Genomic DNA, 57671 nt, shown 5'->3' with positions numbered 1-57671 from the left:
ACCGCGTAACTGTTGTAAGTGCCCAGGTAGACGACCTCGTTCACGGTGCCCCGTACCACGCTGAGCTCGCCTTCCGGCTGCTCGGTAGAGATCGTGATCTTCTCCGGCCGGACGGTCAGATCGACCGTTTCCCCCGCGGCCGACGGCCCCGCGACCAGGATGCGGTCCTCGGCGCCGAGCCGTACCACGGCGGCGGAGCCGTTGATCGAGTCCACGGTGCCGCTGAGCAGGTTCGAGGTGCCGATGAATCCGGCCACGAACTTGGTCGCCGGGCGTTCGTAGATCTCCCGCGGACCGGCCAGCTGCTCCACTAACCCGTCGTTCATGACGGCGATGCGGTCGCTCATGGTGAGCGCCTCGTTCTGGTCGTGGGTCACGTAGACGAACGTGATGCCGACCTCGCGCTGGATGCGCTTGAGCTCGATCTGCATGAGCTGGCGGAGTTTCAGGTCCAGCGCGCCGAGCGGCTCGTCCAGCAGCAGCGCGCGCGGCCGGTTGACCAGCGCCCGGGCCAGCGCGACCCGCTGCTGCTGGCCGCCGGACATCTCCCGGGGGCGGCGCTTCTCCCGCCCGGTCAGGTCGACGATCTCCAGGATCTCGCCCACCCGCTGCTTGATCTCCGTCTCGGCGATCTTGCGCCGCCGCAGGCCGAACGCGACGTTCTCCCAGACGTTCATGTGCGGGAACAGCGCGTACGACTGGAACACCATGTTGATGTCCCGCTTGTTCGGGGGAACGTCGGTGACGTCCTGCCCGTGGAGTTTGACGACGCCCTTCGTGGGCTCCTCGAAGCCCGCGATCATGCGCATCGTGGTGGTCTTGCCACACCCGGACGGCCCGAGGAGGGAGAAGAACTCTCCCTCCCCGATGGCCAGGCTGACACCCTTCACGGCCTGTACGGTCTCGCCATGCGAGAGGTATTCCTTGACGACACCGTCAAGCTCGATGGCGGGTATTGCCTCGGTCATATCACCTCTCGCATTTCACCTATCGCGGTTCATTCGCCTATGTAGTGCATCACATGCTTAACCCGGGTGTAGTCGTGCAAACCGAAGACCGACAGGTCCTTGCCGTAGCCCGAGTGCTTGAAGCCGCCGTGCGGCATCTCGGAGACGAACGGGATGTGGGTGTTGACCCACACCACGCCGAAGTCCAGCCGCTTGGACATGCGCATCGCCCGGCCGTGGTCGGACGTCCAGACCGAACCGGACAGGCCGTAGCGCACGCCGTTGGCCTTGGCCAGGGCGTCGGCCTCGTCGGTGAAGGTCTGGATGGTGATGACCGGGCCGAAGACCTCGTTCTGCACCATCTCATCGTCCTGCTGGAGGCCGTCCACCACGGTGGGGGCGAAGAAGTAACCCTGGTCGCCGAGCTTGTGGCCGCCGGTCAGCACGCTGGCGTGCGCCGGGACCCGGCTCAGGAACCCGGTCACCCGCTCCAGCTGGGTGGGGTTGTTGAGCGGGCCGTAGAACGCGTCCTCGCCGGTCCCGGTGACGGTGGCTGCGGCCGCCTCGGTGAGCGCGGCGGCGAACTCGTCGTGGATGCTCTCGTGCACCAGCACCCGGCAGGCCGCGGTGCAGTCCTGCCCGGCGTTGTAGAGGCCCGCGCCCGCGATCGCCTCGGCGGCGGCCTTGATGTCCTTGATGTCCTCGAACACCACGACGGGCGCCTTGCCACCCAGCTCCAGATGTACGCGCTTGAGGTCGTCGGCCGCGGTCTTGGCCACCGACATGCCGGCCCCGACGGAACCGGTGATGGCCACCATCGACGCCAGCGGATGCCCGACCACCAGCGCGCCCGTCTCCCGGTCGCCGGTGACCACGTTGAAGACGCCCGCGGGCAGGATGTCACCGATGATCTCGGCCAGCTTGACGGTGGAGACCGGCGTCGTGTCGGACGGCTTGAGCACGACCGTGTTCCCTGCCGCCAGCGCCGGGGCGATCTTCCACACCGCCATCATCATCGGGTAGTTCCAGGGTGTGACCTGCCCGATCACGCCGATCGGCTCGTGCCGGATCACGCTGGTGTGCTCGGCCAGGAACTCGCCCGCCGACGGCCCCTCCAGCGTGCGCGCCGCGCCCGCGAAGAACCGGAAATGATCCGCCGCCACCGGCGTCTCGTCCTCGGCCATCCGGGCGGCCGGCTTGCCGGTGTTCCGGCACTCCGCCTCGTTGATCTCGTCAGCCCGGGCGTCGATCGCGTCCGCTATCTTCAGAAGCAGGTTCGCACGCTCTCCCGGCGTGGTCTGACCCCACGTGTCAAAGGCCGAGGCCGCGGCGGCGAAGGCGGCGTCCACATCCTCCTGGCCCGAGACGGGCGCCTGAGCGTAGACCTCACCGGTGCTGGGATCGATCACATCGGAGAACCGTCCGCTCCGGGCGTCGACGAACTTCCCGTCGATGAAGTTCTGCAGTCGGGTGGTCACCGTTGACCTCCTATGAGGTGGCTGGGTTGTCGCGACTCTGACAGACATATCAGACAGCGACAAGGGATTTCGTGGCGAAGATATCAAACTGCTACGGAATCGCTTGACATGAGCAGCGAAACTGACAGCATGTCGCTCCAAGACGGCAACATGTCAGAAACACGAGTCGGGTACGGCTTTCGCGAAGGGGACATCACGGGGATGACCACACCTCCAAAGGTACGTACGACCAGGAATGGACCGGTCATCCTGGACGATATCTCCAAACAGATCGTCGAACAGCTGCAGACCGACGGGCGCAAGCCGTACGCGGCGATCGGCAAGGCGGTCGGGCTGTCCGAGGCGGCCGTGCGGCAGCGGGTGCAGCGGCTGCTTGACTCGGGTGTCATGCAGATCGTCGCCGTGACCGACCCGCTGACGCTGGGCTTTCCGCGCCAGGCGATGATCGGCATCAAGTGCGAGGGCGACCTGGAAGCGGTCGCCGACGAGCTGTCCTCCATCGAGGAGGTCGACTACGTGGTGCTCACCGCGGGCTCGGTGGACATCATGGTCGAGGTGGTCTGCGAGGGTGATCGCCACCTTCTGGAGATTCTTGGCAAAATTCGCGCGATCCCGGCCGTTCGGGCCACAGAGACGTTCGTCTACCTCAAGCTCCACAAGCAGACCTACTCCTGGGGGACTCGCTGATCTTTGTTGGCGGGCGAAATGTCACCGTTGCAGTAGGTACGCGATGTGCGCTAGGTGAAGATCATGGGGTGACCACGAGACTGGGAGCACGTCATGTCCATGCCGGAGGAGAATCCGAAGAACAGGCGGCTGGGGTTTGGGGGGCCGACTTTCCCGCCCCCGCGTGAGAAGAGCCCCTCGCGTGCCGGGAGACCCAGGCCGCAGGCCACCGGCGTCATCGACCTGACCAGGGATTCCCCGCCACAACGCCCGCCCCTCTCGCTGACCAAGAAGAAGCGCACTCTTACAAAAATCACACCGGTGCCGCAGCTCGTTGAACCCTCCGACGACTCCGACCTCTTCGACCTCCCCCGGGAGCCGATACCGGCCGACCCCCGCTTGGTGGACTTCGAGCCCACCATCCAGCCTGACGTCGAAATGCCCATCGAGACTGACGTCGAGATCACCATCGAACCCACCATCGAGATCACCATCTCGCCTGACGACGGGCCCACCATCCCGCCCGACGTCGAATTCGTCATCGAACCCGGCGATATCGAACCCGGCGATTCGCTCGCGGACCTCGACGAAGCGCTCCGGAAGCGCATGCCATTCCAGAATCTCTTCGCCCTCGCGAACTTCACCGCCATGGAACCGGAAACGACCAGGCGGCTGCTGGCCGCGCTCCGGCGCCCCACCCACCGCTCTCCGCAGCTGGCACAAGACTGGCTCGACGCGGTACGCAAAGTAGTCCAGGATCAGCCCTTCGCGCTGGCGCCGTACGCCAACCGCCAGGGGGAACTGTGGCGCGTCATCGGCAGAGCGCTGAATCTAAACGAACCCGACGCCACCGGAATGCTGGCCGAACTCTACTGGACGAAGCCACCCGTCCCACCGGTGGATCTGACGCCGATACGCAAAGCGCTCGGGACGGCCGAGCGGCGAACAGCCTTCGACGCGAAACTCACAGCTCTCCAGAACGCGGCACTGTTGCCCAATGAGACCGGCATGAAAAGGGCCGAGATGAGTGGCGTCGGCTACGACCAGTCGGCGACGCGTCCCGAGGCCGGCGAATGGCTGACCACCCATCTGACGAACCGGCAGGAGGACGTGCGTGCCGCACACCCCGTGCACGATGCCTGGCTGAAGGAAATGGCCGGGGATCCGAATCTCAGCCACGCCCGCGCGCTCGATCGGCTGTCCGACGTGCTGCAGACGTTGGAGGGGAATCGTGTGTGCGTCGCGCTACTGCACAAGGATCGCGAGATCGGCATCTTCGCCAACTTCCCGGATGGCTACATGGGGCAGGACCTCGAAATGCTGCTCCGCGCCTCACGCGCGTTGAACGACCAAGACGCCGAGCAACAGGTGCAGAGCATTTTGGCCCTCAAGAAGAAACGCCGCCCTGGACGGGAGGAACTGGTCACCAAGCGTGCGAACGAACGCTTCGACGTCCGCCTGCGCAAGTCCATCGTGTTCCTGAGGGCGCTGGAAGAACAGCACGGCCGCATCCGCGCCGTCCCCTATGCCGCCAACGGGAAAGGGGAGATCCACGCGGAAATGCGAGCCTTGGCCGTCGCCCGGACCCGTCCCGGGGTCTACAACCTGGGCGTAGGAAAGCTCTGCTGCCTCAAGTGCTGGCTGGTCCTGACCGACGTCCTGCCGAACATCTTCATGCGCAAGGTGCCCACCCACCTGGTGGCCTACGCGTGGCCTCCACCGGAGTTCCTCAGCGAGCCCGAGCTGCTGCGGCTCGCGTACAACGGCCCATCAGCCCCGCTCGTGGTGCAGAAAGCGCTCCGCGACCCCCAGGCGACAGGAGTCCTGATCAACGTCTACTCCGGAGCGAAGGGCGGACGCGGCGCGAAGACGACCGAGTACGCGTCGAGCGAGGAGGACACGGGATACGAGCCGTGGCCGAGCACCGAAGCGAACACCGAGGCATTCGAGGCCTATCTCGACACCGACGTCATCCAAACCGGGGACGAACAGCGGCCCGCGGCGGGCGACCTGAGGAGCAGACGCAGGCCCACACAAGCTGAGCCCAAGCACCCGACAGAACCAAAGCAGACACAGCCGAAGCAGACAGAGCCGCTGAAGAAGGTCAAGCGCGTCACGCCGACCCCGATCCCCTCCTCCGACAACAGCGGAAACGCGGCGGGTTCGGATGGCACCCAGGCCGAACCCGGTAGCAGGTCCCCGGATCGCAAACGGACCAGGCGCTAGTGAAATCGAGGCCCTGATGACGGGCCGTTCGGGAAGCCACGGTGATCTCAGGATTCCGCTGACCTCAAATCCGCCGGTAGCGCCTCCGGGGCGATCTGCCGGCGGGAGCGGCGATCACGAGCCCGGCCTCGATCAACCTGTTCAACTGCCGGATGACCGTCGCCTGTGGCAGCCCGCTGGCGTCCTGGACCTCCTTCCTGCTGACAAACCGCGCCCGCGGGACCGCCGCGAGGACCGAGTCAACGGCACTCGTCCCGTGGCTGAACGGTTTCTGTGCGGGCAGGTCCAGCCCTTTGCGGAAGGTGACGGTGAAGCGGGAGATGCGATTGCGGAATTCGGGCGGCGCGGCGTGCACCTGCCGTAGTTCACGGAACATGGCCGGGATTCCGCTGCCTCGATTCTCGCAGACCGTACGATCACTGTCCGGCAGCCGGGCGTCCTGAAGAAGCTTGATCAGCGCCGGGTTCCTGGAGGAGGTGACACCTTCCCGCCCCAGGTCTTCCTCGGTGACAGCGCCGTAGAGCCCTCCGGGGTTGGCGATCGTCATGCGGTCGACGTACATGGTGATCTGAACGGGCGAGCCGTGCGAGTACGGCGAGTAGTCCCGGTGCACGAGCGCGTTGACCAGCGCCTCCCTGATCGCCTCCACTGGGTGATCGTAGACGTCACGTCGGCCGACGCCCTCGACGTATGCACGCACCGCCATGTTGCGAATCACACCTGCGACGGCTTCTTCGACAATGTGCGGAATCGGCCCGTCGAACGCGCGGCTGTCCAGAAACCGCGGTCCTCCGGGAGGGGTGTCTCCCGAGTCGATCCCCGGATACACCACCAGCGTCACGTTCAACTGGGGAAACCATTGCTGAGGGTATCGTCCGAAAGTAAGCATCCCGGCGAGCGTGGGCACGTCGGCGGCTCCTCCGTCAAGGACGTTCAAGCGTCGTAGCGCCGCCCGATCATCAAGTCCGGCGAAGGCGCGCGGCTGCCGCTGCCGAAGCCGCCGCAGCAGGTATGCCAACTCGTCCGCGTCCAGATCATCCAGGGTCGCGCCTTCGACCGTTGACAGATCATCTCTGGGCTGACCACGGTTCGTGTGCAGAAGGTGGATCTCGAAGTCGGTGAGACGTCGATCGCCGTCTCCCCCTCGGATGAAGGACCCTCCGTATTCGCCACGTGCCTTTACATAGCAGGGCTTGAACCGAGGGCCGAGTCCGGGGATCTCGGCGAGAACGAGCATGGCCCCCTCAAACACGACAATCCGGATGTCTGCTCGCACCGGGGGTTCCATCTCGTCCGCGCACGCGGCGGACAGACTCTCCTGGATGCGTTTCGCGTCGAAACCTGCCGCCGGGAGGAATCCTTCCCGCTCATCCAATCCCAGGATGAGCGTCCCGCCGTGACCGTTGGCGAATGCTGAGATCGTTTCTCTGACGCTCTTTGACAGCCCGCCCCCGGCTGCCTTGATCTCTACGTCGGCCAGGTCAGTGCCGCTGGCCCGCACCAGTTCTACCAGCTCCGCCAGCTCACGCGCGTCCATAACCACCTCCGATAGAGAGTGATTAAGACTTTATCGCAATGATTAGGTTATGACGGTCGGGTCAAGGTGAGGAGAGTGGTCAGGTCGTAGGTGATGTGGGAGGCGGCAATGGCGGTTATTTCGGCGTGGTCGTAGGCGGGGGCGACCTCGACGATATCGGCGGCGACCAGTTGGGTGGTGGCCAGGCCGCGGAGAATCTCGAGGAGTTCGCGGCTGGTGAGGCCGCCTGCTTCCGGAGTGCCGGTGCCGGGGGCGTGCGCCGGGTCCAGGACGTCGATGTCGATGCTGATGTAGAGAGGACGGCGGCCGACGCGCTGGTGGAGGGCGTCGATGATCTCGTCTACCCCGCGCCGCATCACGTCGGCGCTGGTGATGACGCCGAAGCCGAGGCGGCGATCCTCGGGGAGATCGTTTTTGGAGTAGAGAGACCCGCGAGTCCCGACGTGCGTGAGCGCCTCCGTGTCGAGCAGCCCCTCCTCGACAGCGCGACGAAACGGGGTGCCGTGAGTGTAGGCGGCACCGAAGTAGGTGTCCCAGGTGTCCAGGTGGGCGTCGAAGTGAAGCAGCGCGACCGGCCCGTGTTCACGGGCGACCGCCCGGAGCAGGGGAAGCGCGATCGTGTGATCACCACCGATCGTGATCAGGCGCGTGCCGCCGACCATGAGGCTGGCGGCGGCGTCCTGGATGGTCTCAACGGCTTCGTCGATATTGAAGGGGTTACAGGCGATGTCTCCCGCGTCGGCCACCTGGGCGACCGCGAACGGGGCGACGTCCAGCCCCGGATGGTAGGGACGCAGCAGCCGACTGGCCTCACGGACGGCGGTGGGACCGAACCGGGCACCGGGGCGATAAGAGACACCACTGTCGAACGGCACCCCGACGATGGCGATATCAGCGTGCGAAACCTGGTCCAGGCGGGGCAGCCGGGCGAACGTGGCAGGCCCCGCGTAACGCGGAACCCGCAGCGAGTCGACCGGGCCTTGCGGACTTCGCGAACCCTGCGGACTTCGCGAGCCCTGCGGATCTTGTGGGTCCTGCGGATTCGGTGGATCTTGCGGATTCGGTGGATCTTGAAGGCTTTGAGGATCTTGAGGGTCGGCCACTTGGTGACTTTTCCCGTCATTTCGGTTGCGACACGTCCGGCCAGTGCGCGGGGCGACGGAACGACGGCGAGAACTTGGTCGTCGCGTCACCATTGGCCGCGTCAAGTTGCGACTGGATGAGGAAGACAGCTCCGGTCAGATCAGCTCCGGCGATCTTCGCCGCACGAAGATCAGCCCCGATGACGTCAGCTCCACGCAGGTCCGCACCCCGAAGATCGGCACCGATCAGATACGCACCACGCAAACTCGCACCACGCAGATCCGCGCCCTTCAGATCGGCACCCATGAGGTCGGCACCCCGGAAATCAGATTTCCTTCGCCGATCCTTCTTCCGCTGGAACTCCGCGCGGGCGAGTTCACTGGCGCGCAGCAACAGCGCGTTGACCTCCTGCCGAACCGCCCCAAAGTCCAACCGCACCAAAACCTCAGGACTCTCCAACGTCAGCCGTTCCGTCGCACCAAAAGCCCGTTCGAGCTCCCCGTAGACCGGCCGCGCCGCATCCAGCGTCAACGCCTCGGCCAGATACCAGAGCAACTCATGAAGCTGCCGCATGACCGCGAACACATCGAACATCTCACTCGCGATCCCCGGCACCCGCCGCCAGTCCCGCCCCCCGTAAGTGACCTGCGCAACCTTCTGCCCAGCCCCAAAACAGTCAAATACCGTACACCCCGAAAACCCCCGCTCCCGGAGCTCCGAGTGAATACCACACCGGAAATCACCCTTCAGATTGACACACGGCCGCCCAGCAGGCTTGTCCACCGCGAAGTCAGCCGACTCGGCAAACGCCGGCGCAACACAACACAGCCCAAAACAACGCCCACAGTCCGCACGCAATCCCTGCTGCCGCTCCCCCGACACAGCACCCGACCCCCTCCACGCCTCAACCAACACCAGGCACCTTAACGGGATGCCTGGCCGCTTTTGGCGGCGGTGCGGCGAGAGCCACGAGTGGCGTTAACGGCGCCGGATAACGGTGAGTGACCCGGCGCCGTTTCGTGGCTAGAGCTTTGGTTTGGCTGCCTTGTAGAGCCAGGCGTTGAAGAGAGGGTCGAGGTCCTGGCCGGACAGTTCCTCGGCGAGGTCGATGAAGTTTCTGGTGGTCGCCGTGCTGTGGCGGTGCTTCTCGGCCCAGGCGGGCAGGAGCTCGAAGAACGTGTCGTCGCCGATCTTCTGGCGGAGCGCTTGCAGCGTCATCGCGCCGCGCTGGTAGACGGCTTCCCAGTCGAACATGCCGTTACGGCCGGGGTTGCCCGTCTTGAGGTTCCAGAACGCGCCCTTGTTCTTGTACAGCTTCGCGAACGTCTGCTGGGCGGTGGGGCCGTTGTGGGTCTCCTCGTACAGCCATTCCGCGTAGGTCGCGAAGCCCTCGTTGAGCCAGATGTCCTTCCAGGTCTGCGGGCCGACGCTGTTGCCGAACCACTGGTGGGCGATCTCGTGCACGATCAGCAGGTCGTCGGTGACGTCGCCGTCGTAGACCGGGCGGCCCTGGGTCTCCAGCGCGTACCCGACGTCCACCTTGTCGGCGATGCCGCCGGTCGAGGAGAACGGGTAGGGGCCGAAGTACTTGGCGCCCCATTCGGTGGCCTTGGCGGTGGTCTTGTGCAGGTGCTTGGACGTCTTGGCCAGCACCGGGTCGTACGCGGTGATGTTGGGAACCCCCGCCGCCACCCCCTGGCTGACCTTGAACTTGCCGATCGCGACCATGGCCAGGTAGGGGGCCATCGGCTCGCGCATCTCCCACTTCACCGACGACCAGCCATTACGCACGCGGACAATCCCGACATTGCGCGGCTCCCCGTTGGCCAGCACGGTCAGGCCCACCGGAACCGAGACCGTGTACGCGAAGGTGGCCTTGTCCTTCGGGTTGTCGTTGACGGGGAACCACGTCCGCGCGCCGTCGGGCTCGCCTAGCGCGGTCGCGCCGTCCTTGGTGTGGATCCAGCCGGTGACGCCGAGTTCCGGGTCGTTGACCGGTTTGGGCTTGCCGTCGTACTCGATCTTGACGGTGAACTTGCCGCCCTCGGCCAGGCCGTGGGCGGCGGTGATGGTGAGCTCCTGGCCCTTACGGCGGAATTTGGCCTTCTTCCCGTCCACCTCCACCTTCCGGACGTTCAGGCCGGAGAAGTCGAGGTTGAAGCGGGACAGGTTCTTCGTGGCGGTGGCCGCGATCGTCGCGGTCGCCTTGAGCACGTCCGTCTTCGGGTTGAAGCGCAGATTGAGGTCGTAGTGATCGACGTCGTACCCGCCGTTGCCCGCGTGTGGGAAGTAGGGATCCCCCAGCCCGGCCGAGCCCGGCGTGTACGCCTCCGCGTGCGCGGCAGCGGGGGTGAGTAAGGTCAAACCGGCGACGGCCAGCGCCGCGAGGGGGGTTCGTCTGCGAAGCATGCGCCCCATTATTGGGATCTACACGCGTGTGACTCCAGTCAGCGGGGCATTTCCGCATATCCTTCCGGCATCATGCGCATAACCGACCTCTACCTCCGCTACCGGCGTAAGGACCCCTGGGTACTCGCCGAGGTCGACCTGGAGCTGGCCCCCGGCAGCGTGATCGAGGTCGTCGGACCCAACGGCTCCGGCAAGTCCACCCTGCTCAGAGTGATCGCCGGCCTGCTGCGCCCGACCCGCGGCACGGTCACCGGCCGCCCGGCCATCGTCGGGTACGCCCCCGAACGTTTCCCCGCCGCCCAGCCTTTCACCGTCGCCGGCTACCTGCGCCACCTGGCGGCGATCCGGAAAGTGGACGAAACGGCCATCGACGAGTGGACGTCCCGCCTGCGCATTGAGCACCTGCTCGGCCAGCGGTTACCCGACCTGTCCAAGGGCAGCGCGCACAAGGTGGGTCTCGCCCAGGCCCTGCTCTGCCGCCCCGACCTGCTCATCCTGGACGAGCCCTTCGCCGGCCTGGACACCGCCGCCCGCGCCGAGATCGCGCTGACCGTGGACGCGATCGCCACCCGGGGCGGCATCGTGGTCGCCAGCGACCATCAGGGCGACCTGCGCACCCTCCCGAACGTCACCCGCTACGAGGTCCGCGACTCCCGCGTCCTGCCGATGGCCACGCAAGCGGCCGAACCCATCCTGAACGTCTCGGTCCGGTTGCCGCTGTCACGGGCGAGCCTGCTGGCCGCGCAACTCCGGGCGGAAGGCCACGAACCGCTCCTGAGCCAGGACGAGACCGTGGAGGCCGCCGAATGATCGCCCTGACCCGATTCCGGATCGCCGGTTATGCCCGCTCCCACCGGGCGTTCCAGCCGCTGCTCCTGCTGCTCGTCGTGATCAGCCTGCTGTACGCGACGGGGGTTCCGGCGGGGAACGAGCTCAGCTCGTACGCGGACTCGGCGGCGATCCTGATCCCCGCGTTCGCGTGGGCGGCCCGGGGACTGCTGGACACCGAACCGGACGAGCAGCGCATGATCGCGCTCACCGCGGTCGGGCGGGCGGAGGTCGCGAGCGGGCTGCTGGCGGCGCTCGCGTGCAACACGATCTTGGCCCTGATCGCCCTGGTCTGGCCGCTGGTCGGGGGCTTCGCGGGGATGCCGCCGGTGGGCACGCTGGCCACCGGGATCGGCCTGCACGCCCTGGCCATCCTGGCCGGAACCGTCATCGGCGCCCTCACCAGCCGCGCCATCCTCCCCTCCCCCGCGATCTCCATCGTCGCCCTCATCGGCGGATATTTCGCCATATTGATGGCAGGGTCGTCATCGGTCTGGGCGACATTTCCCGCCATGACCTGGATGCACGCGGCCAACCACGGCGACCTGGCCACCCGGCTCCCCGCCATCGTCGTCTCAGCGGCCATATGGATCGGCTTAGGCCTATTCGGATACGCCGGGCTTCGCCGCGCCCGTCCCTAGGCTTACAGATACTCGTCGTGATACCGCCACCACCCGTACGGCGGCGTCTGCGGCCATCCCTCAGGCGAGTCCTCCCAGGTCTCCTGCCGCCCGTACGGCGTGAGATCCAGCAGTTCGAAGTCGGGCCTGATGCGATCCACCCCACGCGACGTCGTGAAGTATGTCCGGAACACCCGATCGCCATCCCGCAGGAAGACGCTCAGCCCGAACCCCTGATCGATCCGCGCCCCGCAGTCCCCGTTGAAATCGGCCCCACCGGCCGTCGAGTACCACGGCACCGTCCACCCCATCCGCCGCCGGACGCTCTCGACCTCGGCCAGCGGAGCCCGCGACGTCAGCACGAACGTCGTGTCCCGCGCGTGCAGGTGCGCCAGATTCCCGATGTTGTCGGTGAAGCTCGAACACCCCAGGCACGCCTCTCCCCCAGGCTCCAGCATGAAGTGGTAGACGATCAGCTGCCGCCGCCCGTCGAACAGATCGAGCAGATCCGCCTTGCCCGCGGCCCCGTCGAACACGTAGTCGGTGCGGAACTCCACCATCGGCAGCCGCCGCCGCTTGGCGGCCAGCGCGTCCAGCGCCCTCGTGGCCGCCTTCTCCTCAATCAGCAGCTCATCACGTGCGGCCTGCCACTCCTCGGCAGACACAATCTTCGGAAGAGTCATACTCCCAACTTACGAGGATCCACCCCGCAAATACATGCGCACCCGTGCGAAGCCCGGTCAGGAGGTGGGGTTGGCGGCGGCGAGCTGGCCGCAGGCGCCGTCGATCTCGCGGCCCCGGGTGTCGCGCACGGTGACGGGGACGCCGTGGTGTTCGAGGCGGTGGACGAAGGCGCGTTCGTCCTCGGGGCGAGATGCGGTCCACTTGGAGCCGGGGGTGGGGTTGAGCGGGATCAGGTTAACGTGGACGAGTTTGTTCTTGAGGAGGCGGCCGAGGAGGTCGGCGCGCCATTCCTGGTCGTTGATGTCCTTGATCAGCGCGTACTCGATGGAGACGCGGCGTTTGGTCTTGGCGGCGTACGCCCAGGCGGCGTCGAGGACCTCGGCGACCTTCCAGCGGGTGTTGATCGGGACGAGGGTGTCGCGGAGCTCGTCGTCGGGGGCGTGCAGGGAGACGGCCAGGGTGACCGGAAGGCCCTCGTTCGAGAGTTTCTCGATCGCGGGGACCAGGCCGACGGTGGAGACCGTGACGCCGCGGGCGGAGATGCCCAGGCCCTCGGGTGACGGGTCGACCATGCGGTGGACCGCGCCGATGACGGCCTTGTAGTTGGCCATCGGCTCGCCCATGCCCATGAACACGATGTTGTTGATCCGGCCGGGGCCGCCGGGGACCTCGCCCTTCGCCAGCGTGCGGGCGGCGGCGACGACCTGGCCGACGATCTCGGCGGTCGACATGTTGCGGGTCAGGCCGGCCTGGCCGGTGGCGCAGAACGGGCAGTTCATGCCGCAGCCGGCCTGGGAGGAGACGCAGATCGTGGCCCGGTCGGGGTAGCGCATCAGCACCGATTCGACCAGGGAGCCGTCGAACAGCTTCCACAGCGTCTTGCGGGTGGTGCCGTTGTCGCAGGTGATCTCCCGTACCGGACTGAGCAGGTCGGGCATCAGCTGGGCGAGCACCGAGCGGGACGCGGCGGGCAGGTCGGTCATCTGGTCGGCGGACTCGGTGAGCTTGCCGAAATAGTGGCGGGAGAGCTGGTCGGCGCGGAACGCCTTCTCGCCGAGCTCCACCACCGCCGCCCGGCGTTCGGCCATGGTCAGGTCGGCCAGGTGCCGCTGCGGCTTGGCCCGGCGCGGCGCGATGAAGGTCAGCTGGCCCGCCTGAGGCGCCTCGGTCATTGCCCATCCTTCGGATCTCGATACTCATCGCCGCGACTGCACTTAACGACGGCGGGAAGCGGCCTTAGAGTCCTGATCGGAGGTGAGGTTTGGACAGCATGCTCACCAGCGCCAATCCCTACGGGAGCCGCACGCTGTCCGTCGAGTGCGATCAGGTGTCGTCCGTAGCTTACCTGCGCGACCCGGGCGGCATCGTCCATGGGGCGGTCTGGCTGGCCAATCATGTGCCCGCGCCGACCTCTGTCGATCTTGGCAGGCTGAACGCGGGGCTGCCGCCGATCATGCCGCGCTCGCACACCCGCTACCCGCAGGGCACCGAACCCTTCGACGGCACGCGGCTGCGGGTGCTGTGGTTCGAGGAGGGGGACGGGGTCGCGCTGTACGAGGGCGAGGAGCTGCTGGCCGTCATCCCGAGCTGGGCCGATCTCGATCGGGGCATGCCCGGGTACGCGCGCGACGCGCTGGGGGAATCGCCGTTCGCCTGGGCGCTGGCGGAGGCGCTGGACGGGTTGGCGCCGCGGGTGCGCAAGGCCAGGGCGTACTGGGAGTGGCGGCAGGCGGAGGGGAGCTGGACGTCGTTCCAGCAGTTCGTGATGGGGCATCTGGACAGCCGGTTGGGGCCGCCAGGGCGGTATTGGGACGCCAGCGCGGGCGGGTTGCCGCGGATCGGGGTGACGGAGCGGCCTGGGCGGGATTACACGATCCTGTCCACGGTGGGGATGAGTTGTCAGCGTATGCCGACGGCTGAGCTGTATGACACGCCTACCCGGGTGGAGCTCGCGGTGGCGACCCGGCAGGATCCGCGGGTGGCGGCGCGGTTGTTCCTGTGGCTGGGGCAGTATCCGTGGCGGTCGGTGACCTGGCTGGGGCACGGGCACACGGCACGCTGGTATCACCAGCCTGGCACGTTCCCGTTGGGCAACGGCCACGAGGGCGTGATCTTGCTGGCGGAGCCGGCGGGGTTGCCGGATATTTCGGGATTTGCGTTTGGGGGCGACGCCGTACAGTGGCTGTGGCTTGTGCCGATCACGGACACCGAGTTGCGGCTCGCGGCGGAGCGCGGGCACGAGGTGCTGTCCAGTCGGCTAGCCCCGCACACCCGCATTTAAGCCGATTTATCGGCGTTTAGTGGACGAAAAAGCTTAGCAGGAGCCAGCACGGGACCAGGGCGAACAGGAGCGAGTCCAGGCGGTCCATCGCGCCGCCGTGGCCGGGGAGCAGGGTGCCCAGGTCCTTGATGCCCAGATCGCGTTTGATGATCGATTCGATCAGGTCGCCGATGGTGGCGCAGACGACCATGACCGCGCCCAGGATCGCGCCCTGCCACAGCGCGCCGCCGAGCAGCCACGACACCAGCCAGGCCCCGACCACGACACAGGCCAGTGCGGACCCGGCGAAACCCTCCCAGGTCTTCTTCGGGCTGATGATCGGTGACATCTTGTGCCGCCCGAACAGGACTCCCGCGACATATCCCCCGATGTCACTGGCGACGGTGATCGCGACGAAGGTGACCACCCGGCCGGCTCCATCGTCCGGGCGCAGCAGCAACGCCACGAAACCGGCCAGCAGTGCCGGATAGACCGCGACGAAGACACTGGCCGTGGCATCCCGTACAAACCCGTCCGCGCCCTGAAATGTCCGCACGCCCAGCAGCACCAACACGGTGACCGCGAACGAGCCGACCAGCGACACCGGCCCGCCGTAGTACGCACCGGCCAGCATCGCCGCGAGCCCGGCCAGCAGCAGCACCAGCGGCACCCGGATCTGCCGCGACCCGAACGCCTTCACCAGCTCGTGCACGCCGACGCCGACCACGACCATGACCACGACCAGGAACAACGGCTTGACCGTGTAGACCGACCCGATGACAAGCGCCGCGAGCACGGCCCCCACCCCGATCGCCGCAGGCAGATTCCGCCCGGTACGGCTCCCGCCCGCCTCCGGGGAGGCCGGGGGTGCGTCGCCGATACCGTTGTCGCCCGTTCCGTCCAAGCCGTTTACTCCCTATATGCGCGTGATCCCTGCCCAAGACGGCGCCGCGACGTTCGCGGCTGCGCGCGGACAAGGATCACGATGACGCCACCGGCCCGCCGACCGGTTCGCCGCCTAGAATTCCAGCAGCTCGGCTTCCTTGTGCTTCAGCAGGTCGTCGATCTTCGCGACATGCTTCTGGGTCAGGTCGTCGAGCTCCTTGACCGCGCGATGCACCTCGTCCTCGCCCGTCTCGCCGTCCTTGACCAGCTTGTCGAGGGTCTCCTTGGCGTGCCGGCGAATGTTCCGGATGGACACCCGGCTGTTCTCCGCCTTGGTACGCGCGATCTTGATGTACTCCTTGCGCCGCTCGCCCGACAGCTCGGGGAAGACCACACGGATGATCACGCCGTCGTTGCCGGGGTTGACGCCGAGGTCACTGTCCCGGATGGCCTTCTCGATCGCGCTCATCGACCCCTTGTCATACGGCTGGATGAGGACCATCCGCGCCTCGGGGACGTGGAACGACGCCAGCTGCTGGATCGGCGTGAGCGACCCGTAATAGTCCACGTTGATCTTGCTGAACATCGCGGGCGTGACCCGGCCGGTCCGGATGGCCGCGAAGTCCTCCTTGGCGACCGTCACCGCCTTGTCCATCTTCTCTTCGGCCTCGAAGAGGGTTTCCTCGATCACTGCGGCTCCCTATTTCCCTGCCGGACTCACCAGCGTGCCGATCTTCTCACCGCGGACCGCCCGCAGGATGTTGCCCTCTCCCATCAGTTCGAACACGACGATGGGCAGGCCGTTGTCCTTGCACAGGCTGATCGCGGTGGCGTCCATGACCGCGAGGTCGCGCGCCAGGACCTCGCTGTACTCCAGCCGGTCGAAGCGCACCGCGTCGGGGTTCTTGCGGGGGTCGGCATCGTATACACCGTCCACTTTGGTGCCCTTCAGCAGGGCCTCCGCACCGATCTCCAGGGCGCGCTGCGCGGCACAGGTGTCGGTGGAGAAGAACGGCGAGCCGAGCCCCGCCCCGAAAATGACGACCCGGCCCTTCTCCAGATGCCGGATCGCACGCCTGGGCAGGAACGGCTCGGCCACCTGCTGCATCGTGATCGCGGTCTGGACCCGGGTCTCGATGCCCCGCTTCTCCAGGAAGTCCTGAAGGGCGAGACAGTTGATGACGGTGCCGAGCATGCCCATGTAGTCGGCGCGGGCGCGGTCGATCCCGCGCTCCGACAGCGCGGCGCCGCGGAACATGTTCCCGCCGCCGACGACCACGGAGACCTGCAGGCCCTCCCGGACGGCCTCGGCGATGGAGTCGGCGAGCTTGCCGACGGTGACCGGGTCGATGCCGAGCGAGTCACCGCCCGCGAAGGCCTCCCCGGACAGCTTCAGCATCACACGCTTCCAGCGCAGCGGCCCGTCGTACGACGGGGCCGCCGGCGTGGCGGGTTCGGTGTTTTCCTGCACGTCGGCGGCCTCCTCGGTGTGGCGGTTCAAGCTGAGCGGGTGTCCGTGGGTCAGCTCCTCAGGCGTTTCACGGGGACTGCCCCCAGACTATGCCTGGCCGACCTTGAAGCGGGTGAAGGCCAGCACCTTGACGCCCGCCTCGTCCGCGTACTTCCTGATGGTCTTCTTGTTGTCCTTCACGAACGCCTGCTCCAGCAGCGTGAAGTCCTTGTACCACCCGTTGATCCGGCCCTCGACGATCTTGCTGATCGCGGGCTCGGGCTTGCCCTCCTCGCGGGTCATCTCCTCGAAGAGCGCGCGCTCCTTCTCGATGACCTCGCCGGGGACGGCGGTCGGGTCCAGATACTTCGGCGCCATCGCCGCGGCGTGCTGCGCGATGTCCTTGGCGACCTCGGCGTTGGCCGAGTCCAGCTGGACGAGCACGCCGACGGCCGGCGGCAGCTGCGGGTCGGTCTTGTGCATGTACGCACCGATGTAGCCGCCCTCGAGCACCGAGAACCGGCGGATCTCGATCTTCTCACCGAGAGCCGCGTTGGCCTCGTCCAGGTGCTCCTTGACCGACTTTCCGGCCAGCTCGGACTCCAGCAGGCTGGGCACGTCGGCCGGGCGGGTGGCCAGGATGTGCGCGACGATCTCGGCCGCGAGCTGCTGGAAACGCTCGCCCTTGGCGACGAAGTCGGTCTCGCAGTTGAGCTCGAGCAGCGCGGCGGCGTCACCCTCCTGCTGGAGAGCGACCAGGCCGTTGGAGGCCGTGCGGGCCTCCCGCTTGCCGACATCCTTGGCGCCCTTGAGACGCAGGAGCTCGACCGCGCGGTCGAAGTCGCCCTCGGACTCCTCCAGCGCCTTCTTACAGTCCATCATGCCGGCGGCGGTCAGCTCACGAAGCCGCTTGACATCGGCCATGTTCACGGAAGCCATTGTCATTCCTCATGGGTTTTCGTCGTGGAGCGGGTGGGCGTTTCCGCTTTGGACGCGCCCACCCGGTGGAGCTTGCTGTGCCTGATCCGGTCAGGCCTTCTCGTCGCCGTCTTCTTCCGGAGCGGTGACTTCCGCGACCTCAGCGACCTCGGCGACCTCGGGGGCCGCTTCGGCTTCGGCGGCGGGCTCCTCGGCCGGAGCCTCGGCGGCGGGGGCGGCGGTGCCGCCCTCCAGGAGCTCGCGCTCCCATTCGGCCAGCGGCTCGGCGGCGGCCACGCCGGTCGGCTTGTCGTCACCGCGGGCGGCGCCGGCGCGGGTCATCAGACCGTCGGCCACCGCGTCCGCGATCACCCGGGTGAGCAGGCTGACGGCGCGGATCGCGTCGTCGTTGCCCGGAATCGGGTAGTCGACCTCGTCCGGGTCGCAGTTGGTGTCCAGGATCGCGACCACCGGGATGCCCAGCTTCTTGGCCTCGCTGATCCCGATGTGCTCCTTCTTGGTGTCCACCACCCAGACCGCGCTCGGCACCCGGGCCATGTCCCGGATCCCGCCGAGCGTGCGCTCCAGCTTCTCCTTCTCGCGGCGGCGCATGAGGAGCTCCTTCTTGGTGAGCCCCGACGCGGCCACGTTCTCGAAGTCGAGCTCCTCCAGCTCCTTCAGGCGCTGCAGCCGCTTGTGCACGGTGGAGAAGTTGGTGAGCATGCCACCCAGCCAGCGCTGGTTGACATACGGCATGCCGACGCGGGCCGCCTGCTCGGCGATCGACTCCTGCGCCTGCTTCTTGGTGCCGATGAACATGATCGTGCCGCCGTGCGCCACGGTCTCCTTGACGAAGTCATACGCCCGGTCGATGAAGGCGAGCGACTTCTGCAGGTCGATGATGTAGATACCGTTACGCTCGGTGAAGATGAACCGCTTCATCTTCGGGTTCCACCGGCGTGTCTGGTGTCCGAAGTGAACGCCGCTCTCAAGCAGCTGTCGCATGGTGACGACGGGGGTGGCCATTGAAATGGTCCTCCATGGTTCTCGGTTGTTCCGCGAGAGCCGTGCGGCCCCCGCCCTGACGCCCCGAACCGTTCCAGCCAGATGGACCGAGGGAACGGTTCGTGTGGTGGGCGTGCGAATTCGGCCCACATGCCGCAGGCCACCGAACAGTCTACCCGGATCCGTACCCTCAGTTGACCGGGGCCTTGACCCCGCCACCCGGCTTTCCGGGCCTGGTTCACGGGCGTTTCTTGAGGATCCCGAGGAAAGATCTTGACCCCGCTACGCGGCTTTCCGGGCCTGGCTCAAGGGCGTTCCTGAGGATCCCGATGAATGGCCTTGACCCCGCTACTCGGCTTTCCGGGCTCGCGGGAACAGCCGGAGATGGACCTCCACGAGGCGCGCTCCCGTGGGGGCTTCCGCAGGGTCGCGGAACACGACTTTGTAGGGGGCGAGGATCTCGGCGATTCGCGCGCTGATCTCGCGGAGCTCGTCGGCGTCCGCCAGCAGGACGGAGTGGGTGAGCGCGGCGGCGGACCGCCACTCGGACGACTCGCGCGCCGACTGGCCGAGATAATCGGCGAGTCGCTTCCGCGCGTCGTCCAGCACGGTTTCGATGACCGCGCCTTGCGCGGCGAGGAGATCGGGCGTGAGCTCGCCGTGGTCCGGGTCGCGAAGCATCCACCCTCTTTGAAGCGCCCGCCAGACACGCTCCCGCCCGTCGCCGCGCGCCGGAGCGTCCTCGACGAAGCCGTGTTTGGCCAGCATCCGGAGGTGATAGCTGCACGCGCTCGGCGATAGCCCGACGACCTCGGCGCATTCGGTGGCGGTAGCGGGCCCTTCGGTCTGCAGCCGAGTCAAGATCGCCAGCCGAGCGGGGTGGGCCATGGCCCGCAAGACCCCCACATCATCGGTAAGCAGGCGATACCGCTCGGCTTCCTGCTCTGACAGCCGCCTCGTCGGAGACCCGGGCTCTGACCGCGAACCGACGCCGGGCAACTCTGAACCTGACGTTGGCGACATCACAGACTGGTCGGACGGGGAATCGACTCCAGGCGAGTCCGACCCTGACATTCGCGACATCGCGGGCTCCCGCTCGGACAGCGAACCGGCTCCTGGCGGGTCCGACCTTGATCTTTGGGGCGTCGCAGGCTCCTGCTCGAACCGAGAACCGACTCGCGGCGAGTCCGAGCCCGGCATTCCCGACGTCACGGGCTTCTGCTTGGACCGCGAACCGACTCCCCCAGAGGCCGACCTTTGGGGCTTCGCGGGCTTCCGCTCGGACCGCGAACCCCCGTGGGGTGAGTCCGAGCCGAGAGCGGGGTCCTCTGGGTGGTGTCGGGCCCCGGGCTTCTCGGTCGTCATGGCCCCCCACCGTACCTTCCTGCCATATCTGAAGGGTTGCTTTCATAGTTGTGAAGGATTAGCTTCATAATATGCTTCAGACGATTCCTCTTCGGAGACAGCGGGACTATCGGCTTCTGTGGGGCGCGCGGGCGGTCACCGAGGTGGGGAGTGAGGTGTCGCGGCTTGCCGTGCCGCTGACTGCGGTGATCTTGCTCGGCGCCTCTCCCCTGCAGATGGGCCTGCTCACGGCGGCGGCTTCGCTGCCGTTTCTGCTGGTGGGGTTACCCGTGGGGGCCATCGCCGATCGGATCGCGCGGCGGCGGCCGGTGATGGTCGGGTGCGAGGTCGTGGCGGGGAGCGCGGTGCTGACCGTTCCCATCGCGTGGGTGGCGGGGTGGCTCACCGTGCCCTGGCTGATCGCGGTGGCGCTGATCGTGGGCACCTGCACCGTGGTGTTCCGCAACTTCAACACACCTCACCTGACCAGCGTGGTTCCCGAACATCAGCGCACCGCCGCACTCGCGGGGTTCCAGTCCGTGTTCGCGGTCGCGCAACTGGGCGGTCCTGGGCTTGCGGGTTTGCTGGTCGGCGTCTTGACCGCACCACTGGCGTTGATCGTGGACGCGATCTCGTTCCTCGTCTCGGCCGTGTGCCTACGGTCGATTCGCGCCCCGGAGCCGACTCCTCAGACCCTTCACGATCAGTCCGGTCGTAGTCAGTCCGACCCTGATCAGTCCGACCCTGATCAGTCCGGTCACGAGCAGGTTCAGCCGGACCGGCCGTCCGGCCACGCGACTCGCGGTCGCCGGACGCTTGTTCGGGAGATTCGTCGGACGCTTGTTCGGGAGATAGGCGAAGGAATCCGGACTCTTGTCGGCCATCCGGTCCTGCGGGCGCTCACGTTGGCCGGGATGACGGTCAATCTGTTCGGGGCCGCGCAGTTGGCGGTCTATGTGATCTACGCGGTCAATGTGCTCGGGCTGCCGGGGTGGCTGGTCGGGATCTCCGTGGTGGGGTTCGGTGCGGGTGGGCTGCTCGGCGCGGTCGTCGCGCCCCGGTTGGAGCGCCGGTTCGGTGGGAATCGGGTGCTGCTCGGGTCGGTGCTGTTCTTTCCGGTTGGGTTCGTCACGATGGCGGCGTTGTCCGGACCCGTTTGGCTGGTCTCCAGCTTGATCGCGGTGTCGGAGGTCGTGGTGGGTGTGGCCGTGGTGTGTTTCAGCGTCTGCTCGGGGGCGGCCACGCTGCGCGAGGCCCCGGAGGCGTATATCGGCAGGGTCAACGCCTCGATCAACTTCGCCACGCAGGGGGTGATGGCGTTGGGCGGGTTGCTGGGTGGAGTGCTTGGGGAGTTTCTTGGGCTTCGTCCGGCGATGTGGGTGTGCGCGGCGGGTGCCGTACTGACGATTCCGTGCCTTTGGTGGTCACCGCTCACCAAGCGGGCGCATGTTCCCCACGCCGAGGCGGCGGACTCGCCCAGTACGGCTCCGCACCCTCGATCGATCCCGGAGGCCGGACAAAAGTGAGCTCCCCGAACACGCTGCCCATGGTGTCGAGCAGGTCATCGGCGTAGGGTTCCGCGCCGGGTTCGCCGCGCCCCAACTCGTCGAGCCACCATGCCGTCCTCGCCAGCGACAGCTCAGCATGCCAGGAGCCGCCCTCGTCAGCCCGGCGCAGCAGCCCAGCAACCGCCGCGAACGCGGCCAGATACCCGGTCGCATGATCAAGCGCCTGACACGGCAACGGCCCGGGACGACTCCCATCGCCCCCTTCATGGGCAATCCCGGACACCATCTGGACCAGACTGTCAAAACCCCGCCGCCCCGCCCACGGCCCCTTCACCCCATACGCCGATATATCCACCACGACGATCCCCGGGCGCACCCTCGCAAGCTCATCGGCCGCGAACCCAAACCCTTCCAAAGCCCCGGGCCGATACCCCCGCAGGATCACATCGGCGCCTCGGACCAACTCCCACAACTTCTCCGACTCAACCCGGAGATCAATATGACAAGACCGCTTCCCGAACGCGGTCTCCACCACCAGTCCCGGCACTTCAGGCAAATCCTCGGCACCTACCCGCAGCACATTCGCTCCGTACGCCGCCAGAACCCGCCCCGCCACAGGCCCCGCGATCACCCGAGTCAGATCCAACACCCGAACCCCCGCCAAGGGCCGCCCATCCCCACCGGATCCGACTTTCCCAACCTCGACCATCGATCCCGGATCACGCCCGTACCTGGGTTCCCCGATTTCTTCCAGTGGCCACGAGCCACGAGCAAACCCAGGTTCCCCACCCCGCATCTGCGCATCTCCAGCGAAACGCGGAACCCCATGCACACCACGAGCCACACCTGACTGCGACCGCCGCCCCAGCCGACCAAGCGATACCAACGGTCCCGCCGCAACAGCCACAGCCTGCGGGTGATCCCGCCATTCCTCCCTCGTCCGCATCGCGGCCGCGCATCCCCCACCCCGCGTAACCGCCTCTTCAACCTCCAACGCGGTACGACCCGCGCAAACCCTGGCCAATCCCTCCCGCGACTCCCGGCCAGCCCCCAGCGCCCGCAACGCCGCATCCCGATGATGATCAAAGTTGCAATGCAGCCGCACCCACCCATCAGCCGTCGAATAGTCCCCGGACAACGACGCCCACAAGCTCAGCGCTTCACCATTGATCCGGAAATATCCCTCACTTCGAAACGCCACGGCCGCATGCCGTACATCCACCGAGACCCGCGGCCGCAACCCCGTCCTCCGACCCCACAACGCCGCCACCGCCGCCGTGAAGGCCCCAACACTGGCCCCCGCCAACACCCCAACCCTGAACACCGAGGCAAACACCAGATCCGACCCCAGAACACACACATCAGGCAGCACAACCCCAGCCGCCCGCCCCAACTCCCCCACGAGCGCCCCAACTTCCCCGGGACCCATCCCACCTGCGATCAGTCCGCCATCAGCCACGAGCCACCCCAGTTATCCACAGCTTTTATCCACAGCCCACAGGGTTATCCACAGAACCTCATTCGGAAGCTCCTCCTCCCTCCCAGCCGTGCACCCTTACCCGCATGCCCGCATGGATCCTGGCAACCCTCCTCACACCAGCCCTCCTCACCCCCCATCCCCAGGACCCAGCGCCCCCGAATCCGCACCTACTCCCGGCCGTCTCAAATCTCTATCTACGCGCCAATGCCGCCAGCCGCCGCGCCCCTCGATGGACCTGGCCGTTGTCGAATCCACGCCTCGTGCGAAGGTTCGACCCGCCTTCCTATCGCTGGCTCCCCGGCCATCGGGGTGTGGACCTCAAGGCCAATCATGGGCAAGCCGTCATGGCCGCAGGCGCTGGTGTCGTGACATTCGCCGGCAAGGTCGGCGGCCTGACCGCAATCGCGATCACCCACGCCAACGGCCTGCGAACGACCTATCTCCCTGTCGATCCGACCGTCCACACGGGCCAGCCAGTCTCCCCCGGAACCCCGATAGGAAGGATCACCGGTCACCCGATCCCTCATTGCCCCGCGACCTGCCTCCACTGGGGCCTCATCCGCGCCGACCGTTACCTTGACCCTCTCCTCCTCCTGGGCCACGGCGAAGTCCGCCTCTTCCCCTTGCACCTCACGCGACGTCAGGTCCTACCGTGAAAGACGTGATCGAGGCCGACAACAAACGTCGATGGAGCGTAGGCGAACTGGCACGAGCGACCGGACTGACCGTCCGTACCCTGCACCACTACGACCAGATCGGCCTCCTCACCCCACATGAACGAACAGCATCCGGGCACCGCCGCTACACCGAACACGACCTACGACGCCTCTACCGAATCCGCGCCCTCAGCGCACTCGGCCTGTCCCTGGACGAGATCGCCTCCGTCCTGGCCGACCAGGACGACGAACTCACCGCGCTGCACGCCCTCCTGACCGCCCAACTACACGGCCTGACCGCCCAAGCCACTCGAATCAACGAGCTACGCACCCGAATCGACGGCCTGCTCCAACGCATCACCGCCCGCCAGATGCCCAACCCAGACCAATTCATGTCAACACTGGAGTTGATCACTGTGTACGAGACCTACTTCACCCAGGAACAGCGCGACCAACTGGCCCAACGCCGCACCGCCCTGGGCCCCGAAGCCATCGAAGCCGCCAAACACGAATGGGCAGCCCTGGTCGAAGAGCTCCTCCCACACGTCGCCGCCAACACCCCCACCGACAACCCCCAGGTGGCCGACCTGATCGCCCGCTACCAAGCCCTCGGCGCCCGCTTCCACCCCCCAGCCGAACAGGGCGAACAAACCGCAGCAGCCGCCCGCCAAATGTGGCAGGACAACAGCACCGAACTCGCCGCCCGCCTCCCCTGGCCCCCCGACCGCATAATCGCCCTCGTCGAGTACGTCAATCGAGCCCACCAGCCCTGAACAGGCATTTCTTGCGGTTAGGCGCGTGGGTGGGCTTGGCGGTAGGCGGTGTGGAGACGTTCGATGGAGACGTGGGTGTAGATCTGGGTGGTGCCGAGGGAGGCGTGACCGAGAATCTCCTGGACGCTTCGGAGGTCGGCTCCGCCTTCTAGAAGGTGAGTCGCGGCGGTATGTCGGAGGCCGTGCGGGCTTAGGTCAGTTACACCGGTGTCGGTCAGGCGGGCATGGACGACGCGGCGAACAGTGCCTTGATCGAGCCGGCCGCCTTTGATTCCGAGAAACAAGGCAGGACCGGTGCCTTCTCGAATCCAGAGGGGACGTCCGCGGATACACCACGCGTCCAACGCACGCAGTGCGGGCAACCCGAAAGGAACCACCCGTTCCTTCCTTCCCTTGCCGAGGACGCGCAACGTACGCCGCTCCCGATCGACATCGTCGACATCAAGCCCGCACAACTCACTCACCCGGATGCCGGTGGCATAGAGCAACTCCAGGACAGCTTGATCCCGCAACTCTTTTGGATCATCGGCCCCAGCGGAGTCCAGAGCCGCCCTCGCCTCGTCCTGATCGAGCACCGCAGGCAAACTCCTCCCGGCTTTCGCCGAACCCAACAGCAAGCCAGGATCATCGTCCAGCCATCCCCGCCGATGGCAGAAGGCCGTAAACACCCGCGCACAAGCCGCCCGCCTGGCCAACGTGGCCCGCGCCTTCCCCGCCCCATGCTGATCGCCCAGCCACTCCCGAAGCACCCCGATATCCAACCCCGAGAGCCCCTCAACCCCCGCACCCTCAAGATGACCGATCAACGAACCAACATCCCCCAGATAAGCCCGCACCGTATGAGGCGACAAATCCCGCTCCACCCGCAAATACCGCTCAAACTCCGCAACCATCTCCTCAACCACCGAAACCTCCATCCCTCACCCCGCAACAACGGCCAGCAACACCCGAAACCAACCGCCGAACACCGAGCTCGAACTCGATATCTATGGCAACATCCGACGTTCAAGCTACCCAGGAGGTACCCAATCCACAGCTGGGCTCCACGGTCACCTTGTGTCCAAGGCGTACAAGTTCGCGGATGAGAGCTGCAGGCTCAGTCGCGCGAGGTGGCGTCGCGGAGCAGCAGCGTCGCCTGCACCCGGTTCGTGCAGTCGAGCTTGGCTAGGATGCGGCTCACATAGGTCTTGACGGTGGCCTCGCTCATGTGCACCCGCAGGCCGACCTGCGCGTTGGACAGTCCCTCGGCGACCTGGCCGAGAACGTCCAGCTCACGTGTGGTGAGCGAGGCCAGCCTGCGGACGGCCTCACGATCACGCTCTCGCGGGCCGGCCGAGATCATCCCGAGCACGTGCCGCGTCACCGTCGGTGACAAGTACGCCTCGCCAGCGTGCACCGCCCGAACGGCACGAATCAGCTCATCCGGTGCACAGCTTTTCAGGACAAATCCTGAAACGCCCTGCTGGAGTGCCAGCCGTACGTTCTCCTCGTCGCCGAACGCGGTGAGCATCACCACCGGCGTGCCCGTCAACTCCGCCGCCGCGGCCAGGCCATCCAGCACCGGCATCGCGATGTCGAGCAGTGCCACGTCGACGTGGTGCCGGCGGGCGGCCTCCACGGCCTCGCTCCCGTTCGCCGCGCTGGCCACCACCTCGATGTCTCCTGCCGAGGAAAGGACGGCACGGATGCCGGCGGTGATGAGCGGCTCGTCGTCGGCGATCAACACCTTGATCACGCAGCGGCCCCCACCACGTCCGGCACCACCGGCAACATCGCGATCAACTGAAACTCGTGCGGTTCGTCGTGCACGCGCAGCAACCCCCCGGCCGCGCGTACCCGGTCCGCTAGCCCGGCCAGCCCGGTCCCGCCCGTGCTCGCCGATCGCGTACGGCCGTCCGCCGGGTTGGCCACGCCGACCAGGAGCACGTCGGGCTGCCAGTCGAGCGACACGCGGATCGCCGACCCCGCAGCGTGCTTGGCCGCGTTGGTCAGCCCTTCCTGTACGACCCGGTAGGCGGCATGACCGGCACCCGCCTCCGCGAGAGGTGCGACAGGGCCGGACCGTTCGAGTGTCACCGCGACTCCCGCGGCCCGGAAACATGCGACGAGCTCGTCGATGCCCTCCAGCCCCGGCGAGTCCGCGCGGCGGAGCGTACCCACCACCTCGTGCAGCTCGGCCATCGCCGCCCGCGCCGCCCCTGCGAGGCCGCGCACGACGCTCCGCTGGTCGGGCGGCAGCGGGCTCACCTCCAGCGTCGCCGCCTGCACCGACACCAGGCTGAGCAGATGGCCGAGGGAATCGTGCATATCCCGGGCGATGCGCAGACGTTCCCTGGCGGCGCTGAGCTCTCTCTGCTGGGCGAGGTAACGCCCTGCCATCACCGGCAGCGCCGTCAGCACCACGACGCGGGCCAGGACGACCAACGGCTCAGGAGCGATCAGGGACCTGTGCGCGACCATGAGGAGAAACACCAGGTAGGCGATGGTCGCGCCGACCGTCACGACCACGTCCCTGCGGGCGGAGACGCGGTGCCCCGCCTGGTAACCGGTGCAGACGAGCAGCGCGTACGATCCGCCGGTGAGCACCGCCAGGGTCAGCGCCGCCAGGAAGGCCACGAATGGCATCCGGCGGGACATCACCATGGCGAGCGCCGTCAGCACGGCGTATGCGGCAAGGGTCCAGCGTGCCGTCCCGTCCAGCCACAACAACGTCGTATCGGCGATCACCACCGCCACAACCCGAGCAAACCAGGCCATGCGCCTCACCCTACTCATCGCTGGGCAGTCAACTTTCGAAAACACCCTCGACGACTTCCGGCGGCAGACCGTTCCGGCCACCCGCTCCTAGCGTTTCCCGCATGATCAGAACACTCCTGGCACTCTCCGTGCTCACCTCGCCTGCTCCGGTTGCGGAAGATCTCCACTGGACCTCCTGTCCGGCAGACACCACATCCGAACTCCAATGCGCGGATCTTCCCGTCGCCCTGTCCCAGAACAGCGACAGGAAGATCATCCTGAAGGTGGCGCGCCTCCCCGCCACCGGTGAGAAGCAGGGCTCGGTGTTGATCAACTTCGGTGGCCCGCAGGGCGACCAGATCGCCATCATGCGTTCCCGGCCGCAGATCTTCGCCAAGATCCGGCAGTCGATGGACGTCGTGACCTGGGATCCGCGCGGCTACCCGGGACTCAGCAGCCCGGTGCTGCAGTGCGACTGGAGCGCCGTACGTACCCCGGCCTTCCCCGACGACCGGGCCGGGTTCGACCGGCTCGTCACTGAGAACCGGGCCAGAGCTGGCAAGTGCCGCAGCACCGATCCCGAGCTCTTCGACCACATGGACGCCGCAAGCGACGCCCGCGACGCAGAAGCCATCCGCCGGGCCCTCGGCGAGGACCGGATGAACTTCATCGGCACCTCGTACGGCGGCAACATCGCGCAGGCGTACGCCAGGCAGTTCCCCGAGCGGGTGCGGACCATGTACATCGACGGCGTGGGCAACCACAGCGCCCGCAACTGGGAGCGCGAACTCGACGCCATCGCCCGCGACAACGAGCGCCTGATGGATCGTTTCTTCGCCTGGGCGGCACCCGGCACCGAGCGGCGCTGGCGCGCACTGGTCGCCAAGGCCGACAAAGAACCGATCCCCGCCTCGAAGGTGAACGCCCGCTACGACGGGACGCAGTTGCAGTCTCTCACGCTCCAGAAGGTCAGGAGGGACCCCGACCAGTGGGACGAGGTTGCGACGGCCATCCAGGCGGCGGAGGGCGGGGACGCCTCGGGCTTCGTACCCGGGGGGAAGGACCCGTACCCCGGCCTCCAGGGCGGTGGCGTGAAGGAGTGCCTCGACTTTCCCCGGCCCGCCTCGCAGCAGCAGGTCGCCCGCACGGTCAACCGTCTGCGCAAGATCGCCCCCAGCACGGGGGCGGCGTTCCCGTTAGCCTGGCACGCGCCGCTCACCTGCGCGGGATGGCCGACGCCAGTCTCCAACCCGCCCGCGCCGCTGCCGCGCAAGCTGCCGGCGATGCTGGGTGCGGGCACCTGGTCGGACTTCGAACCCACCGCCCGGGTTCTCAAGCAGGTCCCAGGTAGCAGGGTCATCAACTATGACGGCCCTGGACACAATCTGTTCGCGGCCATGGCCAACCTCTGTGTCATCGACCACGTCAGCAAGTACATCACCACTCGCGCGCTACCGCCCCGCGGCGTCCAGTGCGGCTAGTGAGCGAAATCGCCGCGATCGCCACCTACCGCTCCAACCCGGCGAGCCCCAACAGTGGACAGGTCACCGACCGGCTCACCGCCCCCGGCTACACCAACGTCCGCAAGTACCGTGAAGGCCTACGTGAAGGCCTAGAGACCTTGGCCGGCGCTGGCCTCCCCACCGAATCAGTCTGATCACCCCCGGGCGAGGGGCAGCGAGCGAAGCTTTGCCCCTCGCCCGGTAGTCGCACATCTCCGCGTCGCACCGGGTCGAGGTGGCCCTCTCGGGAGTCAAGCTACGAGATCGCGCAACAGCGTGCGGCCGACCCTCGACAACCGCCCTCATCGCCAACGCCTTTAATCATGATGCCGCGGCGCTCGATGATCACTTGGAAGGTCCATACCCGCACTCCCGTCCCGATCCAGGCAGACCCTGGCCGCGGTGAGCCCTGACGTGCTGCGGGTGGCGGCGAGAAGACGGCAAGGCATGGGAAGGTCACATCCCAGTTGCCCCATCAATGCGTTCGCGAAGCAGGTCAGCGTGGCCGTTGTGCCGGGCATATTCGGCGATCATGTCGACCATGATCCTTCGCAGCGATATCGGCTCGCCGGTCTTCTTACGGATCCCCGTCTCATCCAATGACGCCGCAGCCGCCACGATCTGCCGAGAGTGCTCGCATTCTCCCCTCCACACAGCGAAGGCTTCGCTGACGTCGCCGTCCAAGCGATCGAAGTCCTGGTTGGGGTCATCGTCGGAGTAGTAGAGCATCGGAACGTCCTCACCGGCGAACTGGATCCGGAACCACCACCGCTCCACACCAGCCAAATGCCGCGCCATACCGTGTAGCGAAAGCCCGGACGGAGGCACCGCACGCTCAGACAGCCGCTCCGGCGGCAAGCCCGCACACTTGCGCTCAAAAGTCGCCCGCTGCCAGTCCAGAACCGCACCCAAGATCTCCCGCTCGCCACCCACAGCAGGCGGATCGTCACGAGTACCGCCATCCCACCGTGGCGCGAAGTGCTTGGGAACAGACGTGCCAGTCATGCTCCGCCTCCCGTTCTTGTCCATGCTCACAATCAGGAACGGCTGAGTCTTCCACGCACCACCGACAATAGGAGTTCCTACTCCGGATCGGCGACCACGAGAACCGACCACTCACCAAGCCGCCCCTGTCCTCCAAGCGAGACAGACATGACCGTAGGCCCGGATCTCCTGGTGGCCGCTCTGACACCCTTCGGGAGTCCGAGAGTGGTCTGCTCCTGTGGGATGTGCCGCAGCTATGGCGTGGGCTGCTCGTTCAGCACGCTCTAGCGAGGAACCCTGGGCGTTCACGCTCGGGAGGAATCGCTTCCGAGGTTCGGGGTGACCTTGGCGGGTGCCGGGCCGAGACGCCTTTGAGGCTGTTCACCAGTCGGCAGGGGCGACTTTGGGTGGGTAATGGACGAGCAGGGTCGACGTGGTCGTGTTCGCCGTTGAACTCGGCCGGTTGGGCTCCGAGATGGTCGCACACGTCGATCATGACCTGCCTGACCCGTGCACGCCATGTACGGCGAGGAGCTGCAAGCTCGGTCCTTCAGGACCGAGAAGCTGACTTCTCGTGGATGTCAGGAGTGGGTGGAAGAGGTTTGAGGCGCCAGCCGTCGGGGGTTCGGAGGATGTAACCGGCGGATTCGAGGCCGCCGAGGCAGCTCAGCGTCGTGGTCAGGGGGAGGGCGGCGGCGCTGGCGATGGTGGCGGGGCCTGCGGGGGTGCGGGCGGGGACGGCGTCGAGGACTCGTTTGCTTTCTTCGTTGAGAGAGTCGCGGGGGTAGCTGGGGCCTCTCAGGGTGGGGGCCAAGTCATCGCCTATGGAGCCGACCAATTCGATGATCTCGGGTACTGAGGTGACGCAGGTGGCGCGGGCCTCGCGGATGAGGGCGTGGCAGCCGGCGGAGACGTCGCTGGTGATTGGGCCGGGGACGGCCATCAGCTGCCTGTTGAGGGCGGTCGCGTGGGATGCGGTGTTGAGCGCGCCGCTCCGGAGGGCGGCTTGGACGATCACGGTTCCCCGGGAGAGGGCGGCGATGACGCGGTTTCTGACCAGGAAACGCAGCCGTGTGGGCTGGACTCCTGGAGGTGATTCACTGATCACCAGGCCTCGTTCGCGGACGGCGCGGAACAGGTCGGCATGGGCGGATGGATAGCAGACGTCGGTGCCACAGGCCAGCACAACGACTGTTGGCGCGACACCGGCGAGAGCGCCCCGGTGGGCTGCGCCGTCGATCCCGTAGGCTCCGCCGCTGATCACCGACCAGGAGCGGTCGCTCAGTCCGGCCGACAGTTCCGCGGCCGCGTGTGTGCCGTAGGCGGTGGCCGCCCGAGCCCCGACAATGGACACCGAACGAAGGCATGCGAAACGCAGATCCTCTTCGCCGTCCAGCCACAATCCATACGGCCGCAACCGCCCGAGGTCATTGAGCTGCGACGGCCATCCGGGATCGCCCGGCACCAGCAGCCTCCCCGCAGCGAGATCATCTGCCGCCCGGCCCGCGCAACCCACCGCTCGTCCGGCCCATCCCGTAACCAATTGCCCCAAGTTGGGCCGCCGCCGCTCCGCATTGGCCAGCTCCAGCTCCGCCTGAATGAACTCCGGCTCCAGAACGCCACGACGAACTTGAGCGAGCGCCCCCACCGCCCCGTACTCCTCGATCAGCCGCCCCATGACCGGATCCCCCGGCTCCGCGATCCGGGTAATCTCCGCCCGCGCCAACCGATCCGCATCCCCCACCGGATCAATCACCCCCGTCCCCCCGGATCCCGACCGCCCAGATCCCGATCCAGAACCCAGCTCTCCAACACCCGGCCACCTCGCGCCCCCACCATCCTCCGCCTGCCCCGCACCCCCACCATGAGACCGAGGCAGATCGATCTGTTCCACACTCACTCGAGCAGGAGCAGGAGCCATCGGATCGACCGCTGCCGGGCCAAGACCAGATCTGGCCAAACCAGAGCCCACCCCGACCGTGCTCTTTGAGTCCGGCGCGTGGTCCGCGTCAGGGGATAGCGCAATCTCCCCCTTCGAAAAGGCGCGAAGGTCCTGATCTGCCGACAGGACGCCGCCTTGCCGGAGCCGAGGCTGAGCGTGATGGCCGCCCCCGAGACCTCCTGGGCGGCTCTCGCCATCCCCGGCCTGCTCTCGGCGCTCGGCACCGTCCTGATGCGGCAGGCCTTCCGTGTAGGTGTTGAGGGATGGATAGGTGATTGGGCGGAGAGCTGGGGACCAGTTGGTCGCTGGGTGGTGGGAAGGGAATCGGTTGGTGGCTGGGAGGGGAGCCGAAGAGTGGCTAGGCCCTGGGCCGGGAGCTGAAGGGCGATTGGTGGCTTGGTCGGAAGCTAGAGAGTGACTGGAAGTTGGGCCGGGAGGCAGAGAGCGGCTGGAGGCTAGGCCGGGAACCGGAGAGCGGCTGGAGGCTGGGCCGGGACTTGGAGAGTGGCTGGGGGATGGAGAGGAGTTGGTGGGTGGGTAGGCGTGGGTCAGGGGGTTTGGGGTGCGGTTGTTGGGGATTGTCATCGGATCTCCTTCGTGGATGCCCCCGCCTTTGCGAGGGGATCCCGTTACTGGTCTTGTCCCATCCACATGGTTAGGGCGGCGGTGATTTCGTCGAGGCCGGGGCGGTCTCGGGCCGCGAGGTCGGAGATGGTCCAGGCGACGCGGAGGACTCGGTCGAGGCCTCGGGCGCTCAGGGTGCCGACGTCGAGGGCGCGGGTGAGGGGGGTGAGGACAGCGTGAGGGAGGCGGAATTCGCGGTGGAGGACTGCGGAGGAGACCTCGGCGTTGTTGCGCCAGGGGGTGCCTGCTAGGCGTTTGGCGGCGCGTTCTCGGGCTTGGGAGACTCGTTCGGAGACTGTCTTGCTTGGTTCCGTGTGGGCGCGGTCGGCTAGGAGTTCGGCTCGGCTGGGACGGGAGAGCCTGATTTTCACGTCCACGCGGTCGAGGAGAGGGCCGGAGAGGCGGGCGAGGTAGCGGCGGCGGATGCTGGGGCTGCAGCCGCAGAACCGGCCTGCTTCGCCGCCTAGGCCGCAGGGGCAAGGGTTGGCCGCGAGGACGAGGGTGAAACGGGCGGGGAAGGTGACCGTTCCGGCGGCGCGGGAAACGGTGACCTTGCCGGACTCCAGGGGCTGGCGGAGGGAGTCGAGGACGCCGCTGGCGAATTCTGGAGCTTCGTCCATGAAAAGAACCCCCTGGTGGGCGAGGCTTACCGCGCCGGGGCGGATCAGGCCGGTGCCGCCGCCGATGACTGAGGCGACCGTGGCGGTGTGGTGGGGGGCCATGAACGGGGGCCGAAAGAGCAGGGGGTGGCCGCCGGGGAGGGCGCCGGCGATCGAGTGGATGGCTGTGACTTCCAGGGCCTGGTCGCGATCCAGGACGGGGAGGATCGTGGGTAGACGCTCGGCGAGCATGGTCTTGCCTGTTCCCGGTGAGCCGAGGAGCCAGAGGTTGTGGCCGCCGGCCGCGCAGATCTCCAGAGCCCAGCGGCCGAGGGGCTGGCCGACGACATCCATCAGGTCGAGGTCGGTTGGCGGTGCGGGTGGGCGGGCGTCGAAGGAGGCGACGTCGTCGGCGCAGGGCAATCGGTGTAGGTCTCCCTCGCGGAGCCAGTCCACGAGTTCGCGGAGGCTGGATGCGGGGACGACGGTCAGGCCGGGGACCAGGGCGGCTTCGCTGGCGTTGAGCGAGGGGACGACGATGAGGCGGGCACCGGCTTCGGCGGCTGCCAGTGCGGCGGGGAGGACGCCCCTGATTGGTCTTATCTGCCCGTCCAGGCCGAGTTCGCCTAGGAAGAAGGGGTCCGCGATCCTGGCGGGAGGGATGGATCCGGCCGCGCCGAGGATGGCGACCGCTATCGCCACGTCGAAGATTGATCCTCGCTTGGGCAAGCTGGCTGGGAACAGGCTGACGGTGACTCGGGCGTCCGGCCAATCGAAGCGGCTGTTGAGCAGGGCGGAACGGACACGGTCCCGGGATTCGCTGATGGCGGTGTCGAGGAGGCCGATGAAGTGTGTGCCGACTACGCCTCTGCCGACGTCGGCTTCGATTTCGACGGTGTGCCCGGCGACGCCGACCAGGGCGACGCACCGCGTGCGCGCGACGGGCATGTCAGACGAGCCCCCGCTCGTGCCGGATCGAGAAGTCGCCCGCGAAACGCTCCAAGGCGATCACGTCAACGCGGATCGAGTCGAACCACTCATGCTGGGTCGCCAGCCACCGGCCGGCGAGGGATCGTAGTCGCAGCACCTTCTCCTGCGTCACCGACTCCAGTGCTGTTCCGTGGCTGCGGCTGGATCGTGTCTTGACCTCGACCACGACGAGCACGCGGCCATCGCGCGCCACGATGTCGATCTCCCCCGCGTCGCAACGCCAGTTGCGGGAAAGAATGCTCATTCCCGCCGCCCGCAGGAACTCCACGGCGAGCCGCTCGCCGGTCTTACCCAGTTCATCCTTCGCGGCCACGAGACCACCTCCGGCCCCGACCTTCGCTCATTCACCGCCCTCGTCGTGCGAGAAAATCCGAGCCTGTGGATAACCCTGTGACCTGTGGAAATCCAGATGCCATCATTTCGGACACCGAGATCGTCCGATTCTCCTCAAGAGCGCTGATCCTGACCTTGTCAGCGCCAATCCCCCAGCCCGGTACACATCCCAGTAGATGCCGCCGAACGTCCTAGCACCCGGATGCCGGATCGTCATGAATAGTGGTGTCGAGTGGATGGCCCCACCCGCCCAACCCTCTGGTTCCACGCGGGCCTCCGCCCGCCCCGACGCCACCCCGGACAACGATCTCGGCTCCGCCAGGTAGACGTGGGTCTTCCCACCCGCACCCTTTGTTTCCCTCGGGCCTCGCCGCCGCCGTGGTCACCCACACGGGCTAACAGCCACAACGCGGACTCCCTCGCTGGTTCCACGGGGTTCCACTCCACCGTGGCGGGGTTATCCCACCGACAGACGGTCACCGCGCCAAACAGGCACTTTGCGCTCCCAGCCCAACAACCTCACGCCCACTGGACCACCAGCACCAGCGTGTAGGAACTCCCGCCCCTCAGACTCTCAAGGGCCTAAACCGACGTGGCAAGCTCGCCCCGAAGCCACCACCCCGCCCCTCCCGCCAGCCTCACCACCCACCGGCAAGAGTCCGCAACAACGCGGTCAAAATCAGCTGGAGAAGCCCTCCTTCGGCATTTCCAGGTCGGGTTTGGCGAGCTCTTCCACGTTGACGTCCTTGAAGGTAACCACCCGCACGTTCTTCACGAACCTCGCCGGTCGGTACATGTCCCAGACCCAGGCGTCCTGCATCTTGACGTCGAAGAAGACGTCGCCGTTCTCGGCGGTTCGCACGTCGAGGTCTACCGAGTTGGTCAGGTAGAAGCGGCGTTCGGTCTCCACGACATACGTGAACAGGCCGACCACGTCGCGGTACTCGCGGTAGAGCTGCAGTTCCATTTCGGTCTCGTATTTTTCGAGATCCTCCGCGCTCATGCCGGTCCTCCTGTTCCACACCCCGTCTGGGCCCCTGACCCATTCTCCCGCATGTCCATACCCAGCCTCGTCCGCGCCACTGTCACGAACGAGAACCGATGATGCGGGCTGGGTCCGTGGGTCGCCAGGGCCCTGCGGTGCGATTGGGTCACATATCCCTTGTGCAAGGCGAATCCGTACTCCGGGTGGACGTCGTGGAGTTCGGTCATCATTTGGTCACGTGTCACTTTGGCCACGATGGAGGCGGCGGCCACGCAGGCGGCGACCTGGTCGCCCTTCCAGACCGCCAGGGAGGGGGCGGGGAGGCCGGGGACGGGGAAGCCGTCGGTGAGGATGTAGCCGGGCAGCAGGCCGAGGGCGGCGATCGCGCGGCGCATGCCGGCCACGTTGGACTTGTGCAGGCCGCGGGCGTCCAGCTCGTCCGGAGGGATGATCACCACGCTCACGGCGCGGGCGGTCGCCATGATCTTGTGGTGGAGTTCCTCGCGGCGGGCGGGGGTGAGCAGCTTGGAGTCCGCCAGGCCGTCGATGTCGCGGCCGAGAACGACCGCCGCGACGACCAGCGGGCCCGCGCACGCGCCGCGGCCGGCTTCGTCCACGCCCGCGACGGGAGCCAGGCCACGCCGGGCGAGAGCCCGTTCATATCCGTAGAGCCCCGAATCGCGACGTACGACGCTGGGACGGGGTCGATAGGCAACTGTCATGACAGAAGCAGCGTACGCCCCATCATGGGATCTTGGAGAACGTCTCCGGACTGGAGAAGAAAGCCAATCGGTCGAACGGCCAATATCGGGCAAAAGCCGTACCAATCACGTCGGCTTCGGCGATGGTGCCGGTGAACTCGTCTTCCATGAAGGAGCGGGAGTCCATCGAGTTGGTCCGGTGGTCGCCCATCAGCCAGAGGCGGCCTTCCGGGACTTTGACCTCGAAGGTCTTGCCGGGGTAGTCGCCGGGATAGAGGTAGTTTTCCTCTTCCTGGATGGGGGTGCCGTTGACGGTGATGCGGCGCTGGGCGTCGCAGCACTTGACCGTGTCGCCGCCCTTGCCGATCACCCGTTTGATGGTGTCCTCGCCGTCCCAGCCCTTGAACACGACGATGTCGCCGCGGTCGATGCCACCCAGTTTGAACACCACCACCCGGTCGTTGACCAGCAGCGTGTTCTCCATCGACTCGGACGGGATGTAGAACGACTGCATCACGAACAGGTGCACGAGCACGGCCACGACGATTCCGCCCACCGTGAACATGACGGTTTCGCGGAGGGTGGAGCGCTTCTTCTTTTTGGGCGCGGGGGGATCGGTCTCTTCAGCCACGGTCACCTGCGGTAGGTTACCGCCTCACCCGTATGCGGCGTCTAAGCGCCACGAGCGGGAAGGCCATTGTGAATCCGAGAAGGAGGGGGGCTGCGCCCGAGGCCGCCTGGGCGGCGTGCAGGGCGGGCTGGTCGAAGGTGTCGGGGATGGGCAGGATGGCGGCCCGGTCGAACGGCCAGACGATGACGAAGGCGCGGCCGATGACCTGGCCGATCGGGATGGTGCCACCGCCGGGGTCGCCGCCGTGGGCGCGGGAGTCGAGCGAGACCGCGCGGTGGTCGCCCATCACCCAGAGGCGATCGTCGGGGACGACGATCTTGAAGTCGCTGATGGACGGGACGTCGCCGGGGTAGAGGTAGGACTTCTCGTTCAGAGGCACGCCGTTGACGGAGATGCGGCCCTCGGCGTCGCAGCACTTGACCGTGTCGCCGGGGACGCCGATGACCCGCTTGATGTAGTCCTTCTCTCCGGGGACAACGCCGAAGGCGGTGCCGACCCACCGGAAGAAGGCCGCGATCGGGTTGCTGGGCTCCTCGTATTCGGCTTCGCCGCCCCAGGAGTCGACGCCGGAGAACACCACCACGTCGCCGCGCTCGATGTCGCGGACCCGGTAGACGAGCTTGTTGACCAGGACCCGGTCGTTCTTCAGGAGGGTGTTCTCCATCGATTCCGACGGGATGTAGAACGCCTGGACCACGAAGGACTTGATGAGGAGCGCGAGCACCAGGGCGACGACGATCAGAACCGGCAGTTCACGCCAGAACGAGCCCTTCTTATCCTTGCCGCCGCCCTTGGCATTCTGCTGGGTGTCTTCCGCGACCACGTCCACCCCGTCCTGGTCAGGGTCGATTGACCCCGCTTCGCTAGTCACAAAACACGCGAGCCCGCGACATGCATCGGGCTCGCCTGCTCATGAGCCTAGATGATGCCCGCGTCGCCGAGCGTTGCCGACGCGGCATCGACTTGCCAAATGCGATGCCGGTGGAGGGGAAACGTCCCCAAAACGAGGAATAGCCCGTGCCGGCGCGGCACGGGCTCCTCATCTTCGCCGCCTTACTTCGCGGCGGGCAGCGCGTCGCGCTTCTCGCGGATGCGAGCCGCCTTGCCGCGCAGGTCACGCATGTAGTACAGCTTGGCGCGGCGGACGTCGCCGCGGGTGACGAGAGTGATCTTCTCGATCACCGGGCTGTGCACCGGGAAGGTGCGCTCCACGCCGACGCCGTAGCTGATCTTGCGGACGGTGAAAGTCTCACGGTTGCCGCCGCCCTGGCGGCGCAGGACGAAGCCCTTGAACACCTGGATTCGGGACCGGTTGCCTTCGACGACACGGACGTGCACCTCGAGGGTGTCACCCGGGCGGAACGCCGGGATGTCCGTGCGGAGGGAAGCTTTCTCAAGCTCCTGGATCTTCGTGTGCATGACGGCGGTTCCTCATCGAAGCGAGCACACGGAGGTCCATCCGGCCTGTCCTCCGTGGGCAGGCGGCGTGAGGGACGCGCGTGCTGAGCTGAATACGTCTCGGTGATCGGGCGCGATGCCCCGACCCTGCTGTGCCAACATAGGCAACAGCGACTAAGTTTGCCACATCTTCAGGACTGAGGCGAAACGAGCCGCGGAATCGGCTCACCCGTCGGGGTTGAGGTCCGCGAGAGCCTGACGGTCCGCTTTATCCAGATCCTGTACGGCCGGGAGCAACTCAGGCCGCCTGACGTACGTACGCCGAAGGGCTTCGTCCCGACGCCAGCGAGCGATCTTGCCGTGGTGACCGGAAAGAAGGACGTCAGGAACCTCATGGCCGCGCCAGACCGGAGGTTTGGTGTAAACGGGACCTTCAAGGAGGTTCTGCATGGCACCAGGGGCGAACGAGTCGTCGGTGACCGAGTTGGCGTTGCCGAGCACGCCAGGAAGCAGGCGAGCCACGGCCTCCACCATGACCAGAACCGCGGCTTCCCCACCCGCCAGCACGTAGTCACCAATACTGACCTCGTCGACATGCAGCCGGGAGGCGTACTCGACCATGACCCGGGAGTCGATGCCCTCGTAGCGCGCGGGCGCGAACAGCAGCCACGGTTCCGCGGCGTATTCCAGCGCCACCGACTGCGTGAACCGGCGCCCGCTGGGCGTGGGAACGATCAGACGTGGGGTACGGCCGACAACCGGTCCCCGAACGGCCGCAGCCTCGCCCTCAAGCCCAGAAACCAAACTTTCGCCCGAAGAGCCAGCAACCACACCATCATCAGAGATTCCGCCCGAAGGCTCAGCAATCGAACCGCCAGAGACCTCACCAGCGGAACCCACGATGACCGCGTCGATGGCCTCGCCCCAGACCTCAGGCTTCATGACCATGCCAGGCCCACCGCCATAAGGCGTGTCGTCGACGGTGTGATGGACGTCATGCGCCCAGTCACGGAGCTGGTGCAGGCGGATGTCGAGAATGCCGCGTTCGCGGGCCTTGCCCATCAAGGAGACGGAAAGCGGCGCGAAATACTCAGGAAAGATCGAGATGATGTCGATGCGCATGATCAGGTGTCCAGATCGAACAGACCAGGAGGCGCGGCGACGACCAGGAAGCCCCGGTCCAGGTCGATGTCGGGGACGAGCGCCTTGACGAACGGCACGTACGCGTCGTCACGGCCCGCACGCCGTACCACCAGAAGATCCTGCCCGTGATGCAGGACGTCGGCGACCTCGCCGACGGGGGAACCGTCGGGGGTCTGGACGGCCAGGCCGATCAGCTGGTGATCGTGGAACTCGTCGGGATCGTCGGAGGGCGGCAGGTCCGCGGAGTCGATGACCAGCAGCGTGTCCCTGAGGGCCTCGGCGGCGTCGCGGCCCTCGACGCCGGCCAGGCTGAGCATGAGGATGCCCTTGTGCCAGCGGGCGCCCTCGACCACCAGCGGCCCGCGCGCGGCGGGGTCGGTGGTCAGCGTGGTGCCGGGGGCGAAACGCTGGTCGGGCGCGTCGGTGCGGACCTCCACGGTGACCTCGCCGCGAACGCCGTGCGGACGCCCGATCCTGCCCACGACTAGCTGCATACGCTCTTACCCCCAGAAACAAGCCAGGGGACCCCGGTGGGGGGTCCCCTGGTCTCGTGCGATTGTTCAGCGGGCCTCGTTCAGGTCGACCAGGTCGACCCGCACGTACTTGCCGTCAGCAAGGGCGTTGACGACGGTGCGCAGCGCCTTCGCCGTGCGACCCCCACGGCCGATGACCTTACCGAGGTCCTCAGGATGAACCCGGACCTCTAGGACGCGCCCGGTACGGATCTTCCGAGCCCGGACCTGGACCTCGTCGGGATGTTCGACGATGCCCTTAACCAGGTGTTCGAGGGCCTCTTCCAGCACCTCAGGCCTGGGCTTCCGGCTCAGCCTCGGCGGCGGTCTCGGCCTTCGGCTCGGCCTTGCGGGCCTTGCGCGGCGTGGTGGCGGCGCCGGCGGAGTCGCCGGAGAGCGTCTCCTTGGCGGCGGCCTCGTAGAGCGCGTGCCGGTCCGGCTTGGGCTCGGCGACCAGGAGCGGCGGCGGCGCGGCCTCGCCCTTGAACTTCTGCCAGTCGCCGGTCAGCTTGAAGATCTTCAGGACCGGGTCGGTCGGCTGCGCGCCGACGCCCAGCCAGTACTGCGCCCGCTCGGAGTCGACCCGGATCAGCGACGGGTTCTCCTTCGGGTGGTACAGACCGATCTCCTCGATCGCCCGGCCGTCCCGCTTGGTGCGGCTGTCGGCGACGACGATGCGGTATTGCGGGTTGCGGATCATGCCGAGCCGCTTGAGCTTGATCTTGACTGCCACGGGTGTGGTCTCTCCTGCTTCAGCAAGTGGGTGAGCGGTGTCTCATCGAGTGGGGCACGACGTGTCGACCGCCCGAGGGACAGGCGCGACAGGCGGGGGTGAGAGGGCACCCACCAGATCACGATGTTCCAACACCCCATTCTGCCAGATGTTCGTGCCTACTTCTGCCCAGGAAACTTGAACTTGGACGGATCGAAACCTGGCGGCAGCTGCTGGCCGAGGTTGCCGAGCGCGCCGGTCCCGGGATTGGGCGTTTCCGCGACGGGCTTGGGCAGCCCGGCCTTGCGCGGGTCGCCGCTGACCCGGCGGCCCTTCTTGGGCTTGGTCGCCTTCTGCTGGCGCCGCCCGCCGGGCATGCCGGGAATGCCCATGCCCTGGGACATGCGCTTCATCATCTTCTGCGCCTCGAAGAAGCGGATGACCAGGTTGTTCACCTCGGTCACGGTGACGCCGGAGCCGCGCGCGATGCGCTCCCGCCGGGAGCCCTTGATGATCTTCGGTTCGGCCCGCTCGCCGGGCGTCATCGAGCGGATGATGGCGGCGATCCGGTCCAGGTCCTTGTCGTCGACCTGGTTGAGCTGGTCCCGCATCTGCCCCATGCCGGGCATCATGCCGAGCAGGTTCTTGATCGGCCCCATCTTGCGGACCATCATCATCTGGTCGAGGAAGTCTTCCAGGGTGAAGCCCTCGCCGGAGGCCATCTTGCTCGCCATCTTGGCGGCCTCGGCCTCGTCGAAGGTCTTCTGGGCCTGCTCGATCAGGGTGAGGATGTCACCCATGTCGAGGATGCGGCCCGCCATCCGGTCGGGGTGGAAGGCATCGAAGTCCTCGAGCTTCTCGCCGGTGGAGGCGAACATGATCGGGCGGCCGGTGACGTGCCGCACCGACAGGGCGGCGCCGCCGCGGGCGTCGCCGTCCAGCTTGGTGAGCACGACGCCGTCGAAGCCGACGCCCGTCATGAAGGCCTGCGCGGTGGTCACCGCGTCCTGGCCGATCATGGCGTCGACCACGAACAGCACCTCGTCGGGGCTGACCGCGTCGCGGATGTCGGCGGCCTGCCGCATCAGCTCCTGGTCGATGCCGAGGCGGCCGGCGGTGTCGATGATGACCACGTCGTGCTGCTGCCGCCTGGCGTGCTCGATCGAGCGGCGGGCCACCTCGACCGGGTCGCCGACGCCGTTGCCCGGCTCGGGCGCGAACACGGCCACCCCGGCCCGCTCGGCCATCACCGACAGCTGCTGGACCGCGTTGGGCCGCTGCAGGTCGCAGGCGACGAGCATGGGCACGTGGCCCTGCTCGCGCAGCCAGCGGGCCAGCTTGCCGGCCAGGGTGGTCTTGCCCGAGCCCTGCAGACCGGCCAGCATCAGCACGGTCGGCGGGGTCTTGGCGTAGCGGAGCCGCCGGGTCTCGCCGCCGAGGATGTCGATCAGCTCGTCATTGACGATCTTGACGACCTGCTGGGCGGGGTTGAGGGCCTGGGACACCTCGACGCCGCGGGCCCGTTCCTTGACATGGGCGACGAAGTCCTTGACCACCGGCAGCGCGACATCGGCTTCCAGCAGCGCGATGCGAATCTCGCGGCAGGTCGCGTCGATGTCCGCGTCGGACAGTCTGCCCTTGGCGCGAAGCGAGGAGAAGACCGAAGTCAGCCGGTCGGAAAGCGTCTCGAACACGTGATTGGCCAGCCTAGAAGTCGTGGGTCAGGGGACTACCCCAGGATCCCCAGCCTATCCGCTTACCAGCCGGGCGAGCCCACGCGCGTGGTGAGCGCGTGTTCCACCAGCGTGATGAGCGTGCTCTTCACCGACTCGCGGGTCCTGGCGTCGGTCTTGACCACGGGGATGTGCGCGGAGAGCGACAGAGCCTCCCTGATCTCCTCCTCGCCGTGCGCGTAGACGCCGTTGAACCCGTTGACACCGACCACGAAGGGCAGCTTGGCCTCCTCGAAATAGTCCACGGCGGGAAAACTGTCGGCCAACCGGCGGGTGTCCACCAAGACCACCGCGCCGATCGCGCCACGCACCAGGTCATCCCACATGAACCAGAAACGGTGCTGACCGGGCGTGCCGAACAGATACAGGATCAGATCCTGGTCCAGCGACACCCGGCCGAAGTCCATCGCCACCGTCGTGGTCGTCTTGTTGGGCGTCAATGCGACGTCGTCGATGTCCTTGGAGGCGTCGGTCATCACCGCCTCGGTCGTCAGCGGCACGATCTCCGACACCGCTCCGACGAAAGTCGTTTTGCCAACTCCGAAGCCGCCGGCAACGACGATCTTCGTCGAGGTCAGGCCACGGCTGGCAGTGCCGTGGCTATAGACGTCGAAGTCCACTGAGTACCCTTTCCAACAATCCCAAGTCCGGCTGTCCGGCGTCCAGCTGTGGCTGGTGCACGTGCACGAGCCCCTCCGCCGCCATGTCGGCGATCACCACGCGAGCCACGCCCAGGGGGATCCGCAGCAGCGCGGACACCTCGGCGACCGAGCGCACCTGGCGGCAGAGCGAGCTGATGGCCCGCTGCTCCGGCGGCCGGTTGGCCAGATCCTGGTGCATCGACGTCGCCGAGGAGACCAGGGCCTCCAGCGCGAGCTGCATGCGCGGCGCCGTCCTCCCGCCGGTGACCGCGTACGGCCGGACCGGCGAGGCGGGATCCCGCGGCGGGATCGGGGCACCATACGGCGGCCCCCACGAGTCCATGATTATCTCCTCGGGTGGGTGGCCTGGAGCTCAGCCCGCACTGCGGGAGTCAGAACCTGACCCGCACGTTCGACCAGGAGCGTCATCTGGTAGGCCACGAGGCCCATGTCGCAGTCGCTCGCGGCCAGCACGGCCAGGCAGGAGCCGTCGCTGACCGACATGATCAGCAGCAGCCCGCGCTGCATCTCGACCATGGTCTGGGTGACCGGGCCGCCTTCGAACACCCGCGAGGCACCCTGGGTGAGGCTGATCAGCCCGGCGGCGACGGCCGCGAGCTGGTCGGCCCGGTCCTTCGGGAAGCCGTCGGAGTAGGCCAGCGGCAGCCCGTCGGCGGACACCACCACGGTGTGCGCCACGCCGGGCACCGAACTGACGAAGTCGCTGATCAGCCAGTTGATGCCGCGCGCGGCATGGCTCATCTCTCGCACGGAACACCCCTGTACAGATAGGTGGATGTCGGCACGCTCACGGCTTTTCTCCTCTGCCGGCGCCCGGGTATCCCTCGTCTTCGCTGATCTCGCCTCTGGCTACCGCGCGGCCCTGCCGTACCCCCTGCTGGAGGCTGGACAGGCGGCTGCGCGCGCGTTCCGGCGAGAGGGCGGGCATCGGCGCGACGGCCGGCTTGCCCGCGTCGGCGGAACCGGGCACCAGGTTGGCCTTGGGCACCCGCTTGGGCAGGCCGGATGAGGTGCTGGCCTCCCAGGAGGGCTGCTGGGCGGCTGCCTCCCAGCCGTTGTCGGCGGGTGTCTGGTTCCAGCTCTTGTCCTCGGGGCTGCGCTGGAACCAGGCCGATTCCACCGCCGCGAAGATGGGCAGGAAGTCCTCCGGACGTTCTTCCCGTACGGCGGGCAGCGGGCCGGTGCTGTCCACATCCATCCCGGGCATTCCCGAGAACCCAGAGATACCGGACAGACCGGAATCCCCACGCCGCTTCGGCAGCGGCGGCCCGTTGGAGGCCGGGCCTGGCCCGCCGGGCGGGGTGCGCGGGTCGAACGGCGAGCGCATGACCTGCCCGGTGGCGGGCGCGTCGAACGGCGACCTGGCGGGCTGCTGGTCGAACGGGTTCTGCTGCCCGGAGCCGAACGCACCCCTGCCGTCGAACGGCGAGGGCGGCAGGGCGCCGGACGGGCCGCCGCCCAGCGCGTTCCGGCCGTCCGCGGGGCCCCGGCCGTCGAACGCGGACCGCGGGGGTCCCCCGTTGTCGGCGCCGAACATGGCCTGCGGTATCCCCGGCGGCGGGAAGGACGGGTGCTGCCCGCCGGGACCCGGCGTGGCGAAGGGCCCGCCGGGACCGTTCGGCGCGGGCGCCGACAGGGCCAGCGGCGGGGCGCCCCAGGCGACGGGCTCGGACTGGCCCTGCGGCGACCAGCTGGGCGCGAAGGTGCCCGCGTACTGCTGCTGGGAGTACGCCGGAGCGCCCATCAGCGACTCCGGCAGCAGCACCATCGCGGTCAGGCCACCGCTGTCGTGCGAGCGCAGCTGGACCCGGATGCCGTTGCGGAGCGCGAGCCGACCGACCACGAACAGGCCCATCCGGCGGGACACCGACACGTCCACGACCGGCGGGTTGGCCAGTCGCCAGTTGGTCGCGGCGATCTCCTCCTGGGTCATCCCGATACCGCCGTCGGTGACCGAGACCATCACGCCGCCGCCGTCGATCCGGTTGCCGGAGACGACCACCCGGGTGTCCCTGGCGGAGAACGAAAGCGCGTTCTCGACCAGCTCGGCCAGCAGGTGGATGACGTCGTTGACGGCCTGTCCGGCCAGCGCCACGTCGGACGGGATGTTGATGGCGACCCGCTCGTAGCCCTCGACCTCCGACAGCGCGGCCCGGATGACGTCGGTGAGCTCCACCGGCTGGCTCCACCGGCGGGCGGGTTCCTGCCCGGCGAGGACCAGGAGGTTCTCACTGTTGCGGCGCATGCGGGTGGCCAGGTGGTCCAGCTTGAACAGGTTGCCGAGCCGCTGCTCGTCCTGCTCGCCCTGCTCCAGGCCGTCGATCAGGGCGATCTGCCGTTCCACCAGGGTCTGGGTGCGGCGCGACAGGTTGACGAACATGGCGCTGACGTTGCTGCGCAGCTTGGCCTCGTCACCCGCCAGCCGGACCGCCTCCTGGTGGACCTCGTCGAAGGCCCGGGCCACTTCCCCGATCTCGTCGGTGGAGGAGACGCCGATGGGCTGCGGTTTCACCTCGGCGGAGTTGCCGGTGCCGTCGGAGTCGCGCAGCCGCTGGACCAGCTCGGGGAGCTTGTGACCGGCGATCTCCAGGGCCTCGGAGCGGAGCCGGCGCAGCGGCTTGACCAGCGATCGGGCCATCGCGGTGGTGATGACCAGCACCAGGCCGAGGATCAGCACAACCACGATGATGTTGGCGATGGCGCCGCGCTGGTCGGCGGCGGCGAAGCCGTTGCTGCGGTCGACGAGGGAGGCGATCTGGAGCTTCTCCACCTCGTGCATCTTGTCGACGGTGGCGCTGCTGACCTGGAACCACTCGTCGCCGTCAGGACCGGGACGGTCGTCCAGGTTGTTGAGCAGGCGGCGGGTCCTGATCACTTCGAGCGCCGACAGCCGGAGGAACTCCGCCCTGTCGATCTCCGGACCGGTCACGAGGTCGGCGTAACGCTGGCGTTCCGCCGGGGTTGCCACCGTGCGGAACGCGCTCAGCTCGCTCTCCTGCCGCTTGCGGGCGGCGGTGAACGCGTCCAGTTCCAACGGGTCGAAGCGGCCGACGGTGGTGCCGAGGGCGAGCGTGGCCCGGACGATGGAGGCCTCGTTCTTGGCCCGGGCCAGCGAGGCGAGGGCGGTGGCGCTGGCGTCGAGCTCCTCGTCGACGCCGCCTTGGCCGTTCTCGTCGTAGAGCCGGATCAGGTCCGCGATGAAGGCGGAGTACTTGTCGATCGCGAGCAGCGCGGGGAGCAGGGTCTCCACGGTCGTCTTGCGCAGGTTTGCCAGCTCGCCGAGGCGCCGGTCGAGCCGGGAGAGGTTCTGCCTGCCGACTTCTCCGAAGGAGTCGCCGACGGTCTCGACGCGGCTGCGGACCGCGTCGGTGAGCACATCCACCGAGCCGCGCTGGTTGCGGACCAGGCCGAGGGCGGGTTCGCCCGGACGGCCGCTCTCGATGTAACGAGCCGTCAGGTCGCGTTCCAGCTGGAGCTCGTGGATCAGGTCGCTCAGGGTGCCGGTGAAGGCCGCCACCTCGCTGACCCTCTGATATTCAGCGGCGCTGTTGATCGATGTCACCACACGAAGCCCACCCAGGAGCACCGCTCCGATGGTGGGGACCAGGATCAGGGCGACCAGGCGGCTACGGACCCGCCAGTTCTTCAGCGCCAGCCGGTTGCGCGTGTCTTCTTCGCCTTCGGGACCGGGGAGGGCCGCCGGGGGCGTCTCGGACACGGTGCGGTGATCATTGTCGATCGTAGCCGTCCTCACAGGCCGCACCTTCCGCTAAAGAAAAATCAATTATCCCGGGAAACCTCCCATAAGCCACGGGCAATTGGAGCATAAGACCACGAGATAGACCAATAGCCGTGACCGGATTGCCACGATCCAACACGTACCGCTCAGTAATGTCGAGAGGTCAGAGCGAACTTCGCTGGTCGAAGCCTCAACTGTATACCCTCCATGGGATCATGCGTTCGATGGACCGGTCCAACCCCCTGAAACACCTCATTTCGTACAAAAGTCACCAACAGCCGACTTGTTTACAAGTTTGGTGACATAGTGCTCTCATTCCTGTTGAGGGGGTTTTTCCTCCGCTACGCTCGTCGCTCGTCGCCCGCCGTGTTCGAGATCATCTGACGATCCGTGCGGGCCATTCCCCCAGCTAAAGGAGACTCCATGAGACGCCTATTCCTGGGCCGACCGCTCGTGGTGAGCGTCCTGGCCGCATTGGCACTCACGGCATGCGGCGGCGCTGATACGAATACGACGGCGGACACCGCGAATAACGGCTTGGAAAAAACCGCCCTTACGGTCGGTATCCTGCCTATACCCGACTCGGCTCCGATTCAGATCGCGATCGACAAGGGTTTCTTCACCGCAGAAGGACTGACCGTACGGACGTCCATCGAGGTCGGTGGCGCCACCGCCACGCCCAAGCTGGTCGCCGGCCAGCTGGACGCGATTCTCAACAACTACGTCTCCCTGTTCTCCGCGCAGGAGAAGGGCGTGGGCAAGTTCAAGGTGGTCGCGGACAGCTACCAGGCAGCACCCGACAACTTCGTCCTGATGGCCAAGGCGGACGACGCCAGCATCTCGAGCCCGGCGGACCTGGCCGGCAAGAAGATCGCGGTCAACACGCTGAACAACATTGCCACCATGGCCGTCACCGCCAGCGCCAAGGTGGCCGGCGTGACCATCGACCCCAAGCAGTTCGTGCCGATGCCGCTGCCGGACATGGGCGGTGCGCTGAAGAACGGCACCGTGGACGCGATCTGGGTGGCTGAACCCTTCATTTCGGCCTACTCCCAGCAGGGCGCCAAGAAGGTCGCCGACACGATGAGCGGCCCGCTGGCCGACTTCCCCATCGCCGGCTGGGTGATGAACGACGAGTTCGTCACCAAGAACCCGAAGACGGTGGCCGCCTTCCAGCGCGCGCTGGCCAAGGCCCAGCAGCTGGCCGCGTCCGACCGCAAGGCGATCGAAGAGGTCCTGCCGAAATACACCAAGATCGACGCGGCCACGGCCTCCGTCATCGCGCTCGGGGTCTACTCCACCACCCTGAGCGAGGCGCGCCTGCAGCGGGTCGCCGACACGATGAAGGAGTACGGCTACCTGCAGGCCGGATTCGACGTGAAGTCGGTGCTGCACGCGCCGACCGCGGGGTGACGTGTCCAGATTGATCGGCTCGACAGTGCTCCGTGGCGTCATCGGCGCCACGGGGCTGCTTGTCGTTCTGGAGGCCGCGGGCAGAACGGGCCTCATCGACGCCACATTCATCCCGCTCACCTCCACAATCCTGAGCAGGGCCGTGGAACTCGCCGTCGACGGCGAGTTCCTCGGCCACGCGCTCGCCAGCGTGGAAGCCTGGTTCTGGGCACTCGCGCTGACCATCGCCATCGCGGTGCCGGCCGGTCTGCTGCTCGGGGTGGCCCGGCCCGCCGAGGTCGCGACCCGGCCACTGATCGAGTTCCTCCGGCCCATCCCGTCGGTGGCCCTCATCCCACTGGCTATCATGATCTTCCAGAACCAGCTGCACATGCGCATGTCGGTCGCGGTGTACGCGGCCACCTGGCCGGTGCTGATCAACACCATCTACGGTGTCCGCGACGTCGACCCGCTGGCCAAGGAGACGCTGCGGAGCTTCGGTTTCGGTCCTGGCGCGACGGTGTTTCGGGTCGTGCTGCCCAGCGCGGCCCCGTTCATCGCCACCGGGGTACGGCTGGCCGCCTCGGTCGCCATCATCCTGGTGGTCAGCGCTGAGGTGGTGGCGGGCGGCACCAACGGCGTCGGCGTCTTCATCAGCACGGCGGGCAGCGGCAACCGGGTCGACCTGATGATCGCCGCGACCGCCTGGGTGGGCCTGTTCGGCATCGCCGTCAACTCGCTGCTGGTGGCCGCGGAGAAACGGGTATTCCGCTGGCATCACAGCCGGATGGCGGGTGTGTCGTGACCCGTACGAGCCTCAACCGGAAAAGCTTCGCGAGCAGGGTGGCCGGGCTCTGGATCGTGCCGGTGACGCTGGTGCTGTGGGAGCTGGCCACCCGGCTCGCCGCCCAGCCCTACTTCCCCGCGCCGAGCACGATCGCGGTGCGCATCCAGGAGCTCTGGTTCTCCGGGCCGCTGACCCGGGCGCTGCTCACCGACGAGGCGATCGAGGCGTTCGCGCCGAGCCTCGGCCGGCTGTTCGCGGGCTGGATCCTGGCCAGCGCGGCCGGAATCCTGATCGGGGTCGCCATCGGGCGGTCGGCCAGGCTGGCCGACTACCTGGACCCGATGTTGCAGTTCGGCCGGGCGGTTCCGCCGCCGCTGCTGGTGCCGATCTTCTTCGCGCTGTTCCAGATCGGCACGGCCACCCAGCTGGCGATCATCGTCTTCGGCGTGATCTGGCCGGTGCTGCTGAACACGGCGGACGGCTGCAAGACCGTGGATCGCCAGTATCTGGAGACGGCCCGGGTCTTCGGATTCTCCCGTGCCGACGTGCTGTGGCGGGTGGTGCTCCCGGCGGCCATGCCGAAGATCTTCGCGGGTCTGCGGCTCAGCCTGTCCCTGGCGCTGATCCTGATGGTGGTGTCCGAGCTGATCGGCAGCACCAGCGGGATCGGGTACGGCCTGCTCACCGCGCAGCAGAACTTCCTGTTCGCCGACGTCTGGGCCTACATCGTCCTGCTCGGCGTGCTGGGATTCCTGCTCAACGCTTCGTTCCTCCTGCTGGAGGGCCGCATCCTGGCATGGCATCAGCGTGCCCGGCGGACGATCTAGAAGATCTCGGAAGATCTAGGAAGCTCCGGTGCTTGAGTTAGTCGATCTGACCCACAGTTATGGCACATATCGCGCTATCGACCGCATCAATCTGACCGTCAAGCAGGGCGAGGTGGTCTGCGTCGTCGGCCCCTCCGGCTGCGGCAAGTCCACCCTGCTGCGGTCCATCGCGGGGCTGATCAAGCCCAGCGGCGGTGGCGTCCTGCTGGAAGGCCGCCCGGTCGAGAGCACGCCGGACAACCTGGCCGTGGTCTTCCAGGACTACAGCCGCTCCCTCTACCCGTGGCTGTCCGCGCTGGCCAACGTCGGCCTGCCGCTGCGCCGCCGCGGCCTGAACCGCAAGGCCAGGGACGAGGCGGCGATGGCCGCGCTCACCGAGGTGGGCCTGGGCGCCGCCGCCGCCAAGTTCCCGTGGGAGATGTCCGGCGGCATGCAGCAGCGGGTGTCGATCGCCCGGGCACTGGCCTACCGGCCGTCGCTGCTGCTCATGGACGAGCCGTTCGGCTCGGTGGACGCGCAGACCAGGGAAGAGCTGGAAGACCTGGTGCTCCGGGTCTGCGCCCACCACGGCATGACCATCCTGCTGATCACCCACGACGTGGACGAGAGCGTCTACGTCGGGGACCGCGTGGTCGTGCTCAGCAAGGCGCCGGGGACCGTGGCAGGCGACCTCACCGTCGACCTGCCGGGACCCCGCGACCAGATCCGCACCCGCGAACTCGACGCCTTCGTCAAGCTCCGCGCCGATGTCGGCCGGATGGTTCGCGGCATGACCAACAATCACGAATTGGAGACCAGGTGACCGCTAACCCCGCCGACGCTGTCTGGGACGCGATTTACGGCATCTCGCGCTTCGCCGCTCTGTCCACGATGGCCGAACTCGACTTCGCCGCGCACCTGCGGGACGGGCCGCTCAGCGCCGACCAGCTGGCCGCGCGCTGCGAAGCCCACCCCCTGTCGGTCCGGCGAGTGCTCCGCGAGCTGGCGGGAATGGGGTTCGTCCGCAGCGTGCCGGAGGGTTACGAGGTCACCGAGGCCGGGCTCCTCCTGGCGGACGACTCCCCTGGCTCGTTGCGCTCGGCTATCCGGCTGGTTGGCGAGGAGGCGTACTGGAACGGCATGGGCAAACTCCCCAAGACGGTCAAGTCCGGCGTCTCGGCCTTCCGCGAGCTGCACGGTCCGGTATACAAGTACCTGGGTGCGAACCCGGAGGCCGCGGTCGTCTTCGACGACTACATGACCCGCCGGGCGATCCCGTTCGCCAACGGCCTGGCCGACCACTACGACTTCACCGGCGTCGAGCGGGTGGTGGACGTGGGCGGCGGGCGCGGGCACATCCTGACCGCCGTGCTGGCCGCCCACCCGGGGACCCGCGGCGTGCTGTTCGACCTGGACAGGGTGATCCCGTCCGGGCGGGAGGCGATCGCGGCGGCCGGTCTGGCGGACCGGTGCGAGTGCGTGGTGGGCGACTTCTTCGTCCCGGACGGCATCCCGGCCGGGGACGTGTACATCCTCGCCAATGTCATCCACAACTGGAACGACGACGACTCGGTCCGGATCCTGAGCAACATCCGGGCCGCGATGCCCTCCACCGGCAAGATCCTTATAGTGGAGATCGTCCTCCCCGACGACGACTCCCCGCATGTCGGCTTGGACGGCGACATGCGGATGCTGGCCCTGATCGGGGACGGGATGGAGCGGACCCGGACGGAATATCAGACGCTGCTGGAGAAGAGCGGCCTGGCCCTGTCCGAGATCGTCGAGCTGCCCGCCTGGGCGAGCGCGGTCGTGGCGACTCCGATCTAGCGGATTCCGCGCGTCAACCGCATTGGTGAAACCGCCGGGCCCCGGCTAGCGCTGCCAGCCGGGGACGGCCACCCGCATGGTGAGCGCGTGCTCGACCAGCGTGATGAGCGTGCTCTTCACCGAGTCCCTGGCCCGCGCGTCGGTGCGGACCACCGGGATGTTCGGAGACAGCGAGAGCGCCTCCCTGATCTCGTTCTCCCCGTGCGGGTAGGACCCGTCGAAGCCGTTGACGCCGACCACGAAGGGCAGCTGGGCCTCCTCGAAATAGTCCACGGCGGGAAAACTGTCGGCCAACCGGCGGGTGTCCACCAAGACCACCGCGCCGATCGCGCCACGCACCAGGTCATCCCACATGAACCAGAAACGGTGCTGACCGGGCGTGCCGAACAGATACAGGATCAGATCCTGATCCAGCGACACCCGGCCGAAGTCCATCGCCACCGTGGTCGTCGTCTTGTGCGGGGTCAGCCCGAGGTCGTCGATTCCGGCCGAGGCGTCGGTCATCACCGCCTCCGTGGTCAGCGGCACGATCTCCGACACCGCGCCCACGAAGGTCGTCTTTCCAACCCCGAAGCCGCCCGCAACGACGATCTTCGTTGAGGTGAGGCCCCGGCCGGCGCCCGCGGCGCCTGCCCCGGGGTTATAGCCGTCGAAGTCCACTGAGCACCCTTTCCAACAAGCCCAAGTCCGGCTTACCCGCGTCCAGCTGCGGCTGGTGCACGTGCACCAGCCCCTCGGCCGCCATATCGGCGATCACGATTCGGGCCACCCCGAGCGGCATCCTCAACATCGCCGAGATTTCCGCGACCGACCGCACCTGACGGCACAGCGAACTGATCGCCTGGCGCTCCGGGGTCAACGTCGAGAGGTCGACGTGCCCCGCGGTCGCCGAGGAGACCAGGGCCTCCATGGCGAGTTGCATCCGCGGCGCCGTCCGGCCACCGGTTACCGCGTACGGCCGTACCAGCGAGCTGGTTTCCGCCGGAGGCTCGCCTGTCCAGCCGCCTGCCACCGCGTCCTCCTAGTGTCGATCAACGGGGATGCGAGGATTGGAGCTCGGCCCGCACCGCTGGCGTGAGAACCTGACCCGCCCGCTCGACCAGGAGCGTCATCTGGTAGGCCACCAGGCCCATGTCACAATCGGCCGCCGCCAGCACGGCCAGACACGAACCATCGCTGATCGACATGATCAGGAGCAGCCCGCGCTGCATCTCGACCACCGTCTGCGTGACCGCGCCACCCTCGAACACCCGGGACGCGCCCTGGGTCAGGCTGATCAGGCCAGCGGCCACCGCCGCCAGCTGGTCGGCCCGATCCTTGGGGAACCCCTCGGAGAACGCCAGGGGCAATCCGTCGGCGGAAACCACCACCGTGTGGGCCACGCCTGGGACGTTGTTCACAAAATCAGTGATCAGCCAATTGACGCCGCGAGCGGCCTGGCTCATTTCCCTCATGCCTCATCCTTATCGCTCTCAGGACCGCTGTGGACGGCTCCAGGCCATCCTTGCTCCTCGCTGATGTCACCCCTGGCCACCGCACGGCCTTGCCGTACGCCCTGCTGGAAGCTCGACAGGCGGCTGCGCACCCGCTCGGGGGAGACCCCGGGCATCGGACCGGGCGGGGCGGCGGGAACGGAGGCGGGCGCGGCGGCGGCCGCCGCGACCGCCGAGGACGGCTTGGAGTCCGCGGAACCGGGGACCAAGTTGGCCTTGGGCACCCGTTTCGGCAGACCGGAAGAGGTCACCCCGCCCAGGGCGGGCTCGGCCGCGGCCTTGGCGGCCTGCCAGCCCGCGTCGGCCGGGGACGACCAGGCCTTGCGCTCGGCCGGCCCGCCTTCCGCGTCGCCGTCGGGCTCTTCCGAGCTGGGCGCGGACCGGCGGAACCAGTCGGACTCGACCGCCGCGAAGATCGGGAGGAACTCGTCGATCTCCTCCAGCGGCGAGCTGCGGACCACCGGCAGCGGGCCGGTGTTGTCCACGTCCGGCTCGAACGGGCCACGCAACGGCCGCCCCGGCCAGCCGTTGCCCCGGTCGCCGGGAGCGCCCTGCGGCCCGCCAGGCCAGTTGGGACTGCCGGGCGTGGGCGGCTGCCCGGGCCAGGACGTCTCAGCGGGGGCGCTGTTGTCGAAGGATCGGGGGGAGGCGAAGGAACCGGAATCGAACGGGTTCGGCCCGGTCGTGTTGCCGACGCCGAATCCACCGGAGGTGCTGGGGTCGAACGGGTTGGGGCCGGTCGTGTTGAAGCCACCGGAGGCGCTCGGGTCGAACGGGTTGGGCCCTGTCGCGTTCCCGGCTCCGAAGGCACCGGATTCGAACGGGCTGCGCCCGCCCGGGTCGAACGGATTGCGGTTGGGCCCGGTGTCGAACGGGTTGCTCCCGGCAGCCGGTTCGAACGGGTTGCGCGTGCCGAACGGGTTGGTGGTGGACCCGGTGTCGAACGGGCCGCGCTCCTGGCCACGTTCCGGAGCGGGTGGCGTACGGTCGAAGCCGCCCTGCTGGTTGTGCTGGTCGAAGTTCTCGAACCGGCCACGCCGCCACGGCTCGGGCGCGCCCATGCCAGGGGCGTCCGCGCCGAAGACCGGCGGGCGGCCCATCGTCTCGAACGAGGTGGGGCTGGCCAGCGCGGGCTGCCCGAACGCCGGAGCGGGCGGCAGGCCGTACTGCTGGGGGCCGCCGGGCAGCGCGGCGGGCTGCTGCGGCATGCCGGGGAACGCGGCGGGCTGGGAGAGCAGCGACTCGGGCAGCAGCACCATGGCGGTCAGGCCGCCCATGTCCTGCTGGCGCAGCTGCACCCGGATGCCGTGCCGCAGGGCCAGCCGGCCGACCACGAACAGGCCCATCCGGCGGGACACCGACACGTCCACGACGGGCGGGTTGGCCAGCCGCCAGTTGGCGGCGGCGAGCTCCTCGCCGGTCATGCCGATGCCGACGTCGCTGACGGAGATCATCAGTCCGCCGCCGTCGATCCGGTTGCTGGAGACGGCGACCTTGGTCTCCCGGGGAGAGAAGGAGATCGCGTTCTCGACCAGCTCGGCGACCAGGTGCACGACGTCGTTGACGGACTGGCCGACGACGGCGACGCCCGGCTGGATCTGGATGTTGACCCGCTCGTAGTTCTCCACCTCCGACAGCGAGGCGCGGACCACGTCCACCACGGGGACCGGCTGGCCCCACCGGCGGGCGGGCTCCTGCCCGGCGAGGACCAGGAGGTTCTCACTGTTGCGGCGCATGCGGGTGGCCAGGTGGTCCAGCTTGAACAGGTTGCCGAGCCGCTGCTCGTCCTGCTCACCCTGCTCCAGGCCCTCGATGAGGGACAGCTGGCGTTCCACCAGGGTCTGGGTGCGGCGGGACAGGTTGACGAACATCGAGTTGACGTTGCTGCGCAGCTTGGCCTCGTCGCCGGCCAGCCGGACCGCCTCGCGGTGGACCTCGTCGAAGGCCCGGGCCACTTCCCCGATCTCGTCGCTGGTGGTGACCCCGATCGGGAACACGTCGGGGGTCTCGGCGGACTCGCCCGACTCGCGCAGCCGCTGGACCGTGTCCGGCAGCCGGGAACCGGCGATCTCCAGGGCCTCCCGGCGCAGCCGGCGCAGCGGGCGGGTGAGCGAGCTCGCCACCAGGGCGGTGATGGCCAGCACGACGGCCAGCAGGACCAGGATCAGGACGCCGGAGATGATGGCGCTGCGCTGCTCGCTGTCCTGCAGCGACTGGCTGTGCGCGACCACCTGGGACCCGAGGTCCTTCTCCACTTCGCGCATCAGGTCGATGGTGGAGGAGGCCGCGTTGTACCAGCTGGAGGCGTCGTTGCTGCGGAGCAGGTCGAGGTTGCCGATGAAGGTGCCCGCGCGGACCTGGGCGAGCGCGAGCGCGCGCATCGAGTGCGTGCGCTCGACTTCGGGACCCTGCACCGTGCTCTTGTAGAGGGCGGCGATCGCGGGCGACGCCTCCTTCTGGAAGAGCACCAGGTCCGCGTCGTGGTTGCGGACGGCGGTGAGGAAGTCGGAGAGGTCGTCGTAGTCCAGCTTGCCCTTGGCGATGATCGCGACGGTCAGGATGCCGCGGCTCCTGGACAGGTTCTCCTTGGCCCGGCTGAGCGCGGTGAGCGCCAGGCTGTCGCCGAACAGCTGCTGGTCGGCGCCGCTGCGGCCGAGGTCCTCGTGGAGCACGCTGATGTCGGCGATCATGCGGGTGTACATGCCGATGGCGCCTCGGGCGGGCACCTGGCTGTTGATGAGGCCCTTACGGTGCCCCTCCAGGCCCTGCAGCCAGCCGGCGATGCGCTTGGCCTGGTTGAGCACGCGGGTGGGCTGCGACTCGTCCAGTTTCTGGAGGGACTCGATCACCCGGCCCCGGATGCCGTCCACCTTGGACTGCTGGTTGAGGACCTGGGTCTTCCGGTTGTTGCGGAAGCCCTCGGCGCTGTACATGGCCATCAGGTCGCGTTCTCTGGCCAGTTCGTGGTTGATCTCGTCCAGCTGGACCACGAGTTCGGCGACCTGGGTGAGCCGGCGGTACTCGGCCGACGTGCTGATCGCCGCGGTGAGCTGAACACCGGCGAACAGCACGCCGACGACCGTCGGCAGGAGGATCAGCGCGACCAGGCGGGAGCGCACCCGCCAGTTGCCCAGCCGCATAAACGCAGCGCGGGAGCCGGAGGAAGCCGCCGAAGCCGTGGGCTCCGGCCCGTTCCCTATCGCTCGGCCACCTCGCGGGTCGTGCGTTGTCACTGGCTTCTAAACCTCTCGCCTGTCACGCGTGTGCCTTCTGTGGCATCAGAAATTGGAACACACCATTACCAGATCGGCGAATCGCACATGATGCACGAATCCGGACGTACGGCATGTTATTACTTGGCAGCGACCTTCTCGATGACATCTGCGGCAACTCGCAACCCGTCCCGGCGGCGGATCTCCGCGCCCGCGGCGGCCAGGCGTTCACGCAGCTCGGTGTCGCCGAGCAGGCGGTCGAGCGCCGCGTAGAGTTCCTCGTCGGTGAAGGTGTAGGTGTTCAGGCGGACGCCGTAGCCGGTCTCGTGGACCCGCTGGGCGTTGTCGTACTGGTCCCAGAACAGCGGCAGCACGATCATCGGCTTGCCGAAGTGCAGCGCCTCGGTGGTGGTGTTGTTGCCGCCGTGGGTGATGACGAGGTCGACCAGCGGGATGATCTTAGTCTGCGGCACGAACTCCGCACCCCACATGTTGGGGGCGAGCTCGATCTCCGCGTGCAGCGGGCCCTTGGAGACGATGTACTTGTGCGGCGTACGGCCCAGCGCGTCGATCACCCGCCGCATCAGCTCCACATCGGCGGAACCCAGCGAGCCGAGCGAGAAGTAGATCAACGCCTCTCCACCGCGCTCGAACGGAAGCGTGAAAGCCTCATCGGTCTCGCGGACCGAGGAGTCCAGCCGGGTCCACGACGGGTCCAGCGGGCGCTCGGCGGTGTAGTCGATGATCTCGGGGTAGACGTAGAGGTTGGCGTCGCCCTCGTGGATGAAGTCCAGGTCCGGCAGCGGCGGGGCGCCCTGCTCGACCACCCAGGTGTTGAAGGCGGTCCAGATCTCCCGGTGGGTGCGGTCGTACTCGGCCCGGAACTCCGCCCAGCCGGTGCCGTCGGCGGGCAGGCCGGAGAAGACCGGGGCCACGCCGTCGCCGCGCACCTCCAGCGGGTTGCACGACATGATCCGGACGAACGGCACGCCCGCGGTCAGCAGCGCCGGGAAGGTGATGACGTTGTCCTCGACGATCACGTCCGGCTTGACCCGGGCGATGATGTCCTTCAGCTGCGGCTCGCAGTACTTCGCGCCGTCGATCAGGGCGTCCCAGATCGGCTTGGTGACCGTCTCCAGCTGCACCTGGGTGGACTTGCGGTATTCCGGCGCGGTGTCGCGGATGAAGTCCTTCCAGAACTGGCCCGCGTCCTGCTCCGCCGCGTCCTCGGCGGGCTCGGCCAGGTCGACCAGGTCCTCCTCGAACCCGAGGGCGGTCAGCTTGCCCTTCCAGGACGCCTCCGCGGCGAAGACCACCCGGTGCCCGCGGCGGCGCAGCACGTCGCCGATGCCGATGCAGTTGTTGGTGGGCCCGTAGGCGCTCTCCGGCATGAAGAGCACCGTGAGCGGCTGCTCAACCATTTCGTCTGTCTCCCGATCGCAATCGATGTCCGGTGGGGACGGCAGGGCGG

Annotated in this window: 56 protein-coding genes and 1 pseudogene (1 of these 57 cut by a window edge); 15 read left to right on the top strand and 42 right to left on the bottom strand. The window is 67.5% G+C overall.

All coding sequences use genetic code 11. From position 1 onward, the window contains the following. Both Aple_RS23545 and Aple_RS23540 read right to left on the bottom strand, forming a co-directional pair. On the bottom strand, positions 1-968 hold the 5' portion of the coding sequence (locus Aple_RS23545; protein ID WP_155346833.1) for an ABC transporter ATP-binding protein. 124 nt of this gene lie to the left of the window's left edge; only the first 968 of its 1092 coding nucleotides appear in the window; it begins with the start codon at positions 966-968; its stop codon lies beyond the left edge, outside the window. A 29-nt stretch (positions 969-997) separates the two neighbouring features. After that, positions 998-2473 (bottom strand): gamma-aminobutyraldehyde dehydrogenase, encoded by a 1476-nt coding sequence (locus tag Aple_RS23540; RefSeq protein WP_170321631.1) that lies wholly within the window; start codon positions 2471-2473, stop codon positions 998-1000. A 153-nt stretch (positions 2474-2626) separates the two neighbouring features. Here Aple_RS23540 and Aple_RS23535 point away from each other — a divergent pair, with 153 nt between their 5' ends. Together Aple_RS23535 and Aple_RS23530 are read left to right on the top strand one after the other, a co-directional pair. After that, positions 2627-3112 (top strand): Lrp/AsnC family transcriptional regulator, encoded by a 486-nt coding sequence (locus Aple_RS23535; RefSeq protein ID WP_155346876.1) that lies wholly within the window; start codon positions 2627-2629, stop codon positions 3110-3112. A 93-nt stretch (positions 3113-3205) separates the two neighbouring features. After that, a complete protein-coding gene (locus tag Aple_RS23530; RefSeq protein ID WP_155346831.1) occupies positions 3206-5317 on the top strand; it encodes a hypothetical protein in 2112 nt (703 codons plus the stop codon). Between the two features lie 64 nt (positions 5318-5381). On the opposite strand, the gene Aple_RS23525 is transcribed toward Aple_RS23530, so the two are convergent. From Aple_RS23525 to Aple_RS23510, 4 genes are all read right to left on the bottom strand, one after another. Beyond that, positions 5382-6854, bottom strand: a complete 1473-nt coding sequence (locus tag Aple_RS23525) for an ATP-binding protein (RefSeq protein WP_155346830.1) — start codon at positions 6852-6854, stop codon at positions 5382-5384. Between the two features lie 47 nt (positions 6855-6901). Beyond that, positions 6902-7819 carry an agmatinase gene (gene speB, locus Aple_RS23520; protein WP_155346875.1) on the bottom strand — a complete coding sequence of 306 codons (918 nt, stop codon included), beginning with the start codon at positions 7817-7819 and terminating at the stop codon, positions 6902-6904. Between the two features lie 154 nt (positions 7820-7973). Beyond that, entirely contained in the window at positions 7974-8531 is a 558-nt protein-coding gene (locus Aple_RS23515; RefSeq protein ID WP_308805517.1) for a pentapeptide repeat-containing protein, read from the bottom strand. Between the two features lie 429 nt (positions 8532-8960). Then, a complete protein-coding gene (locus tag Aple_RS23510) occupies positions 8961-10346 on the bottom strand; it encodes a M1 family metallopeptidase (protein ID WP_155346828.1) in 1386 nt (461 codons plus the stop codon). Positions 10347-10418: 72 nt separating this feature from the next. On the opposite strand from Aple_RS23510, the gene Aple_RS23505 reads away from it, so the two are divergent. Both Aple_RS23505 and Aple_RS23500 read left to right on the top strand, forming a co-directional pair. After that, positions 10419-11156: an ABC transporter ATP-binding protein gene (locus Aple_RS23505; protein WP_155346827.1), complete on the top strand. Its 738-nt coding sequence runs from the start codon at positions 10419-10421 to the stop codon at positions 11154-11156. After that, a complete protein-coding gene (locus Aple_RS23500) occupies positions 11153-11815 on the top strand; it encodes a hypothetical protein (protein ID WP_155346826.1) in 663 nt (220 codons plus the stop codon). Before Aple_RS23505 ends, Aple_RS23500 begins: the two co-directional genes overlap by 4 nt. 2 nt (positions 11816-11817) lie before the next feature. Here the strand turns inward: Aple_RS23500 and Aple_RS23495 are convergent, their stop codons facing one another. Together Aple_RS23495 and rlmN are read right to left on the bottom strand one after the other, a co-directional pair. Continuing rightward, positions 11818-12477, bottom strand: coding sequence for a DUF899 domain-containing protein (locus Aple_RS23495; RefSeq protein ID WP_155346825.1), 660 nt, complete (start codon positions 12475-12477; stop codon positions 11818-11820). Between the two features lie 57 nt (positions 12478-12534). Then, a complete protein-coding gene (rlmN, locus tag Aple_RS23490; protein ID WP_155346824.1) occupies positions 12535-13650 on the bottom strand; it encodes a dual-specificity RNA methyltransferase RlmN in 1116 nt (371 codons plus the stop codon). 98 nt (positions 13651-13748) lie between these two features. On the opposite strand from rlmN, the gene Aple_RS23485 reads away from it, so the two are divergent. Continuing rightward, entirely contained in the window at positions 13749-14759 is a 1011-nt protein-coding gene (locus Aple_RS23485) for a suppressor of fused domain protein (RefSeq protein ID WP_155346823.1), read from the top strand. A gap of 16 nt (positions 14760-14775) precedes the next feature. Here the strand turns inward: Aple_RS23485 and Aple_RS23480 are convergent, their stop codons facing one another. From Aple_RS23480 to Aple_RS23455, 6 genes are all read right to left on the bottom strand, one after another. Beyond that, complete coding sequence (locus Aple_RS23480) at positions 14776-15642, bottom strand: phosphatidate cytidylyltransferase (RefSeq protein WP_246264727.1); 867 nt, start codon at positions 15640-15642, stop codon at positions 14776-14778. Between the two features lie 114 nt (positions 15643-15756). Continuing rightward, complete coding sequence (gene frr / locus Aple_RS23475; RefSeq protein WP_155346822.1) at positions 15757-16314, bottom strand: ribosome recycling factor; 558 nt, start codon at positions 16312-16314, stop codon at positions 15757-15759. Between the two features lie 9 nt (positions 16315-16323). Next, a complete protein-coding gene (gene pyrH, locus Aple_RS23470; protein ID WP_155346873.1) occupies positions 16324-17094 on the bottom strand; it encodes a UMP kinase in 771 nt (256 codons plus the stop codon). Between the two features lie 87 nt (positions 17095-17181). Next, positions 17182-18012, bottom strand: a complete 831-nt coding sequence (tsf, locus tag Aple_RS23465; protein WP_155346821.1) for a translation elongation factor Ts — start codon at positions 18010-18012, stop codon at positions 17182-17184. Positions 18013-18102: 90 nt separating this feature from the next. Continuing rightward, complete coding sequence (gene rpsB, locus Aple_RS23460; RefSeq protein WP_155346820.1) at positions 18103-19017, bottom strand: 30S ribosomal protein S2; 915 nt, start codon at positions 19015-19017, stop codon at positions 18103-18105. A 327-nt stretch (positions 19018-19344) separates the two neighbouring features. Then, positions 19345-19917, bottom strand: a complete 573-nt coding sequence (locus tag Aple_RS23455) for a helix-turn-helix domain-containing protein (RefSeq protein ID WP_373869618.1) — start codon at positions 19915-19917, stop codon at positions 19345-19347. Positions 19918-20432: 515 nt separating this feature from the next. Between Aple_RS23455 and Aple_RS23450 the strand changes: the two genes are divergently transcribed. Then, positions 20433-21866, top strand: a complete 1434-nt coding sequence (locus Aple_RS23450; RefSeq protein ID WP_155346818.1) for an MFS transporter — start codon at positions 20433-20435, stop codon at positions 21864-21866. On the opposite strand, the gene Aple_RS23445 is transcribed toward Aple_RS23450, so the two are convergent. Next, entirely contained in the window at positions 21772-22557 is a 786-nt protein-coding gene (locus Aple_RS23445; RefSeq protein WP_246264726.1) for a CoA transferase, read from the bottom strand. The genes Aple_RS23450 and Aple_RS23445 overlap by 95 nt on opposite strands. Before the next feature lie 854 nt (positions 22558-23411). Here Aple_RS23445 and Aple_RS56355 point away from each other — a divergent pair. Together Aple_RS56355 and Aple_RS23435 are read left to right on the top strand one after the other, a co-directional pair. Beyond that, positions 23412-23984 (top strand): M23 family metallopeptidase, encoded by a 573-nt coding sequence (locus Aple_RS56355; RefSeq protein WP_155346817.1) that lies wholly within the window; start codon positions 23412-23414, stop codon positions 23982-23984. Between the two features lie 5 nt (positions 23985-23989). Beyond that, positions 23990-24757: a MerR family transcriptional regulator gene (locus tag Aple_RS23435; RefSeq protein WP_155346816.1), complete on the top strand. Its 768-nt coding sequence runs from the start codon at positions 23990-23992 to the stop codon at positions 24755-24757. Positions 24758-24774: 17 nt separating this feature from the next. On the opposite strand, the gene Aple_RS23430 is transcribed toward Aple_RS23435, so the two are convergent. The 3 genes from Aple_RS23430 to Aple_RS23420 form a co-directional block, all read right to left on the bottom strand. Next, positions 24775-25650, bottom strand: a complete 876-nt coding sequence (locus Aple_RS23430; protein ID WP_155346871.1) for a tyrosine recombinase XerC — start codon at positions 25648-25650, stop codon at positions 24775-24777. A gap of 203 nt (positions 25651-25853) precedes the next feature. After that, positions 25854-26492 (bottom strand): response regulator, encoded by a 639-nt coding sequence (locus tag Aple_RS23425; RefSeq protein WP_155346815.1) that lies wholly within the window; start codon positions 26490-26492, stop codon positions 25854-25856. Then, positions 26489-27514, bottom strand: a complete 1026-nt coding sequence (locus tag Aple_RS23420; protein WP_170321629.1) for a sensor histidine kinase — start codon at positions 27512-27514, stop codon at positions 26489-26491. The genes Aple_RS23425 and Aple_RS23420 overlap by 4 nt, the downstream gene beginning before the upstream one ends. A gap of 101 nt (positions 27515-27615) precedes the next feature. Here Aple_RS23420 and Aple_RS23415 point away from each other — a divergent pair, with 101 nt between their 5' ends. Both Aple_RS23415 and Aple_RS23410 read left to right on the top strand, forming a co-directional pair. Then, positions 27616-28974 (top strand): alpha/beta fold hydrolase, encoded by a 1359-nt coding sequence (locus tag Aple_RS23415; protein ID WP_155346813.1) that lies wholly within the window; start codon positions 27616-27618, stop codon positions 28972-28974. Beyond that, complete coding sequence (locus Aple_RS23410; protein ID WP_218038482.1) at positions 28974-29150, top strand: hypothetical protein; 177 nt, start codon at positions 28974-28976, stop codon at positions 29148-29150. The genes Aple_RS23415 and Aple_RS23410 overlap by 1 nt, the downstream gene beginning before the upstream one ends. A 301-nt stretch (positions 29151-29451) precedes the next feature. Here Aple_RS23410 and Aple_RS23405 read toward each other — a convergent pair whose 3' ends face one another. The 19 genes and pseudogenes from Aple_RS23405 to Aple_RS23315 form a co-directional block, all read right to left on the bottom strand. After that, on the bottom strand, positions 29452-30000 hold the full coding sequence (locus Aple_RS23405) for a DinB family protein (protein WP_155346812.1): 549 nt from the start codon (positions 29998-30000) through the stop codon (positions 29452-29454). A gap of 253 nt (positions 30001-30253) precedes the next feature. After that, positions 30254-30490: pseudogene (locus tag Aple_RS56350) on the bottom strand (transposase); the annotation flags it as partial. 39 nt (positions 30491-30529) lie between these two features. Beyond that, a complete protein-coding gene (gene dprA / locus Aple_RS23395) occupies positions 30530-31735 on the bottom strand; it encodes a DNA-processing protein DprA (RefSeq protein WP_246264724.1) in 1206 nt (401 codons plus the stop codon). An 815-nt stretch (positions 31736-32550) separates the two neighbouring features. Beyond that, on the bottom strand, positions 32551-34092 hold the full coding sequence (locus tag Aple_RS23390) for a YifB family Mg chelatase-like AAA ATPase (RefSeq protein ID WP_155346809.1): 1542 nt from the start codon (positions 34090-34092) through the stop codon (positions 32551-32553). A 1-nt stretch (position 34093) separates the two neighbouring features. Further along, positions 34094-34447 (bottom strand): YraN family protein, encoded by a 354-nt coding sequence (locus Aple_RS23385; RefSeq protein WP_155346808.1) that lies wholly within the window; start codon positions 34445-34447, stop codon positions 34094-34096. Positions 34448-35146: 699 nt separating this feature from the next. After that, on the bottom strand, positions 35147-35470 hold the full coding sequence (locus Aple_RS23380) for a DUF2469 domain-containing protein (RefSeq protein ID WP_030511723.1): 324 nt from the start codon (positions 35468-35470) through the stop codon (positions 35147-35149). Continuing rightward, a complete protein-coding gene (locus Aple_RS23375; RefSeq protein WP_155346807.1) occupies positions 35467-36174 on the bottom strand; it encodes a ribonuclease HII in 708 nt (235 codons plus the stop codon). Before Aple_RS23375 ends, Aple_RS23380 begins: the two co-directional genes overlap by 4 nt. A gap of 22 nt (positions 36175-36196) precedes the next feature. Further along, a complete protein-coding gene (gene lepB / locus Aple_RS23370) occupies positions 36197-36790 on the bottom strand; it encodes a signal peptidase I (protein ID WP_246264723.1) in 594 nt (197 codons plus the stop codon). Positions 36791-36800: 10 nt separating this feature from the next. Beyond that, positions 36801-37655: a signal peptidase I gene (gene lepB / locus Aple_RS23365; RefSeq protein ID WP_373869616.1), complete on the bottom strand. Its 855-nt coding sequence runs from the start codon at positions 37653-37655 to the stop codon at positions 36801-36803. Positions 37656-37837: 182 nt separating this feature from the next. Then, positions 37838-38203 (bottom strand): 50S ribosomal protein L19, encoded by a 366-nt coding sequence (rplS, locus tag Aple_RS23360; RefSeq protein WP_155346806.1) that lies wholly within the window; start codon positions 38201-38203, stop codon positions 37838-37840. A gap of 204 nt (positions 38204-38407) precedes the next feature. Continuing rightward, entirely contained in the window at positions 38408-39244 is an 837-nt protein-coding gene (trmD, locus tag Aple_RS23355; protein WP_373869617.1) for a tRNA (guanosine(37)-N1)-methyltransferase TrmD, read from the bottom strand. A gap of 62 nt (positions 39245-39306) precedes the next feature. Next, on the bottom strand, positions 39307-39819 hold the full coding sequence (gene rimM / locus Aple_RS23350) for a ribosome maturation factor RimM (RefSeq protein ID WP_155346804.1): 513 nt from the start codon (positions 39817-39819) through the stop codon (positions 39307-39309). Between the two features lie 66 nt (positions 39820-39885). Further along, positions 39886-40128 carry an RNA-binding protein gene (locus Aple_RS23345; protein WP_155346803.1) on the bottom strand — a complete coding sequence of 81 codons (243 nt, stop codon included), beginning with the start codon at positions 40126-40128 and terminating at the stop codon, positions 39886-39888. Between the two features lies 1 nt (position 40129). After that, positions 40130-40570, bottom strand: coding sequence for a 30S ribosomal protein S16 (gene rpsP / locus Aple_RS23340; protein ID WP_155346802.1), 441 nt, complete (start codon positions 40568-40570; stop codon positions 40130-40132). 158 nt (positions 40571-40728) lie between these two features. Continuing rightward, positions 40729-42243, bottom strand: a complete 1515-nt coding sequence (ffh, locus tag Aple_RS23335) for a signal recognition particle protein (protein ID WP_155346801.1) — start codon at positions 42241-42243, stop codon at positions 40729-40731. A 62-nt stretch (positions 42244-42305) separates the two neighbouring features. Next, complete coding sequence (locus Aple_RS23330; protein WP_155346868.1) at positions 42306-42860, bottom strand: GTP-binding protein; 555 nt, start codon at positions 42858-42860, stop codon at positions 42306-42308. Between the two features lie 22 nt (positions 42861-42882). After that, on the bottom strand, positions 42883-43266 hold the full coding sequence (locus Aple_RS23325; RefSeq protein WP_155346800.1) for a DUF742 domain-containing protein: 384 nt from the start codon (positions 43264-43266) through the stop codon (positions 42883-42885). A 2-nt stretch (positions 43267-43268) separates the two neighbouring features. After that, a complete protein-coding gene (locus tag Aple_RS23320) occupies positions 43269-43694 on the bottom strand; it encodes a roadblock/LC7 domain-containing protein (RefSeq protein WP_155338167.1) in 426 nt (141 codons plus the stop codon). A gap of 37 nt (positions 43695-43731) precedes the next feature. Further along, positions 43732-46698, bottom strand: coding sequence for a nitrate- and nitrite sensing domain-containing protein (locus tag Aple_RS23315; RefSeq protein WP_170321628.1), 2967 nt, complete (start codon positions 46696-46698; stop codon positions 43732-43734). Between the two features lie 408 nt (positions 46699-47106). On the opposite strand from Aple_RS23315, the gene Aple_RS23310 reads away from it, so the two are divergent. The 5 genes from Aple_RS23310 to Aple_RS23290 are packed head-to-tail and all read left to right on the top strand — an operon-like array spanning position 47107 to position 51495. Next, positions 47107-48096: an ABC transporter substrate-binding protein gene (locus tag Aple_RS23310; protein WP_246264722.1), complete on the top strand. Its 990-nt coding sequence runs from the start codon at positions 47107-47109 to the stop codon at positions 48094-48096. Position 48097: 1 nt separating this feature from the next. Then, positions 48098-48880, top strand: a complete 783-nt coding sequence (locus tag Aple_RS23305) for an ABC transporter permease (RefSeq protein ID WP_246264721.1) — start codon at positions 48098-48100, stop codon at positions 48878-48880. Continuing rightward, complete coding sequence (locus Aple_RS23300) at positions 48877-49689, top strand: ABC transporter permease (RefSeq protein ID WP_246264720.1); 813 nt, start codon at positions 48877-48879, stop codon at positions 49687-49689. The genes Aple_RS23305 and Aple_RS23300 overlap by 4 nt, the downstream gene beginning before the upstream one ends. 28 nt (positions 49690-49717) lie before the next feature. Then, positions 49718-50491, top strand: coding sequence for an ABC transporter ATP-binding protein (locus tag Aple_RS23295; protein WP_155346798.1), 774 nt, complete (start codon positions 49718-49720; stop codon positions 50489-50491). After that, positions 50488-51495 carry a methyltransferase gene (locus Aple_RS23290; RefSeq protein ID WP_246264719.1) on the top strand — a complete coding sequence of 336 codons (1008 nt, stop codon included), beginning with the start codon at positions 50488-50490 and terminating at the stop codon, positions 51493-51495. Before Aple_RS23295 ends, Aple_RS23290 begins: the two co-directional genes overlap by 4 nt. A 45-nt stretch (positions 51496-51540) precedes the next feature. Here the strand turns inward: Aple_RS23290 and Aple_RS23285 are convergent, their stop codons facing one another. From Aple_RS23285 to Aple_RS23265, 5 genes are all read right to left on the bottom strand, one after another. Further along, positions 51541-52155: a GTP-binding protein gene (locus Aple_RS23285; RefSeq protein WP_155346797.1), complete on the bottom strand. Its 615-nt coding sequence runs from the start codon at positions 52153-52155 to the stop codon at positions 51541-51543. Next, positions 52136-52507, bottom strand: coding sequence for a DUF742 domain-containing protein (locus Aple_RS23280; RefSeq protein ID WP_155346796.1), 372 nt, complete (start codon positions 52505-52507; stop codon positions 52136-52138). Before Aple_RS23280 ends, Aple_RS23285 begins: the two co-directional genes overlap by 20 nt. 19 nt (positions 52508-52526) lie before the next feature. Continuing rightward, entirely contained in the window at positions 52527-52949 is a 423-nt protein-coding gene (locus tag Aple_RS23275) for a roadblock/LC7 domain-containing protein (RefSeq protein ID WP_155346795.1), read from the bottom strand. Further along, positions 52946-56128: a sensor histidine kinase gene (locus Aple_RS23270; protein ID WP_155346794.1), complete on the bottom strand. Its 3183-nt coding sequence runs from the start codon at positions 56126-56128 to the stop codon at positions 52946-52948. The genes Aple_RS23275 and Aple_RS23270 overlap by 4 nt, the downstream gene beginning before the upstream one ends. Before the next feature lie 212 nt (positions 56129-56340). After that, the gene (locus tag Aple_RS23265; protein WP_246264731.1) at positions 56341-57591 is read right to left on the bottom strand and encodes a glycosyltransferase; all 1251 of its coding nucleotides are present in this window, start codon (positions 57589-57591) and stop codon (positions 56341-56343) included. Positions 57592-57671 lie beyond the last annotated feature (80 nt).

This window comes from Acrocarpospora pleiomorpha (assembly GCF_009687885.1).
Taxonomy (GTDB): domain Bacteria; phylum Actinomycetota; class Actinomycetes; order Streptosporangiales; family Streptosporangiaceae; genus Acrocarpospora; species Acrocarpospora pleiomorpha.
Note: the sequence above shows the minus strand (reverse complement) of the source record. Positions and strands in the feature narration are given on the sequence as shown.

Coding starts and splice junctions, on each gene's coding strand:
- Aple_RS23540 (WP_170321631.1), bottom strand. CDS start 2,473: ATGTCTGTCAGAGTCGCGACAACCCAGCCACCTCATAGGAGGTCAACG.
- Aple_RS23535 (WP_155346876.1), top strand. CDS start 2,627: ATGACCACACCTCCAAAGGTACGTACGACCAGGAATGGACCGGTCATC.
- Aple_RS23530 (WP_155346831.1), top strand. CDS start 3,206: ATGTCCATGCCGGAGGAGAATCCGAAGAACAGGCGGCTGGGGTTTGGG.
- Aple_RS23525 (WP_155346830.1), bottom strand. CDS start 6,854: ATGGACGCGCGTGAGCTGGCGGAGCTGGTAGAACTGGTGCGGGCCAGC.
- Aple_RS23515 (WP_308805517.1), bottom strand. CDS start 8,531: ATGTTCGATGTGTTCGCGGTCATGCGGCAGCTTCATGAGTTGCTCTGG.
- Aple_RS23510 (WP_155346828.1), bottom strand. CDS start 10,346: ATGCTTCGCAGACGAACCCCCCTCGCGGCGCTGGCCGTCGCCGGTTTG.
- Aple_RS23505 (WP_155346827.1), top strand. CDS start 10,419: ATGCGCATAACCGACCTCTACCTCCGCTACCGGCGTAAGGACCCCTGG.
- Aple_RS23500 (WP_155346826.1), top strand. CDS start 11,153: ATGATCGCCCTGACCCGATTCCGGATCGCCGGTTATGCCCGCTCCCAC.
- Aple_RS23495 (WP_155346825.1), bottom strand. CDS start 12,477: ATGACTCTTCCGAAGATTGTGTCTGCCGAGGAGTGGCAGGCCGCACGT.
- rlmN (WP_155346824.1), bottom strand. CDS start 13,650: ATGACCGAGGCGCCTCAGGCGGGCCAGCTGACCTTCATCGCGCCGCGC.
- Aple_RS23485 (WP_155346823.1), top strand. CDS start 13,749: ATGCTCACCAGCGCCAATCCCTACGGGAGCCGCACGCTGTCCGTCGAG.
- tsf (WP_155346821.1), bottom strand. CDS start 18,012: ATGGCTTCCGTGAACATGGCCGATGTCAAGCGGCTTCGTGAGCTGACC.
- rpsB (WP_155346820.1), bottom strand. CDS start 19,017: ATGGCCACCCCCGTCGTCACCATGCGACAGCTGCTTGAGAGCGGCGTT.
- Aple_RS23450 (WP_155346818.1), top strand. CDS start 20,433: ATGCTTCAGACGATTCCTCTTCGGAGACAGCGGGACTATCGGCTTCTG.
- Aple_RS23445 (WP_246264726.1), bottom strand. CDS start 22,557: ATGGTCGAGGTTGGGAAAGTCGGATCCGGTGGGGATGGGCGGCCCTTG.
- Aple_RS56355 (WP_155346817.1), top strand. CDS start 23,412: ATGCCCGCATGGATCCTGGCAACCCTCCTCACACCAGCCCTCCTCACC.
- Aple_RS23430 (WP_155346871.1), bottom strand. CDS start 25,650: ATGGTTGCGGAGTTTGAGCGGTATTTGCGGGTGGAGCGGGATTTGTCG.
- Aple_RS23420 (WP_170321629.1), bottom strand. CDS start 27,514: ATGGCCTGGTTTGCTCGGGTTGTGGCGGTGGTGATCGCCGATACGACG.
- Aple_RS23415 (WP_155346813.1), top strand. CDS start 27,616: ATGATCAGAACACTCCTGGCACTCTCCGTGCTCACCTCGCCTGCTCCG.
- Aple_RS23405 (WP_155346812.1), bottom strand. CDS start 30,000: ATGACTGGCACGTCTGTTCCCAAGCACTTCGCGCCACGGTGGGATGGC.
- Aple_RS23390 (WP_155346809.1), bottom strand. CDS start 34,092: ATGCCCGTCGCGCGCACGCGGTGCGTCGCCCTGGTCGGCGTCGCCGGG.
- Aple_RS23380 (WP_030511723.1), bottom strand. CDS start 35,470: ATGAGCGCGGAGGATCTCGAAAAATACGAGACCGAAATGGAACTGCAG.
- Aple_RS23375 (WP_155346807.1), bottom strand. CDS start 36,174: ATGACAGTTGCCTATCGACCCCGTCCCAGCGTCGTACGTCGCGATTCG.
- rplS (WP_155346806.1), bottom strand. CDS start 38,203: ATGCACACGAAGATCCAGGAGCTTGAGAAAGCTTCCCTCCGCACGGAC.
- trmD (WP_373869617.1), bottom strand. CDS start 39,244: ATGGGCAAGGCCCGCGAACGCGGCATTCTCGACATCCGCCTGCACCAG.
- rimM (WP_155346804.1), bottom strand. CDS start 39,819: ATGCAGCTAGTCGTGGGCAGGATCGGGCGTCCGCACGGCGTTCGCGGC.
- Aple_RS23325 (WP_155346800.1), bottom strand. CDS start 43,266: ATGGACTCGTGGGGGCCGCCGTATGGTGCCCCGATCCCGCCGCGGGAT.
- Aple_RS23310 (WP_246264722.1), top strand. CDS start 47,107: ATGAGACGCCTATTCCTGGGCCGACCGCTCGTGGTGAGCGTCCTGGCC.
- Aple_RS23275 (WP_155346795.1), bottom strand. CDS start 52,949: ATGAGGGAAATGAGCCAGGCCGCTCGCGGCGTCAATTGGCTGATCACT.
- Aple_RS23270 (WP_155346794.1), bottom strand. CDS start 56,128: ATGCGGCTGGGCAACTGGCGGGTGCGCTCCCGCCTGGTCGCGCTGATC.
- Aple_RS23265 (WP_246264731.1), bottom strand. CDS start 57,591: ATGCCGGAGAGCGCCTACGGGCCCACCAACAACTGCATCGGCATCGGC.